General features: G+C 39.2%; 67 protein-coding genes, 3 pseudogenes and 1 riboswitch. Of the genes and pseudogenes, 55 read left to right on the plus strand and 15 right to left on the minus strand.

What is annotated here, in order from left to right:
* Positions 1-121: 121 nt before the first annotated feature.
* On the minus strand, positions 122-1018 hold the full coding sequence (locus LCL91_RS18805; protein WP_224884642.1) for an ArsR/SmtB family transcription factor: 897 nt from the start codon (positions 1016-1018) through the stop codon (positions 122-124).
* Between the two features lie 163 nt (positions 1019-1181).
* Here LCL91_RS18805 and LCL91_RS18810 point away from each other — a divergent pair, with 163 nt between their 5' ends.
* The 13 genes and pseudogenes from LCL91_RS18810 to LCL91_RS18870 form a co-directional block, all read left to right on the plus strand.
* Complete coding sequence (locus LCL91_RS18810; RefSeq protein WP_425589702.1) at positions 1182-2123, plus strand: hypothetical protein; 942 nt, start codon at positions 1182-1184, stop codon at positions 2121-2123.
* Positions 2124-2189: 66 nt separating this feature from the next.
* Positions 2190-2393, plus strand: coding sequence for a hypothetical protein (locus tag LCL91_RS18815; protein ID WP_224884646.1), 204 nt, complete (start codon positions 2190-2192; stop codon positions 2391-2393).
* A complete protein-coding gene (locus tag LCL91_RS18820; RefSeq protein WP_224884648.1) occupies positions 2390-3127 on the plus strand; it encodes a sensor histidine kinase in 738 nt (245 codons plus the stop codon). Before LCL91_RS18815 ends, LCL91_RS18820 begins: the two co-directional genes overlap by 4 nt.
* Positions 3128-3246: 119 nt before the next feature.
* Positions 3247-3414, plus strand: coding sequence for a hypothetical protein (locus LCL91_RS18825; protein ID WP_224884650.1), 168 nt, complete (start codon positions 3247-3249; stop codon positions 3412-3414).
* Positions 3415-4064: 650 nt separating this feature from the next.
* Entirely contained in the window at positions 4065-4580 is a 516-nt protein-coding gene (locus LCL91_RS18830; RefSeq protein WP_224884652.1) for a DinB family protein, read from the plus strand.
* Positions 4581-4791: 211 nt separating this feature from the next.
* On the plus strand, positions 4792-4959 hold the full coding sequence (locus LCL91_RS18835; protein WP_224884654.1) for a DUF4083 domain-containing protein: 168 nt from the start codon (positions 4792-4794) through the stop codon (positions 4957-4959).
* A 6-nt stretch (positions 4960-4965) separates the two neighbouring features.
* Positions 4966-5421, plus strand: a complete 456-nt coding sequence (locus LCL91_RS18840; RefSeq protein WP_224884656.1) for a hypothetical protein — start codon at positions 4966-4968, stop codon at positions 5419-5421.
* A gap of 25 nt (positions 5422-5446) precedes the next feature.
* Positions 5447-5620 (plus strand): hypothetical protein, encoded by a 174-nt coding sequence (locus LCL91_RS18845; protein ID WP_224884658.1) that lies wholly within the window; start codon positions 5447-5449, stop codon positions 5618-5620.
* 27 nt (positions 5621-5647) lie between these two features.
* Positions 5648-5932 carry a hypothetical protein gene (locus LCL91_RS18850; protein ID WP_224884660.1) on the plus strand — a complete coding sequence of 95 codons (285 nt, stop codon included), beginning with the start codon at positions 5648-5650 and terminating at the stop codon, positions 5930-5932.
* 148 nt (positions 5933-6080) lie between these two features.
* The gene (locus LCL91_RS18855; protein ID WP_224884663.1) at positions 6081-6935 is read left to right on the plus strand and encodes an SDR family oxidoreductase; all 855 of its coding nucleotides are present in this window, start codon (positions 6081-6083) and stop codon (positions 6933-6935) included.
* Between the two features lie 30 nt (positions 6936-6965).
* Positions 6966-7205 (plus strand): hypothetical protein, encoded by a 240-nt coding sequence (locus LCL91_RS18860; RefSeq protein WP_224884665.1) that lies wholly within the window; start codon positions 6966-6968, stop codon positions 7203-7205.
* Positions 7206-7249: 44 nt separating this feature from the next.
* Entirely contained in the window at positions 7250-8461 is a 1212-nt protein-coding gene (locus LCL91_RS18865; RefSeq protein WP_224884874.1) for a Bcr/CflA family efflux MFS transporter, read from the plus strand.
* Between the two features lie 2 nt (positions 8462-8463).
* Positions 8464-8664, plus strand: a pseudogene (locus LCL91_RS18870) (multidrug ABC transporter ATP-binding protein); the annotation flags it as partial.
* Between the two features lie 158 nt (positions 8665-8822).
* Here LCL91_RS18870 and LCL91_RS18875 read toward each other — a convergent pair.
* Positions 8823-10052: a hypothetical protein gene (locus LCL91_RS18875; protein WP_224884667.1), complete on the minus strand. Its 1230-nt coding sequence runs from the start codon at positions 10050-10052 to the stop codon at positions 8823-8825.
* A gap of 158 nt (positions 10053-10210) precedes the next feature.
* On the opposite strand from LCL91_RS18875, the gene LCL91_RS18880 reads away from it, so the two are divergent.
* The gene (locus tag LCL91_RS18880; RefSeq protein ID WP_224884669.1) at positions 10211-10561 is read left to right on the plus strand and encodes a hypothetical protein; all 351 of its coding nucleotides are present in this window, start codon (positions 10211-10213) and stop codon (positions 10559-10561) included.
* Between the two features lie 12 nt (positions 10562-10573).
* Positions 10574-11872, plus strand: a complete 1299-nt coding sequence (locus tag LCL91_RS18885; RefSeq protein ID WP_224884671.1) for a DUF5050 domain-containing protein — start codon at positions 10574-10576, stop codon at positions 11870-11872.
* A 35-nt stretch (positions 11873-11907) separates the two neighbouring features.
* Here LCL91_RS18885 and LCL91_RS22275 read toward each other — a convergent pair whose 3' ends face one another.
* The gene (locus LCL91_RS22275) at positions 11908-12279 is read right to left on the minus strand and encodes a carbonic anhydrase (protein ID WP_369522972.1); all 372 of its coding nucleotides are present in this window, start codon (positions 12277-12279) and stop codon (positions 11908-11910) included.
* A 19-nt stretch (positions 12280-12298) separates the two neighbouring features.
* Positions 12299-12508, minus strand: a complete 210-nt coding sequence (locus tag LCL91_RS18890; RefSeq protein ID WP_224884673.1) for a hypothetical protein — start codon at positions 12506-12508, stop codon at positions 12299-12301.
* A 118-nt stretch (positions 12509-12626) separates the two neighbouring features.
* Between LCL91_RS18890 and LCL91_RS18895 the strand changes: the two genes are divergently transcribed.
* The 18 genes from LCL91_RS18895 to LCL91_RS18980 all read left to right on the plus strand — a co-directional run bounded on the left by LCL91_RS18895 (position 12627) and on the right by LCL91_RS18980 (position 29425).
* Positions 12627-15809 (plus strand): DEAD/DEAH box helicase, encoded by a 3183-nt coding sequence (locus tag LCL91_RS18895; protein ID WP_224884675.1) that lies wholly within the window; start codon positions 12627-12629, stop codon positions 15807-15809.
* A gap of 157 nt (positions 15810-15966) precedes the next feature.
* The gene (locus tag LCL91_RS18900) at positions 15967-16818 is read left to right on the plus strand and encodes a dimethylarginine dimethylaminohydrolase family protein (protein WP_224884677.1); all 852 of its coding nucleotides are present in this window, start codon (positions 15967-15969) and stop codon (positions 16816-16818) included.
* A 56-nt stretch (positions 16819-16874) separates the two neighbouring features.
* Positions 16875-17609: a YqcI/YcgG family protein gene (locus tag LCL91_RS18905; RefSeq protein WP_224884679.1), complete on the plus strand. Its 735-nt coding sequence runs from the start codon at positions 16875-16877 to the stop codon at positions 17607-17609.
* A 205-nt stretch (positions 17610-17814) separates the two neighbouring features.
* On the plus strand, positions 17815-17988 hold the full coding sequence (locus tag LCL91_RS18910; RefSeq protein ID WP_224884680.1) for a hypothetical protein: 174 nt from the start codon (positions 17815-17817) through the stop codon (positions 17986-17988).
* A 45-nt stretch (positions 17989-18033) separates the two neighbouring features.
* Positions 18034-18621: a GNAT family N-acetyltransferase gene (locus LCL91_RS18915; protein ID WP_425589699.1), complete on the plus strand. Its 588-nt coding sequence runs from the start codon at positions 18034-18036 to the stop codon at positions 18619-18621.
* A 101-nt stretch (positions 18622-18722) separates the two neighbouring features.
* Positions 18723-19298: a metalloregulator ArsR/SmtB family transcription factor gene (locus LCL91_RS18920; protein ID WP_224884682.1), complete on the plus strand. Its 576-nt coding sequence runs from the start codon at positions 18723-18725 to the stop codon at positions 19296-19298.
* A gap of 161 nt (positions 19299-19459) precedes the next feature.
* On the plus strand, positions 19460-20092 hold the full coding sequence (locus LCL91_RS18925) for a lysozyme inhibitor LprI family protein (protein WP_224884684.1): 633 nt from the start codon (positions 19460-19462) through the stop codon (positions 20090-20092).
* Between the two features lie 565 nt (positions 20093-20657).
* Positions 20658-20969 (plus strand): hypothetical protein, encoded by a 312-nt coding sequence (locus LCL91_RS18930; RefSeq protein WP_224884687.1) that lies wholly within the window; start codon positions 20658-20660, stop codon positions 20967-20969.
* Positions 20970-20995: 26 nt separating this feature from the next.
* On the plus strand, positions 20996-22297 hold the full coding sequence (locus tag LCL91_RS18935; RefSeq protein WP_224884689.1) for a S41 family peptidase: 1302 nt from the start codon (positions 20996-20998) through the stop codon (positions 22295-22297).
* Between the two features lie 234 nt (positions 22298-22531).
* Positions 22532-22879 (plus strand): DUF4260 domain-containing protein, encoded by a 348-nt coding sequence (locus tag LCL91_RS18940; protein WP_224884691.1) that lies wholly within the window; start codon positions 22532-22534, stop codon positions 22877-22879.
* An 847-nt stretch (positions 22880-23726) separates the two neighbouring features.
* Positions 23727-24509, plus strand: coding sequence for an NUDIX domain-containing protein (locus LCL91_RS18945; protein WP_224884693.1), 783 nt, complete (start codon positions 23727-23729; stop codon positions 24507-24509).
* Positions 24510-24569: 60 nt separating this feature from the next.
* Positions 24570-25121 (plus strand): cysteine hydrolase family protein, encoded by a 552-nt coding sequence (locus tag LCL91_RS18950; RefSeq protein WP_224884695.1) that lies wholly within the window; start codon positions 24570-24572, stop codon positions 25119-25121.
* 116 nt (positions 25122-25237) lie between these two features.
* Complete coding sequence (locus tag LCL91_RS18955; RefSeq protein ID WP_224884697.1) at positions 25238-26692, plus strand: nicotinate phosphoribosyltransferase; 1455 nt, start codon at positions 25238-25240, stop codon at positions 26690-26692.
* Positions 26693-26881: 189 nt separating this feature from the next.
* Entirely contained in the window at positions 26882-27505 is a 624-nt protein-coding gene (gene nadD / locus LCL91_RS18960; protein WP_224884699.1) for a nicotinate (nicotinamide) nucleotide adenylyltransferase, read from the plus strand.
* Positions 27506-27841: 336 nt separating this feature from the next.
* Positions 27842-28258 carry a DUF4181 domain-containing protein gene (locus LCL91_RS18965; protein WP_224884702.1) on the plus strand — a complete coding sequence of 139 codons (417 nt, stop codon included), beginning with the start codon at positions 27842-27844 and terminating at the stop codon, positions 28256-28258.
* 37 nt (positions 28259-28295) lie between these two features.
* On the plus strand, positions 28296-28583 hold the full coding sequence (locus LCL91_RS18970) for a DUF3784 domain-containing protein (RefSeq protein ID WP_224884704.1): 288 nt from the start codon (positions 28296-28298) through the stop codon (positions 28581-28583).
* 68 nt (positions 28584-28651) lie between these two features.
* Entirely contained in the window at positions 28652-28804 is a 153-nt protein-coding gene (locus LCL91_RS18975; protein ID WP_224884706.1) for a hypothetical protein, read from the plus strand.
* A gap of 69 nt (positions 28805-28873) precedes the next feature.
* Complete coding sequence (locus LCL91_RS18980) at positions 28874-29425, plus strand: 2'-5' RNA ligase family protein (protein ID WP_224884708.1); 552 nt, start codon at positions 28874-28876, stop codon at positions 29423-29425.
* A 39-nt stretch (positions 29426-29464) separates the two neighbouring features.
* On the opposite strand, the gene LCL91_RS18985 is transcribed toward LCL91_RS18980, so the two are convergent.
* The 4 genes from LCL91_RS18985 to LCL91_RS19000 all read right to left on the minus strand — a co-directional run bounded on the left by LCL91_RS18985 (position 29465) and on the right by LCL91_RS19000 (position 32002).
* The gene (locus tag LCL91_RS18985) at positions 29465-29995 is read right to left on the minus strand and encodes a GNAT family N-acetyltransferase (protein WP_224884710.1); all 531 of its coding nucleotides are present in this window, start codon (positions 29993-29995) and stop codon (positions 29465-29467) included.
* Positions 29996-30124: 129 nt separating this feature from the next.
* Positions 30125-30967, minus strand: a complete 843-nt coding sequence (locus LCL91_RS18990) for an aldo/keto reductase (protein WP_224884713.1) — start codon at positions 30965-30967, stop codon at positions 30125-30127.
* 171 nt (positions 30968-31138) lie between these two features.
* Entirely contained in the window at positions 31139-31306 is a 168-nt protein-coding gene (gene sda / locus LCL91_RS18995) for a sporulation histidine kinase inhibitor Sda (RefSeq protein ID WP_224884715.1), read from the minus strand.
* Between the two features lie 57 nt (positions 31307-31363).
* Positions 31364-32002: an HD-GYP domain-containing protein gene (locus tag LCL91_RS19000; RefSeq protein WP_224884716.1), complete on the minus strand. Its 639-nt coding sequence runs from the start codon at positions 32000-32002 to the stop codon at positions 31364-31366.
* A 10-nt stretch (positions 32003-32012) separates the two neighbouring features.
* A riboswitch (cyclic di-GMP riboswitch) is annotated at positions 32013-32096 on the minus strand.
* 308 nt (positions 32097-32404) lie between these two features.
* On the opposite strand from LCL91_RS19000, the gene LCL91_RS22280 reads away from it, so the two are divergent.
* Entirely contained in the window at positions 32405-32689 is a 285-nt protein-coding gene (locus tag LCL91_RS22280) for a M23 family metallopeptidase (RefSeq protein WP_369522973.1), read from the plus strand.
* A 15-nt stretch (positions 32690-32704) separates the two neighbouring features.
* Here the strand turns inward: LCL91_RS22280 and LCL91_RS19010 are convergent, their stop codons facing one another.
* Positions 32705-33799: a GerAB/ArcD/ProY family transporter gene (locus LCL91_RS19010; RefSeq protein ID WP_224884718.1), complete on the minus strand. Its 1095-nt coding sequence runs from the start codon at positions 33797-33799 to the stop codon at positions 32705-32707.
* A 190-nt stretch (positions 33800-33989) separates the two neighbouring features.
* Between LCL91_RS19010 and LCL91_RS19015 the strand changes: the two genes are divergently transcribed.
* A complete protein-coding gene (locus LCL91_RS19015) occupies positions 33990-34535 on the plus strand; it encodes an STM3941 family protein (RefSeq protein WP_224884720.1) in 546 nt (181 codons plus the stop codon).
* A gap of 31 nt (positions 34536-34566) precedes the next feature.
* Here LCL91_RS19015 and LCL91_RS19020 read toward each other — a convergent pair whose 3' ends face one another.
* Positions 34567-35121, minus strand: a complete 555-nt coding sequence (locus tag LCL91_RS19020; RefSeq protein WP_224884722.1) for a CBO0543 family protein — start codon at positions 35119-35121, stop codon at positions 34567-34569.
* A 163-nt stretch (positions 35122-35284) separates the two neighbouring features.
* Here LCL91_RS19020 and LCL91_RS19025 point away from each other — a divergent pair, with 163 nt between their 5' ends.
* Complete coding sequence (locus tag LCL91_RS19025; protein WP_224884724.1) at positions 35285-35692, plus strand: VOC family protein; 408 nt, start codon at positions 35285-35287, stop codon at positions 35690-35692.
* Positions 35693-35766: 74 nt separating this feature from the next.
* On the opposite strand, the gene LCL91_RS19030 is transcribed toward LCL91_RS19025, so the two are convergent.
* Positions 35767-36297 carry a YceI family protein gene (locus tag LCL91_RS19030; RefSeq protein ID WP_224884725.1) on the minus strand — a complete coding sequence of 177 codons (531 nt, stop codon included), beginning with the start codon at positions 36295-36297 and terminating at the stop codon, positions 35767-35769.
* Between the two features lie 245 nt (positions 36298-36542).
* Between LCL91_RS19030 and LCL91_RS19035 the strand changes: the two genes are divergently transcribed.
* Positions 36543-36701, plus strand: coding sequence for a hypothetical protein (locus LCL91_RS19035; RefSeq protein WP_224884727.1), 159 nt, complete (start codon positions 36543-36545; stop codon positions 36699-36701).
* Here the strand turns inward: LCL91_RS19035 and LCL91_RS19040 are convergent.
* The gene (locus LCL91_RS19040; protein WP_224884729.1) at positions 36698-39730 is read right to left on the minus strand and encodes an efflux RND transporter permease subunit; all 3033 of its coding nucleotides are present in this window, start codon (positions 39728-39730) and stop codon (positions 36698-36700) included. The two genes, LCL91_RS19035 and LCL91_RS19040, sit on opposite strands and share 4 nt — an antisense overlap.
* Before the next feature lie 491 nt (positions 39731-40221).
* Here LCL91_RS19040 and LCL91_RS19045 point away from each other — a divergent pair, with 491 nt between their 5' ends.
* From LCL91_RS19045 to LCL91_RS19110, 14 genes are all read left to right on the plus strand, one after another.
* Positions 40222-40875 (plus strand): ABC transporter permease, encoded by a 654-nt coding sequence (locus LCL91_RS19045; RefSeq protein WP_098442701.1) that lies wholly within the window; start codon positions 40222-40224, stop codon positions 40873-40875.
* Between the two features lie 16 nt (positions 40876-40891).
* Complete coding sequence (locus LCL91_RS19050) at positions 40892-41884, plus strand: ABC transporter ATP-binding protein (RefSeq protein ID WP_224884731.1); 993 nt, start codon at positions 40892-40894, stop codon at positions 41882-41884.
* Positions 41885-41888: 4 nt separating this feature from the next.
* Positions 41889-42626, plus strand: coding sequence for an ABC transporter permease (locus tag LCL91_RS19055; protein ID WP_224884734.1), 738 nt, complete (start codon positions 41889-41891; stop codon positions 42624-42626).
* Between the two features lie 17 nt (positions 42627-42643).
* Entirely contained in the window at positions 42644-43555 is a 912-nt protein-coding gene (locus LCL91_RS19060) for a glycine betaine ABC transporter substrate-binding protein (protein WP_224884736.1), read from the plus strand.
* 182 nt (positions 43556-43737) lie between these two features.
* Entirely contained in the window at positions 43738-44064 is a 327-nt protein-coding gene (locus tag LCL91_RS19065) for a hypothetical protein (RefSeq protein ID WP_224884737.1), read from the plus strand.
* Positions 44065-44178: 114 nt separating this feature from the next.
* Entirely contained in the window at positions 44179-44415 is a 237-nt protein-coding gene (locus LCL91_RS19070) for a hypothetical protein (protein WP_425589700.1), read from the plus strand.
* Between the two features lie 55 nt (positions 44416-44470).
* A complete protein-coding gene (locus LCL91_RS19075) occupies positions 44471-44761 on the plus strand; it encodes an RNA polymerase alpha subunit C-terminal domain-containing protein (RefSeq protein ID WP_224884739.1) in 291 nt (96 codons plus the stop codon).
* Between the two features lie 282 nt (positions 44762-45043).
* The gene (locus LCL91_RS19080; protein ID WP_224884742.1) at positions 45044-45397 is read left to right on the plus strand and encodes a hypothetical protein; all 354 of its coding nucleotides are present in this window, start codon (positions 45044-45046) and stop codon (positions 45395-45397) included.
* A 351-nt stretch (positions 45398-45748) separates the two neighbouring features.
* Positions 45749-46303 (plus strand): CPBP family intramembrane glutamic endopeptidase, encoded by a 555-nt coding sequence (locus tag LCL91_RS22285; protein WP_224884744.1) that lies wholly within the window; start codon positions 45749-45751, stop codon positions 46301-46303.
* A gap of 105 nt (positions 46304-46408) precedes the next feature.
* Positions 46409-46966 (plus strand): YdcF family protein, encoded by a 558-nt coding sequence (locus LCL91_RS19090; protein ID WP_224884746.1) that lies wholly within the window; start codon positions 46409-46411, stop codon positions 46964-46966.
* A gap of 619 nt (positions 46967-47585) precedes the next feature.
* On the plus strand, positions 47586-47783 hold the full coding sequence (locus tag LCL91_RS19095; protein WP_098443863.1) for a hypothetical protein: 198 nt from the start codon (positions 47586-47588) through the stop codon (positions 47781-47783).
* A 186-nt stretch (positions 47784-47969) separates the two neighbouring features.
* On the plus strand, positions 47970-48155 hold the full coding sequence (locus LCL91_RS19100) for a hypothetical protein (RefSeq protein ID WP_224884748.1): 186 nt from the start codon (positions 47970-47972) through the stop codon (positions 48153-48155).
* A gap of 412 nt (positions 48156-48567) precedes the next feature.
* Complete coding sequence (locus LCL91_RS19105; protein ID WP_224884749.1) at positions 48568-48738, plus strand: hypothetical protein; 171 nt, start codon at positions 48568-48570, stop codon at positions 48736-48738.
* 149 nt (positions 48739-48887) lie between these two features.
* Positions 48888-49352 (plus strand): hypothetical protein, encoded by a 465-nt coding sequence (locus LCL91_RS19110; protein ID WP_224884750.1) that lies wholly within the window; start codon positions 48888-48890, stop codon positions 49350-49352.
* An 852-nt stretch (positions 49353-50204) separates the two neighbouring features.
* Here the strand turns inward: LCL91_RS19110 and LCL91_RS19115 are convergent.
* Positions 50205-51113, minus strand: a complete 909-nt coding sequence (locus LCL91_RS19115; RefSeq protein WP_224884752.1) for a hypothetical protein — start codon at positions 51111-51113, stop codon at positions 50205-50207.
* Positions 51114-51445: 332 nt separating this feature from the next.
* Between LCL91_RS19115 and LCL91_RS19120 the strand changes: the two genes are divergently transcribed.
* The gene (locus tag LCL91_RS19120; protein WP_224884754.1) at positions 51446-51634 is read left to right on the plus strand and encodes a YjzC family protein; all 189 of its coding nucleotides are present in this window, start codon (positions 51446-51448) and stop codon (positions 51632-51634) included.
* 415 nt (positions 51635-52049) lie between these two features.
* Positions 52050-52507 (plus strand): annotated as a pseudogene (locus LCL91_RS19125) (phosphotransferase); the annotation flags it as partial.
* A gap of 94 nt (positions 52508-52601) precedes the next feature.
* Here LCL91_RS19125 and LCL91_RS22290 read toward each other — a convergent pair.
* Both LCL91_RS22290 and LCL91_RS19135 read right to left on the minus strand, forming a co-directional pair.
* A pseudogene (locus LCL91_RS22290) lies at positions 52602-53446 on the minus strand (N-acetylmuramoyl-L-alanine amidase).
* Between the two features lie 55 nt (positions 53447-53501).
* A complete protein-coding gene (locus LCL91_RS19135; protein ID WP_224884756.1) occupies positions 53502-53909 on the minus strand; it encodes a hypothetical protein in 408 nt (135 codons plus the stop codon).
* A 456-nt stretch (positions 53910-54365) separates the two neighbouring features.
* Here LCL91_RS19135 and LCL91_RS19140 point away from each other — a divergent pair, with 456 nt between their 5' ends.
* Positions 54366-55256, plus strand: a complete 891-nt coding sequence (locus tag LCL91_RS19140) for a GNAT family N-acetyltransferase (RefSeq protein ID WP_224884758.1) — start codon at positions 54366-54368, stop codon at positions 55254-55256.
* A 404-nt stretch (positions 55257-55660) separates the two neighbouring features.
* Entirely contained in the window at positions 55661-57373 is a 1713-nt protein-coding gene (gene abc-f / locus LCL91_RS19145) for a ribosomal protection-like ABC-F family protein (protein WP_224884760.1), read from the plus strand.
* Positions 57374-57671: the final 298 nt, after the last annotated feature.

The following is a 57671-nucleotide window of genomic DNA, read 5'->3' on the forward strand; positions in this document are numbered from 1 at the left end:
CGAATCCAACAAAAACTTGGATTCGCTTCACCGTCAGCTTTCTATAAAGACTATAAAAAAGCGAGTTAGAATTTCGGATTTTGCCTGTGTCCATATTTAGGGGGCTTGACCACAGGCACTACTAAAGAAGCTGATCTACCAACATCCTAAACTCCTCTGCAATCTCTTTATTCGCACTATAATAAAACGTATTTCGCTCATCTCTAATATGAAGATTCACTAATCCAGCCCCTCTTAAAATCGAAAGGTGGTGGTGGATATTTCCTTTTGCCATCCCGATTTCAGAAACAATGTCTGTGAAAGTATGGGACTCTTGAGACAGAAATTCGAGAATCTTTAATCGCTTTTCATCACCAAGTGCTTTTGTAAAACGGAGAAGTTCATTTCGTTCCTTTTTAGGATCCTTCACAGAATAACTAATATAAAGCGTATCTTTCAAATGATCGATCAATGCCATCGGTTGAATGTGAAGGGAAGGGATTAAGCATACGTTCTGAACCGTTTTCGACTCCACTACAAAACGACTAGCTTGCAAAATAACTTCCTCTCCGGAATCTTCTTCCAACATCTTTTGTTTACTCTCTGCATCAGCCGTTAATCGCTCCAAAACTCCCTCACGATGATCCTGAAAATATTGCGTATTCCATTCCTTTAACAATTTAATCGACTGATCTCGCTGCGCTAATAAATTTGTAGGTATCGCCCTTTGATCGTCGAGCGAAGAAGCGATCCGCTCAAACAATTCCCCAGCTGACATATTCCCTAACCATTCAAAAAAAGAATCGATGTCATGTTTATAAGGGGATTGTTCAATGAAAAGCACGAGTAAATCTTCAAAGAACAGATTCTCTTTTGATGCGATGGCCTGTTTCAATTCAGGGGAAAGCGATTCTTCCACTTCGCCTGGCCACTTAGAACCAAGATCTAAATATTTCATAAGGGTTTGTCTTTTATATAAAGAAAAGCTTAATAAGAGCTCATAAACTGTAGAAGCTAGCACACTAATGTTATAGGACATAGAAATTCCTCCGATCACTCAACTTTTTTATTAGCTTAACATAATGAGTTCTAAATTAGAATAATCTAAATTTTTTGTATTAACTCATTGACTGGATTTGTTAGTTCAATTAATATTGAACTAATTCAAAAGGTGGGAGGTTTTTACAATAACGTTCATTGAACTGCAAAGACAGGTAATTGATCTTGTTGAAAAGAAAGCCAATAAAGAAGCTTTGTCATTGATGGAACAAGCAAAAGAAAAGTTCCCTCAGAAACGTGACCGTTTGGGACATTGGATCGCAAGTTTGTACGTTTTAGAAGGAAAGCATCAGGAAGCTCTGGCTGAACTTCATGATGTGATTCAGCATGGATTATGGTGGAATCCAGAAATTTTGTCATCAGATCCTGAATTGAGCGCATTGAAACCCTATGCTGAGTTCAATACGATTTTGCTAGAATGCAAGAGGATGTATGAAGCCGAAAAAAAATCTGCCCATGCTCATTGCAGTACTCTAGGTAACCAGGAGGCAGAGACGGTTCTCTTCCCACTGCACTGGAAAGGATCGAATATCGAAGAGTTTTCGAAGCAGTGGTCTCATCCCGAAATTACAAACCATTACTTTATGGGTTTTCCTCAATCATCTCAGCTTTTTAGCTACCAATGCTACTCATGGGATGATGCAACAATGGCAATGAATGAAGTGAGAAGTACCTATCAATCGTTCATTCAACAGCATCATCTCTCTGAAAAAGTCCACATCATTGCAGGGGCATCACAAGGAGCGAATATCGCTACTCAAGTGAGTTTGCGAGCTGATGTAGAAGGGTTTCACAATTTTATTGGGATTGCTCCAGCTTTCGATCTTAAGGCACTACAAAAAATACTAAAAAATCAGCTGAATCCTCGTGCAAGAGGCTGCATTATTACAGGAGATCAAGATCCTTTCTATGAAACTGTATTGGCGGCGGTTCAACTTTTTGAAACGTATCAGATTCCGTGCAAACTCATTGTAAAAGAAGGAATGGGGCATGAATTTCCAAGTGATTTCCAAGGTGTGTTAGAAGAGGCCGTTCAATATGTAACAGAACGAGATACAAGCAGGGATGCCCTTTCTGGAAAATGAAACCAAATCTCTGGCGAATCGTACTAGTAAGAGAGAGAGTGAAAATTCGAAATGGGGAGATTGGAAATGGAGTCTAAAAAAAATCTATTGTTAAAACCCTACTGGATTATTAATTTGCTCGGCCTCTTACTTTTTGTCCTAATCGGAATGTTCCTTGTTGTGAACGACCATCTAACTGCGTTCACCATCGTTGCGATTTGCTATGGGTTTTTTATGTTAATTGGTCATTCGCTTTATCGCTCAAATCAAAAGTTTAAAAATAGAACATGACCATTTGCGTTTTGCAAGAACTCGCCAATACGTTTAATCAGTTACTTCAGCAGCTGGAAGAGCAGTTTGAGCGGGAGAAAAGTTTTGTCTCAAATGCTTCTCACGAATTAAGAACGCCACTAACTTCTTTTCGTGGTCATTTAAATTTGATTAAAAGGTGGGGTAAGAACGATCCCGCCGTATTGGAAACATCCATACAAGCCTTGGATGATGAAAGTAACCGAATGAAGCACATTTTAGAACAAATGCTCACCATTGCGCGAAATGAACATCTGGAAACAACTCCTGAAAAAGTGAATTTGTCCGAAATTGTTGAGGGAGTGATTGCGCAATTCGAAGCACGTTCACGTGTACCGATATCGGCAAATCTGGAGCAAAACGTCTTAGTATCAGGTGATCGTGAACAGCTTAGGCAAGTGGCGGTTATTATAGTAGAAAATGCAGAAAGGTATACAAAGGAAGGCAAGGTGACCGTCCTTTTAAAAGAGGCAGAGAACACGGTCATGTTAAGTATCTCGGATACAGGAATCGGTATTCCCCGTGAAGAAATACCGAAGATTTTTTCTCGCTTTTACCGTGTGGACAAAAACCGTTCACGAGAAACAGGTGGGACGGGACTTGGTTTATCGATCGCGAAGGAAATTGTCGAGAATCATCAAGGTAAGATTGAAGTGGAAAGTGAAGAAGCGGTTGGTAGCACATTTACTGTAGTACTACCCGTGATTTCGGGATAAAAAGTCTAAAGAAAGGTCGTCGCTTTTAAGTGAGTGAGAAAACAACCCAAAATTGGATAAATGTGTTAAAGTTATTTTGGTAATGGTTTGTAGTAAATCACTCAAAAGGAGCTGGAGAAGTGTCAATTCTTATTGCCTTATTTCCATTGTTTTTATGGTTAAGTATTTTTGGAGCTATCATCTATTTCATCGTTAGAAAAGTAAAACGTTCACGAAAAGCGCTTGAGGAACGTATTGAAGTTCTGGAGCGAAATCAAGCAGTGGTAAAAGATAAGAATGAGTTTTAAGGCCGTTCATGTTCCACTGGGTTTACTAGTGAAGACTTGTGCGATTCTTTTTATCGGTATCTTCTATCAATTGTTTACGATTTTTGAGATAGTATTCTTTTCTCTTCTTCTTATTTTTCTCATGATGATAATTGTTGATATTCGACGTAGTTCATTTAAAGAAAAAGACGCAAAATGGCCACGGAAGTACATTTTAATGAACGGCGCCTTCACACTAGTAAGCTTTCTCTAAAGGGAAAGCTTTTTTCATGATTCATTTCAAATATGTTGCTTATTTGGACTTTGTAGATTTTTGTATAAAAAACTTATGTGTAATTATGGCGACAGAGATCACTGTAATTACCAAGGCAAGAAGGTGCTTTATCCTATTTATCGAAACAAGTTATTTCACCGATCTGGATGGACATAACTTCGAATATCATACGGAAGCGTTAGAAAAACGGATACGTTAGTACAAACAAGACAAGGCATATATGGATTTTTGGAGTGAACCGAGTTAATGGGAGGGTAAATATGCGTTTTGCAACATAGATAAATTGACCATAAACCAATAAGAGTTTTATAGGTTTAGTAAACCCTTGAAGAGGAATACATAGTAGATGGAATAGGACTTTAGAGTGGGCGAACTTTAGACTACAGGAGGCAATACAATGAACGTATTAAAAGAGCAGTATGATTTGATCAAGCATACGCGTAAAGTTCTCTTTCACTTTTGTGAAAAAATCGAACAAGAGGATTATATAAAAGAAGTCGATGGATATGGATGGGGCTCGATCCGAAACCTGCATGTGCATATCGCTGAATGCTACCAGAGTTGGATTGGTCGATTTGCTCTTGAAACCTCTGAACCCGTCGTAAAAGAGTCAGATGTAACAGATGTTAATGAAATGAGAAAGGTTTTTGAGCGGGTTGATGAGCTTGTTTATCATTTTTTAGATGAGTATGATGAACGCTTCGATGAAAAGATTAGTCGGGTAGTTTCCTGGAAAGAAGAGGAAGAAGAACTTTCTCCCTTATGGTTACTCACGCACACGATTACACATGAATTTCATCACAAGGGGCAGATTGTGATACTTGCTCGTGCTCTTGGCTATGAGCCTGTTGATACGGATCTATTAACCCCAGCTGATATTAACCGGTATTTAGACTATCCTGAACAAGGCTAATTGAAAGACTATAGTAGAAAGACGACTTGTGCATGCACAAATCGTCTTTTTTTATTTTATTTGATCTGGGTGATAGACGACTTTGTTAATAATGGTAAATAAGGGAAACAAACGTTTAAAGAAATGGTAAAATCAAGGTGAGGTATAGAAGGAGCAAGTAATTTGCCTTGCTATGTGTTATAAAAATTACACGTAAGGGACAGGTGATCATATGGGCGATATCGTATTTCAACTGATTTCGTTTTCTTTCATGTTGGGCTTAGTAGCGGGAATTGTCTTTTTAATCATAAATTTGAAAAAGAGAAGTTCGAAGCTTGATCGCGTCGAAAAAAAGGTCGATCAGCTGCTTGAAAGAAAAGAATCACAGTCTGATCGATAGGGAGGAATGGCTATTTTATTTAGGATTTTAGATGGTTTTTTGTTTCTTTTCATTACGCTCCTACTAATCTATGACTACTTTCCAACGTTCTTTTTAAAAGAAGTTCTTCCTCAATATGTTATCTTTTTGTTGTTGCTTGGTATGCTTTTTATCAATGCTATCAACAAAAACAAGCAAATGTCCCCTGTGAAAGACACGTTCAAGTCACAGCTTTTCTTTCTCCTCTATGTTTTTATTTTGATGTTTGTTCTAGACTTGGCTGGTGGAGAATCGACGGTAGGATTATCTTTTGAAAATCGAATTTTCTGGCTCGTGGTGTTCATCGCGATGGCTGGTCTTTTTATTACTCTTTTGGTGAGGCAAATTCGACTATGGAAATATGGTGCGATTCTTATTCATCCAAGTCGTCGTTATGAGGGGGAAGTGGAAGAAGAGCTGGAAGGTGGGGATTCGGAGGAATAGATTCAGAGAAGACGGAGGTGTTCAAATGAGTCAAATGCAGGGAATACTGCTTGGTGTCGTAATAGGCATTGCGCTTGCGATTGGTTTTAATGTTGGAATCGCGGTGACTGACAATATCGTAATAAGCATTGTGATCGCTTTAGTCGCGGGATTACTCGCTAGAGTGGTTGGCAAGCTTATCATCAAAGGGATGAAATAGATTGCATTGTATAGAAAAGAGATGATTATGAAGCAGAGTATTTTGACGAAGAAGAGTAGAAAGGTTGTAAGAGGGCTTATTTATGCCGCGCTCTTTATTGGAGCTATTCAATTTTGGTTTGATCGGGATCCTTTAAATGATTATGTTGGTTATGGATTTTTACTTATGTTTTGGTTCATTCGAATGGTACATAGCGGGATGAGAAATCTGAACGATGGCTACTCAAATCGTGCGATGTTGGATTTTGGCTTGGCGATAATGAGTGGTCTAGCTGTTCTGGCAGTATGGACGACTTATTTCATCGGTTTCTAAGCATGGGGCAAAAGATGGAGACTAATCCATTCTTACCCTTTTCTGTATGGTTTCGCTTACAAATGTTTACACCTTTTTTATCCGTGGTATTTCAATAAAACAGCATTATTAAACTAACCATTATGGAAGAAAAAAGGAGAGATACACCGTGGATAAAAACGGACAACCAAAACAAACACAGTCAGAGCAACCTGGAATTGAATCGCAAATGACGCCTTTACCTGATCAACCGCATGAATACATAGGCAGTCACAAACTTGAGAACAAAGTGGCCCTTATCACGGGTGGGGACAGCGGCATTGGTCGCGCTGTGGCCATCGCCTATGCAAAAGAAGGGGCACACGTCGCGATCAACTATCTTGAAAAAGAACAAAGTGACGCGGACGAAACAAAGAAATTTGTGGAGGAAGAAGGCGTCAAATGTCTCTTGATTCCGGGAGATGTATCGGAAGAGAAAGAATGTAAGGATCTGATCGACAAAACGCTTGATCACTTTGGAAAGCTTGATATTCTCGTCAATAACGCAGCGATTCAATTTCCAACGGAAAGCATTGAAGACATTTCTTATGAGCAGTGGGATCAAACGTTTAAAACAAATGTGTATTCCGTCTTCAATATGACAAAGTACGCGGTTCCGCATCTGCAAAAAGGAAGCTCGATTATTAATACAACGTCGATTAATCCATATACAGGAAACAAAGTGTTAATTGACTATACGTCAACAAAAGGTGCCATTGTGGCGTTTACACGCAGTATGGCAGCGAACCTTGTGGATAAAGGCATTCGTGTGAATATGGTAGCACCAGGACCAATCTGGACACCACTCATTCCATCTACGTTTGATGAAGATTCCGTTGCAGAATTTGGTACGGACAATCCAATGGGACGTCCGGGTCAACCGTCTGAACTGTTCGGCCCTTATGTCTTATTGGCGTCTGATGACGGTTCTTACATGACTGGTCAGTGTATTCACGTAAACGGAGGAGACTTTATGTCCTCCTGATCGTTTTAAGCGGTGAGGTTGGCGGTCGAAATGGCCGTTTATTGGCTGGAAATGGGATATATTGGCCAAACTCGAGATTTATTGGCTAAAATCACAATTTATTGGCTAAACCGCGCTTATACAAAAAGTCCGCTCCCTCATGGGTCAGCATTCATGAGGGAGCGGACTTCCGTTTGCATGATCAGTCAAACGATTTCTGCCCCCGCAGGAATCGTTTTTAATTTTCTAAATGAAATCATTTCGATTGTATTGGAAATGATGGTTTGCTAGAATCAGATGAACGTGTAACTAGAGAAGAGAAAGGTGTCACATTTATGCTTCATAACCCAACAGGAAAAGAACGGATCGGACTCGCTTTACTACTAGGGATGCTCGGAATTATGGGCCCATTAAATATTGATATGTATCTCCCTAGTTTTCCAGGGATTGCGAGTGATTTAAATGCGAGCGCTTCGCTCGTTCAGTTAAGTTTAACAACCTGTCTCATTGGACTTGCGATTGGGCAAATTGTAATAGGTCCTTACAGTGATGCACAGGGAAGACGTAAGCCATTATTGATTTTTATTTTCTTATTTGCGGTTGCCTCCATTCTTTGTGCAGTCGCACCGAACATTCTAACACTCGTGATTGCCCGTTTCCTTCAGGGCTTTACAGCATCAGCAGGTGTTGTACTCTCACGTGCGGTTGTTCGCGATGTGTTCAGTGGACGAGAGCTCACGAAGTTCTTCGCGCTATTGATGGTGATCAATGCAACGGCACCGATGATTGCGCCAATTGCAGGTGGAGCGATTTTACTTCTGCCATTTGCGACGTGGAATACGATTTTTTATTTCCTCGGAATTCTTGGATTGATTATCGTAACGGTCATTGGCCTCCGGCTACCAGAAACGTTACCAGCTGAAAAAAGGATGCCAAGCACGGTAAAGCAATCGGTTCGTACGATGGGAAGTTTGCTGAAAGACCGTTCCTTTATTGGCTATGCATTAACGATTGGATTTGTACACGGTGGTAGCTTTGCCTACGTTTCCGGAACGCCTTTCGTTTACCAGGGGATTTACAACGTTTCGCCGCAGTTGTTTAGTCTATTATTTGGGATTAACGGGCTCGCGATTATTTCAGGGAGCTTTATGATTGGTAAGTTAAGTGCCTACTTTCATGAAAGAAGCTTGCTTCGAACCGCAGTGATTACGGCGGTATCGGCGACATCGTTCTTACTTGTTATGACGATTATAGAAGGACCGCTTGCGACGCTCGTCATTCCAATTTTCATTTACATGACGGCGATGGGAATGGTGCTTACAAGTACGTTTACGCTTGCGATGGATAAGCAGGGACACAGGGCAGGTAGTGCCAGTGCCGTACTTGGTATGCTGCCGCTGCTATTCGGTTCAATGGTTTCACCGCTTGTTGGAATTGATGAATCAACTGCCGTTCCAATGGGGGCGATTCTATTTACAACGTCTTCGATTGGGGCGATTACTTTCTTTACGCTTACAAAAAAACAGCGTGATCAAGCGACTTCCTAAAGGAAGTCGCGATTCAAAAATCACTTGAGGCGTTAACAGAAGGGCGTACAACGCTTGTGATTGCCCACCGTCTTGCCACCATTAAAAATGCTGATCGGAAAATGGTTGTGACGAAGGACGGGATTGCCGAGCAAGGAAACCATGCGGAGCTTATCGAATCAAGCGTTATTTACAGCCGTCTGCATAAAGCTCAGTTTGGGTGATATATGAAACGATCTCTATCATAAGTAGGGATCGTTTTTTTATTTTCGAAGTGTCATCCTATCATTTGGAATAAAAATGTTCGTTTCGTATGAAAAGCTTTTTATGGATATTCGCTGTTTACTTGTATATTTAAACTATATATATTTTTTTCTACTCATCACCTGTCTGCGTTTGATTTCCTTTCGGTCGGGAAAGGGGTCTGTTCTTGTTGTGAATCATTTTCCTCATCCTTGGACGCATTAGCTGTTTTGTAGCGCTGCTGCTGTCGATATCCATACGTTGACGAAAGAATGACTTCTTCATCTTCAAGTGCGGATCCAAGTGCGCCAATAATGATTGAAATACTCGTAGCTGTCCACGTGATGTAGAAGTAGTTATCATACCCAACTGGTCCGGATAATTGCGATTCTAACAGCCCCATTGGAATGAAGGCTAGAACGGCTAAGCCAAACATAAAGAATAAAATAATGTAATAAATCCCTATCGTGACGAGTAGCGTCAAAATCGTGGCGGTGTTATACAGCTTTCGAAGGTATTTTGCGCGATCCTGTCTTGGTTTTTCCCATAAATTATGGGCCATGACAATCCACCCGACCATCAAAAAGGAAGACACGACCATTAGCATAAACATTCTCCATAGTCCGTAGCTGTTACTTAATTGCCAGAGAGTGGGGAAAACAAGTGCGTAAGAGCCCGTCGCAAAGGCAAAAATAATCACTTTTTTAAAGGCTGGGAAGATGGCCCATGGTCGGTTGGCGCGAACCATGCCGGTTAAGATGCGTAAAGCACCGCTGAAGCGGGATTTCACAATATACTGCACATCAATGAGGGAGTCTTCTTCTTTTGTCACGCGTTTAATTGGAGAAAATCGTTCCACGCTCCCCCTTTTAAAAAGTTGCTTGGAGCCTTTGTCTTTCAACTTCTCGTTTTGCTGATCACTTTTCGCCTGTATCCTTTGTTGTGCCTTTTCGCGATCTTTTTCAGGACTTCCATAATACATTTCATTCACTAACTGCAGGATCGATTGCCGAATGCGTTTCACCATCGGAGTAGATCCGAGGCCTGGAAGACTGATGATAGCCACTTTGTGATCCGTAGACGCTTCAGCTAAGATAGGCCTCTTTCCATCAAAGAAGGGCAAGTCCGTTAAACAAACGATATAGTCCCAATCTTCGTTTTCTTTTCTTTTACAGCCCGCTTCTAATATTTCTTCAGGGTTTTCCGTAACGCCAGTGAGTGGATCCACCCTTGAATCAACGTTCCATTCGCATTCATCTCTCACATAATAGCTTAGTAGCTCAGGTAACTCGCCGCTTAATTGTTCACTAAGCTTTTTGGGGTATCCGGGTGGTGTGACCAAACCAACCGATAATGTTCCTTGACTCACGTTCTTTTCCTCCCACATCAATTTTTATAATAAGGAATAGATTCCCTCTTTTAGCGGAGTAAAACGGATTTTTTGTCGAAAAATGGATAAAACCAATCTTGAGTTTATTTCCAATATTTGAAATAATTGTAGAGATTAAGTAGAGAAGGAGACTTGTCTTGTTAGAAGTAATTGATGCACTTGTTCCTACATTTATCGCGTTCGGTTTTCCACTCGCTGCTTATATCTTCAGCTACGTGAAGATGGCTGAGGCGGAGCGTAAGGAAGTGAGAGAAACCTTTCTTACATTAAAATCTCTTTTGACAGGAGGATTCATTGGGTTAGGTTTATTTGTTGTCGCGATAGGAGATGCCCTCACCATCAATAGCTTGAAAGTGATTGGCCTCCTTTTTCTTATTCCTGGGACGGTTTTTACGAGCGTGATGGTTTGGAAAAGAAGCAAAGTAAAAGGGATGACGACTGTACTTTTTTTAAGTGCAGTTATTTATTTTTGGGGACTGCCCGTGTAAGGGGGGAAATGAATGAAACAAAAAACAGTTTTATATGCTAGTCTAATTTGTTTGGTCTTGCTTGCTGCGTCCATTTCATACAACTTTCTCAATGAGGAAGATCAGTATCTTGGATTTACGGGATTAGGGGATTCGGTTAAGCTTTCAGAAGATGACCGTAAATTCTACTTTTCTTATTATCAAGATGGGATCGAATCGATCTATCGCGCAAATAGTGATGGCAGTGCAGTTGAACAATTAACACATCCGGATGAGCAACGGCATCGAAAGCCAGCCTTATCTCCAAACGGAGAGAAGCTCCTCTATTTATCGGAAAATCGTGATCGCATTCAGTCATTGTACATAGCGGATGTGAATGGGGAGAATCCTAAGAAACTAACGGATGATACGATTCATGTCGAAGAAGCAGTCTTTTCTGAGAACGAAATCTATTTTGTCGGAATGCCGGCAGAAGCCGTTGGAAAAGCCGAAGGGGAAACGAAAGAAGGATTTGATCTCCATTCGGTCGATCTGGACGGGGAAAATGAGCAAAAGTTAACCGATCAAGATCATTTTACAATGAACCATCTTGCTATTTCGACTGATGGTTCCGAGCTCTATTACACGTTATTTAATGGGAATCGTGATCAAATCTATGCTTATCATGTAGAAGATAAGAGAGAAAGCATGGCGGATTGGGTACCGACTGAAGTTGGCTCTTTATATGACTATGATTACGATGAAGAAAAACAAGCGTTTACTTATACAGATGTGTCAGAGGAATCCGACAGCTCATTATTCAAATATGAACTCTACTATCGAGATTTAGATGAGGGTGAGACAAAGCAACTCACGACATTAGAATCTTCTGTTGTGTCACCGGATTTCTTTCATCAGTCTGACAAAATCGCTTTTCTTGAGTATACGAATTGGTCTGGCCATCCAGAAAAGTATCAATTGAAGACGGTAGCCATCAATACGGGAGAAATGAATAACGTTACAATGGATCTTCCGGAATCCACAAACAGCCACTGGCTAAGAGAAGCGCTGAACATACTCACGAGCTCTACGACAATCGCGATTCTGTACACCGTGCTGCTTTGTTTGGTCACGCTCTATTTCTTTAAAAAATCAGGGAAGCCATATCGGACAGGCCTGATTAGCTTACTACTAGCAGTCGCTGTTTTTATGAGCAGCTTTATTTTTGGGATGTTGACGAATCCGTGGGTTGGTATTGCCATTAGCATTGTAGCGATTGGTATGGTGCCAAGTAGTTTAATCGCATTACTTATAGGGTTTTTAATAAGGAAATTCTCTAAAAAGTCTAAGTAAAAGAGCCGTCTCCTATTATGGAGCGGCTCTTTTACTTAGGTGCAGACAACCTCGATACGTCCATATTCATCGACCCAAAGGCCAATAACGTGAGCGAACCCCCATGACCTTACAACCTGAGTGGACGTAGCAATGTCTTTAAAATGTTGGCATTTACTCACTGGGTTCGCAGCACAGTCAAAATGACCCACCACCGCAATGACTTGAGAAGCGTATGCAGTTAAGGACACGATGGTGTTTTCTCTTAATCGGGCAACTTCGCATGCAGGGCCATGAGACAGGACCCGGTCCATGCCTGGCTCTGTAATCAAGTCAACGAGCCCGTACTGCACTTTAAGCCACTCTGTTACTGGGATTTGTGTGCGGCCATCAATGCAATTTAATGCGGTTCCGAATCGATTTCTCATTTAACACCTTCAATTCCCGCTAACGTCCACGGCATGGGCAATAGCTGTAGGTTAATCGATAACCTGGATAATAAGTGGCTGGCCCGTGGTGAAAGCCATAGCCATGGTAATAACTTCCGTGTCCATGGTGGTACTTGAATCCAGGATGATCGCTTCCATATCCATGATGGTAACCGAATCCGGGATAGTCGCTTCCGTAGGCAGCGTCATAAAGTGGTCGTTGCAACATCGGGTCCCCCTTCAACAGTTGTACGTTAGTGTATGTAAACAGATGAAGGGGCGTATAGGCATAGAATTTCGCTACTATGATAAAATGAAACAACCATATAATAAAGGATCGGGATGACATGGATCGTAAAATCAACAATAAGCTTATAAAAGAAATGTGTGGGGAACGCTCTTTTAAAAAGGGGGAGTCTTATTTCAATTCCAATAAAGTGACGCTTCATCACGCTCACTCGATGAGATATGAAGCGACAGTTCACGGAATGGAAGACTTTTATGTCACGGTAACGACAGATGCAAATGGACACATCAAAGCAGCATGTAGCTGCCCTTCGCTTGCAACCTTTCAAAAAGATTGTCAGCACATTGCGGCCGTGTTAATCGGCATCCGTCACGCGCAACAAAAAGAAACGGCCGTGCAGGATGAGAATAGACTAGCGGAAGATTTCATGACGCTATTTACCGACAAATTAACGCCAGAAAGCGGTCACCAACGCTTTTTTGAAAAGCGAAAGGTGCTTGATGTGGGGTTTACCTTGAAGCCTGTTTCACTTCGCGATCAGGATTTACTGGGGATTGAAGTTGCTGTCGAACACGTGAAAGTTTCTTCGATTCGCGACTTTCTTCACGATGTACACGAGGGGAACGTCAATGAAGTCTCTCCTGACGTAATCTATCATCCTGACAGTCACTGCTTTTCAAATGAAGCAGATGCCATTCTCCATCATTTAATCCGCGTGGCTCGTGATGAAAAAACGTTGCTTCAATCGCTCCCTTTGTGGCGTGATGATCAGCGGTCCGATACGTTACTGATCTCGCCTTCTTCATGGAGCAATTTGATCTCGTTCATTACTAGCGCTGACAATGTCAAAATTGCCCATCGAGGCTCTTTGTTAGAACACGTAAGAGTAGAAAAAGGCTCGCCGCCGATTCGCTTTTTGATTGACGTATGGGATGAGAAACACTGCCGCATAACGATTAAAGGTTTCGAGCAGATGACGCTTTTGCATAGCTATCAATCGCTTTTATACAAAGGAATCATCTTTCAACTGGATAGACAAGACTTTACCCGCATGGCTGAGTTAAAGAAGATGCTTCCGTCAGAGAACAATCAGATTCCAATTCCGTACGAACAAATGGATCAATTTCTTGAAAAGGTTGTTCCCGATTTGAAGCGAATGGGGCAAGTGGAGCTATCAAAAGCATTTCGTGAAACGTATATGAAAACCCCGTTAAAGGCACGGCTCTATCTTGATCGTTTGAAAAACCGACTACTGGCAGGGCTTGAATTTCAGTATGAAGAAGTGGTTATTCAGCCATTAGAACGGCGGGATGCTCCGGGTTCGACAATCATTCGCGACATCGAGCGTGAAGAAGAAATTCTAACCATAATGGAAGAGAGCGGATTTTCAAAAACAGATGGCGGATACATGATGCAAAATGAAGAACTTGAGTATAATTTTCTTCATCATACCGTTCCAAAACTACAATCCATGTTGAAGCTTTACGCGACAACAGCTGTTCGAAATCGACTCGTTCGAAAGAAGCAATATCCCAAAATAAATGTAAAGCTGAAGAAACGAGAGCGGACAAATTGGTTAGAATTCACCTTTGAAATGGATGGCATATCTGACAATCAAATTCGAGAGATATTAGCGGCATTAGAAGAAAAGCGTAAGTATTATCGCCTGCCAAATGGATCGCTTTTGTCCCTTGAAACGAAAGAAATGGAGGATATGCATGAGTTTCTAACCACGGTCCCCCCGCAGGAACAGTTTGAGCCATATTTTTCGCTTCCGGTTAAAAAAAGCGCGAGTTTAATGGGGACAATTGAAACGAATAGCATCTTTCTAGCAGACGCATCGTTTCGTAACTTTCTAGACACGATGCGTCTTCCGGATCAAGATGAGTTTAAAGTGCCCGAATCGTTGGATCACATTTTGAGAGATTATCAAATACAGGGCTATCAATGGATGAAAACCTTAGCGAGCTACGGGTTTGGCGGAGTGTTAGCGGATGATATGGGACTTGGAAAAACGCTGCAAAGCATCACGTATATCGTGTCTGAGCTTAACGCTATTCGTGAAGAGCATAAACCGGTTCTGATCGTGTGTCCTTCCTCGCTTACGTATAATTGGTTCAATGAAATAAAGAAGTTTGCTCCGGAGCTTCAAGCGCAGATTATTGATGGCAATCAATCAACGCGAGACAAGCTTCAGCAGACGAGCAAGGAGATGGATGTGGTGATTACGTCTTATCCGTTACTTCGTCGCGACATCCACTGGTATGAAAAGAAAACCTTCCATACGGTCTTTTTTGATGAAGCTCAAGCGTTTAAAAACCCTTCCACCCAAACGGCCAGAACGGTTAAGAAAATCAAAGCGGATCACCGGTTTGGTTTAACTGGCACTCCGGTAGAAAATGCGATTGAAGAGCTTTGGTCGATTTATCACGTTGTCTTTCCAGAGCTTTTTAAAGGGATCAAAGCCTACAGCAATTTAACGAAGAAAACGATCGCAAGGAGAGTGCACCCCTTTTTATTAAGAAGAATGAAAGAAGACGTTCTGGCAGAGTTACCAGAAAAGCTTGAGTCATTGGAGTTAACCGAGCTATTACCTGAACAGAAAAAGCTTTACGCCGCATACCTTGCAAAGCTAAGAACCGATACGTTGAAGCATCTCGATCGAGACACGATTCGTAAAAATCGCATTAAGATCTTAGCTGGGTTAACGCGTCTGCGCCAGATTTGTTGTCACCCATCTCTATTTGTGGACGGCTATCATGGGAGTTCGGCTAAGTTCGAGCAGCTGCTTCAGATTATCGAAGATTCGAGACGATCCGGGAGGAGAATGCTGATTTTCTCTCAATTTACAAAAATGCTTCAGTTGATCGGAAGAGAGCTTGCAGCAAGAGGACAAAGCTTTTTCTACCTGGATGGGGAGACGCCCGCTGAAGAACGAGTGGAGACGTGTGATCGATTTAATGATGGCGAACGAAATGTGTTTCTCATTTCTTTAAAAGCTGGGGGAACGGGTTTGAATTTAACCGGAGCGGATACGGTCGTTCTTTATGATCTCTGGTGGAATCCCGCTGTTGAAGAACAAGCGGCAGACCGAACGCATCGGATTGGCCAAGATAAGGTGGTCAACGTCGTTAAACTTGTCGCAAGGGGGACGATTGAAGAAAAGATGAATGATCTTCAGGAGAAAAAGCGTGAGCTCATTTCAGAATTAATTGATTCAGAAGAGAAAACAAAGACTTCCTTAACCGAAGAAGATATTCGTGAGATTTTAATGGAGTCGTAGAAATAAATGACAAGAGCCTGGGCTAGAAACTGCTTCGGGCTTTTCTTTTTCTCACAACCACCTCTTTACGAAAAAACAATTTCTTCCTGAAGGTTTTACGTGTCGAATGAGAGGGAATTGAGGTTTTAAAATGTGAGATTTAGTGGAGGTTAGGAAAATGAACGGAGTCGCCGTTGGTCATAAAATACAGTGCAAGTCCGAATACGAAACTCTCAAAAACGTGGTTGTTGTAAAACCATCGTTTATGAGAATTACAGAAATCATAAATGAAACCCAAAAGCATTATGAAAAGAGCAACATTAACATTCCGCTCGCCCTCGAACAACACGAAGCATTTGTGAAAGTGTTAGAAGCAAATGGGGCTAACGTAAGAGAACTGCAAGCTGCATCGAGTCTACCTGAGCAAGTTTTTACTCGTGATATTGGCTTTGCGATTCACGATGAACTATTCGTTGCGACGATGAATGAACAAGTCCGCCAGCCAGAAGTAAATACGGTAAAAGCGTTCCTTGAAGAGAATGAAATCTCTTACCAGGAAGGTTTACCAGAATCGATTGAAGGTGGCGATGTCGTGGTGGACGGTTCCACGATTTGGGTGGGGAATAGTGGCCGAACGTCACAAGTCGCGATTCAAGAACTGCAAAAGCGCTTGCCAGCTTACACAGTTGTACCATTGTCGTTAAGAGAGGATATCCTTCACCTCGATTGCGTATTTAACATTATTAGTGAAGAGATCGCGCTTGTTTATCCATCAGCTTTTACAAAAGATGATTTAAGCAAATTGGAAGCGCGATTTCAGTTAATTCACGTGACAGAGGAAGAACAGTTCTATATGGGACCGAATGTGCTTTCAATTGGAGAGGGAAAGATCGTCAGTCTTTCGCAAAACAAACGCTTAAATCGTATCTTAACGGCACATGGGTTCCGCGTTCTTCCGATAGATTTCTCTGAGATTATTAAATCGGGTGGGTCCTTTCGCTGCTGTACTCTTCCGCTTGAACGAAGCTAATCTTCTAGCGGAAGTCGATTTTGTCGCTAGCCAACTTATAAAAAGGAGTCGTGAGAATGTTAAAAACAGAAAGTCGCTACTTGTTAACGAAAGAAGATATCGAAACTCGTGAAGATCTTCCAACGTGGTTGAAGGAGGAGTATGAAACTTTCAGCCAATTAGTAACAGACCCGACCTTCCCATGTTTTTTTGGTCGAACTGCTCAGCTTAAAGGTGAACTTCGCTATGCTTATATTGAACATAAGGATTGGTCGAATTTACCGGAGGCCGTTGAAAGCTTTCTAAGCTTGTTCCAAAAGCCAACAAAAATCAGACACGGCTTATTCATTTTCGTAGAGCCCGAAAGCAAAGAAAAGTCCATTGATGAGTATCGATCGCAGTTCTGGGATATCCTTCAATATTTACATAATCACGATCGCTTCCCTTGGCCGAGCGATGCACCGAAAGATCCAGAGCACTACTTATGGGACTTTCACTTTGCTGGAGAGCCAATCTTTACCTTTGGCAATGCGCCAGCTTATAAGCAGCGTAAAACAAGAAACCTTGGCAATAGCTTGATTCTCGGATTTCAACCTCGTGCTATTTTCCAAGGGTTGGAAGGCACTGAAAAAGGCGGCATCATGTCACGTGAAAAAGTTCGCGCTCGTGTCGAGGCATGGGACCAGCTTCCGAAGCACCCGGATATTAGTCATTTCGGCGACCCCGATCACAATGAATGGAAACAATCGTTTATTGGTGACGACGTGACGCCAATTGAAGGGAAGTGTCCTTTCTTTCATAAAGGTTCTTAAAGACAACGATCAGCCTGAGTAGGGAAAGTTCCTGCTCAGGTTTTTTTGCGAGGGGAAGTAAGTGAACGGATAGTGGAATAATATGTTAAAATGGAACGTACCATCAAGGCAAAAAAAAGCATAGTTCAAGAAAGCTGAAACGGATGCGAACATGCTCCTACCTGTAAGGTGAACCAACTTTGGTTTTTTCCTGGGAGGTACTCAGATGAAGGGTCAAAAGAAAGAGAAAAAGAAAAAGGATTTCTTTAAAATTCAGAATGAGTATAGACGAAAAGTACGAGAAAAAGGGGAACAACCTTCACCAACTTCTGAATTAAAAAGCATCGTGCTGATCCTTTTCACTTTGATCTTAATGAAGTGGTTGTATATGTTTATTTGATCTTCATAAATGGATAAGGAGAATGCCGTAGAGGAGGCGTTTTTATTGAACAGCATAATGAAAGGGCTACCAAATCTAGAAACGGAACATTTTTATCTACGGAAAATAAATACGGATGATATCCCAGCTATTTTTGATTATGGTTCGAATCCAAACGTTTCGAAACAGGTAAGCTGGGAAACACATCAGACGGTAGCAGACACGAGGGTGTTTGTGGATATGATTGTAGAAGGATATGCTCAAGGAACGAAAGCGCTGTGGGGAATGGAGTTAAAATCTACTGGAAAGCTTGTCGGAACAATTGATTTTGTCACGATTCAAGAACGTCATCGAAAAGCGGAAATCGGCTATGTGCTTTCGGAAGATTGCTGTGGAAAAGGGTATATGACGGAAGCTGCCAGAAGAATCATTGCATTTGGATTTGAAGAGCTTCAGCTAGAACGCATTCAAGCAAGGTGCTTTGTTGACAACGAAGGTTCTGCGCGAGTGATGGAAAAGGTCGGCATGTCTTATGAAGGAACCATGAGAAGCGCGATGTTTGCGAAGGGGAAGTTTCGTGATTTAAAAATGTATGCGATTGTTTCGGAAGATTATTTGAAATGTCGTAATAACAACATTAAAAGATGTGAGTGAAAACGCCCTTTTTCTAGGTCGTTTTCTTTTGTTGACGAATCATTTAAGTTAGATTACTATCTAATTAGGTAGTTGTCTAATTAGATAGGAGGTGGAATAAATTGCAGTTAAACAGATTGGTCAATTTTCATAAAACACTTGGTGATCCAACACGGATACGAATTCTTTCGTTACTAGCGACAGGCCCTCTCCATGGACAAGCGATCGCTGGCAAGTTGGGGTTGAAAGCACCTACGATTACGCATCACATGACGAAATTAAGAGATACAGGCATTGTGTATCAGCGTAGAGACAAGAATACAATTTACTATTATATTGATGAGAAAAAGTTCCGCTCTTATTCTGAAGCGTTACCGAATATGCTTTACCAGCCTGAACAAGACAAGGAGGACGATGCATTGAAGGCGCAAGCGGTAGTAAATAATTTTATCGAAGCAGATGGAACGTTGAAACACCTCCCTTCTCAACGAAAGAAAAAGATTATTATTCTGAAGCACTTGATAAATGGATTGGAACGAGGGAAAAAGTATCCGGAGAAAGAAATAAATGAGTATATTAAACGGTTCCATCCTGATTTTGCGACCATTCGTCGTGAATTTATTATCAATCATTTTATGTACCGAGAGAATAACATCTACGAACTAAATCCAGAAGAAATGTGGGCAACGATCGACTAAAAGCGCAATCGCAGATTGTGCTTTTTTTCTTTGGATTAGAAGATGAGGGGTGCCATAAGAAATAGTAATTGAAATATTCTTCATGTTTTGAAATAATTGGTAATGTTGAAAATGGAAGCTCATTCATACGATTTTTACATTAAAAATGGAGGGTTTATCAAATGAAAGTGAAAACGAAACGATCCATGATCATGCTAACTTTCGCTCTAGTTGCTTTGTCTGCCTGCGGAAATGCAACTAATGAGTCTAGTGCGCAATCGACCAACCAGCCACCAAGTAACACATCTCCTCAACTGACAGAAGAGGTTGATTCAGCTGAAGAAGTCGTAAAAGATACGAGTGCTGACGATATAGAGGTAAATGAGCAAAAGGATTCGTCAGCTCCTTCAACGGAAGATTCTACTAATGAAGAGAAGGGAAATTCCGATCAACCTAATGTTGAAAACCAAAAAGAAAAATACTTCAAGAAACTAAATAGCATGTATGAATCTGATCGAAATGTAGAAGTGAAAGAAACGATGGTAGAAATGGAGGAACAAGAGGCGGAAAGGTATCAAAATTGGGATAAGATGTTAAACGAAATATATGGAGAGCTTCAGGTACAGCTTCCTTCGGATGAGATGGATCAATTAAGAGAAGAACAGCGAAAATGGGTAGAGCATCGAGATGAAACTGCGAAAAAGGCCTCACTTAAATACGAAGGTGGTACGACCGAATCATTAGAATATGTCGCAACGCAGGCAAGTCTGACAAGAGAAAGATGCTATGAGTTAGTTGCTAAGTATATGGAGTGATGGTAAGGTTATCGATTTTGTCTGTGTGATTCTACAAACATACACTAGTGCATCTGCTAAGACTAAGATGCAAATAAAGTAAAGGGTGAGTGATTTCGTGGCACCAAAAGTGAGAGACATCATGAAATATAGAAGGATTTCACTTGTCTTTTTATTTATCTCCATGCCTTTAAACATCCTGGGAAGTTTTGTCGGGGGATGGTGGTTGGCTTTGTTAGGTCTCTCGCTTTTAAGCCTCTTTTTTATCATAACTTTTCTTTTTTGGAGATGTCCAGTGTGCAAAAGGAGATTGCCATTCCGATTTGACAATGATAAAGACTTAAATGACATTTATCGGTGTCCTTATTGCCAAACAAGGTTCTTGAGTGGAGAAATCATAAAATAGGTGAAGTACTGTCTTGCAGCTAGTGAGAAATGGTAGAAAGCTGTAAGTCCTCTTTGTTTCTTTCATAATCGCTATTTTGGCGCTATCGACCCTGCTACCACCTTTTTCGTTTGAATATTCTGCGAAAATGAAACTTTTAGTGATAAAAAACGTAGAATGAACGAGGATAGGAGAGGTTTTTTGAAAAAGGTAATCGGCAGGGCAATACTAGCATCTCTGATAATCGGTCTAATCGTATGGGCACTAAGCGCATTCTTTTCTTTCTCGTATTTTGAATGGAGTTTTCTCATTGGAATTGGCTTATCAGTGATCCTTTATTTTTTCAATAGTAGTGGGGGAATTCTATCAGATGCAATAAATTTCGAAGCGAGTCAAGCAGGGTGGAAAATTCAAAGAGATAGCGAAATGAAAGTGAATGTTGGAGCTGTGTTTTATGGTTCCTTACTGTATACACTGATAAGTTTAATTTTGACAATTGTTGCTTTCTATTAAGCGGATATTTAAGGAGTGAGAGATCGTTGCGTAAACAGATAACTAGTAGCATGCCGGTCAGACAGGAAAGCGATGAAATATACCTGGATATGTTTCGTGACGTAATTGAGATGATGCATCATGATTATGCAGGTTATGAGGATAAAGCTGGGTGGGATCAACCGGAATTTTACTTAGATCAGATCCATGAGATGGACGATCAAAAATTTGTTGACCTCGTGCAAAGCTATTTGTTGGATTTTAATGATTTACATACAGGGTTTACGGATCTTCTTAATCTGAAAAAGGATATCGGGTTTACGGTAAGACGGTTTGAAAACAGGCTCTATGTCACTTCCTCATCAAACGAGAAGCGAATCAATACTGGTGATCAGATCGTGGCATTAGATGGAATTGGCATTGCACAAATAGCAAAGAAATATGCAAAGGAGCTTCGAACAACTATTCATGAAAGACAAAAATGGGAACCAATATTATTACGCTTTGCAATAGCAGAAATTGAAACGAAACAGGGTGATCAGGTCTCTTTAGAGCTAAGGTCATACGAGCCAATTCCTTATAAAGCGGAATATAGCATTCAAGAATTACAGAAAGATATTCTTTATATGAAAATAACTGATTTTATGAATCATGATGCGATTGGGGAATTGATTCGTCATAACGAAGACAAACTATCAACCTATCCCTTCTTAATTATTGACGTGCGATTAAATAGAGGGGGAAGTGATCTTGCTTATTTAGAATTGTTACCTTATTTATTTGATGGAGATAAAGTAGATCTTCGTGATTTTTTAAATGAAACAGCTTTCACTAATTGTACCGAGAGAAACGTAAAATTACGAATTCAAATGCTTGAAGAGGCTTTGGCTTCAATCCAGGATAAAGAAACCCGGCATCAAATTGAGATGATGATAAGAGAATTAGATCATCATCGAGGAGAAGGATTTGTTGAACTGGACTTATCAGAATTAGAAGAGGATCTTGTCTTTGAAACCAAATCAGGTCCTAAAAAGGTTATTATTCTATCAGATGTCTTCTGTGGAAGCTCTGGGGATTCTTTCGTTGAAACGTGTAAGCATTCATCCAAGGTAACCGTATTAGGTAGACCAACGTTAGGAATGAATGATTATGCGAATGTCGCCTTCAAAGAGTGGAATAATCGCTTTCAACTGATGTATCCGACGTCAAAGTCGTCCCGTGTTGATGAAGGGAAGGGGATGAGTGGAAAAGGGATACAACCTGACAAATATGTTAAGTGGACCCCTTTCCATTTAAAACAAGATGTTGACTTAACCTTCGCTGTACAGGAGCTATATAAGGAAAAGTGATGAAGCTCATCAGATAGGAAAGAAGAGAAATTCTTCTTACACATGAGGAACTGGCTAGATATGCTTGAGAGAGTCAAAATGAACTCCCGATCGAGAGAAATGGAAATAAATCAACTTTACCGAAAGAAATGGATGAGGCGGAATATGCCTTTGTATTTACAGTGGAATTAACGAAGGATAACGAGCTTTAGCCACTGCAAGAAACGGCAAAAAGATAGGGGATGAAGATGCTTTATGAGTAAGGGATTATTACATTCGGAAGGGCTAATTGTTTTAATTGGCTCTTTATACTTCTACAAATCAATCGATGCAAGTTGGTGGCTGTTCATTCTTTGCTTATTCCTGCCTGATCTCTTTATGTTAGGATACGTGATAAACGATAGAATCGGTGCTCTGATCTATAATATTGGGCATACGTACGCTTTTCCACTTATTCTTCTCATCCTAAGTGTAAGTTTGAAGCTAGATTTACCTCTCGCACTTAGCCTCATCTGGATTGCGCATATTGGAATGGATCGTACTGTAGGTTATGGGTTAAAGTACCCATCACAGTTTAAAGAGACGCATTTACAAAAAGTCTAGCTATCACCTAGATGATCAAAGAAAATGGTGAAAGGGGGAGACGGTCATCAATCGGTTCATTTCCATCGGCTGTCATTTTGATTTTGCAAAAGAAGAGGAACTCGCTCAGGCAGACCGAGTGATTCATGATTTAAACGAGCTTACAATGGTATTGACCGGGTTAAATCTAGCAGAGGTTAAGGGATAATAGCAAATAATGTATTCCCAATGCTTGTGGTGCGATACAGAAAGGCGTTAATCTTAATAAAGGTTAACGTCTTAAGATACCAGCCAATAAAACACTAAATCCAAGCAGTAAGATTATGAAGCTGTTCACTATTAAATACTGTTCATAAAATGATTTTTCTAAATAATAGGTATCCGTCAAATATTCTCCTAATAACGGACTTATACTCATTACGAGGATGCCTAAAATAATTAACCCCGTTTTACCTTTTAGTCCCATTGGTTTTCCCCATCTCCAGTATTTGAATGGAAGTTGCGAGCAAGATTTATGCGTATTAACCCATTTCATCCTGTAACTTTATTGGTTGAGCTGCAATTGGAAGCATAGTAGTATTGACCTCCTTAGACAGAATGAAATCCTTAACTGACACATCACATCTAATCTCCAGAATGTCTTTCTCTTTTATTTTATAGGTTTTTTCTAATGTAGTGTTGTATTTCATGAGTAGCGTCATTTAATTTTAAATGATGAACGTGCCTCGAAACAATTTAAAACAGAGAAATGTTAAAAAAAGTATATTAACGATTGTATTTTATTTATGTTGAGATATAATAAAGATAATAATTAACGTTTTGTTAAATAAAAACAACAGCATAACATATGTATCAAAGGGGGAATTCCATGTCAAATCAAGAAGCGCTTGATCAATATGATGTTAAAAAGTATCGTACTCCAGATGGTTATACTTCTGATATCGCCGTTTTCACAATCGTCTCTGAAAAGAACGCCGATTATAAACCATCCAAGATGACGCTAAAACTTATGTTGATCAAACGAGCGAAACAGAATAACGAAAAACAGGTTAACATCGAAGCTGATAAGTGGGCTTTACCTGGTGGTTTCGTTCAAGATGATGAAACAGCATTTGAAGCTGCAGGTCGAGAACTATTTGAAGAAACGGGAGTATCTAAGATACATCTAAAACATTTCGGTATTTATGATAAGCCGGGTAGAGATCCTCGCGGTTGGATTATCTCAAATGCCCATTATGCTATTGTCTCCTCTCAACAACTCGCTCAAAGAAAAGCTGATGACGATGCAGCGGAAGTGGCGTTATTTTCGATGGAGAAAGTTTACAACCTTAACCTTGCTTTTGATCACAGGCAAATCATCAAAGATGCTTTTGCAGTCATAAAGCAGGATCTTCTTCTAACGACAGTTGCTAAAAACTTTTTGCCAGAACAATTTACTTATTCTGAATTACAATCGGTCCTCCTGACTGTTACGGACGATTCGGCTATTTCAAGCGATGCAAGTTTTGCAAGAAAAATTAAGTCCCTTCCCTTCATTGAGGTTGTTGAGGGGAAAAAGACACAGAGAACATCAAAAATTCCGACTCAGTTGTACCGATTTGTTCATATGGATGCTGATATCATCAAACCGATCTACACAGCAAGATATTAATTTTTTAGATTTAATAACAAACAATATGTTAAATGTTAATTAAATTAGGAGGTTTCTGTTGTGAGTAAAAAAGCATTGATTAATATTGATTATACGAATGATTTTGTTTCTGATAAGGGTGCGTTGACGTGCGGGATACCCGCTCAACAAATGGAAGAGAACATTTTAGCCGTAACCAAACAGTTCATTGATGACGGTGATTATGTCGTTTTTGCAGTTGATATCCATCAAAAAGATGATCCCTATCATCCAGAAGCCAATCTTTTCCCTGCTCATAACTTATCTGGTAGTAATGGCAGAAACTTATATGGCGAGATGAATCGAGTATATGAAGATAACTCCTTCCTCCAGAACGTTTATTGGATGGACAAAACACGCTACTCTGCTTTTGCAGGAACAGATCTTGAATTAAAGTTACGAGAACGGGGAATATCAGAATTACACCTAGTAGGGGTATGTACAGACATATGTGTTCTCCATACGGCTGTTGATGCTTACAACAAAGGATTTAAGATCGTTATTCATAAAGATGCAGTGGCTAGCTTCAATCAAATTGGGCACGAGTGGGCGCTTGGTCACTTTAAAGCTTGTTTAGCAGCGAACGTTATTTAAGTTCCCGCTCCGTACGTCTTATTGAATAGAACCTTCCGATCAAACGGATAAAAGGAGAATGCACTACTTGTTTTCCATACTCTTTTGACACTTTTAATTTCTAGGAGGAATCGACTATGACGAATACGTATGTTGACGATAGCTTTGCTCTACACACTGATCTTTATCAAATCAATATGGCGGAAGCCTACTGGAGAGATAACTTCCATAACAGAAAAGCTGTTTTTGAAGTGTTTTTCCGGAAACTCCCATTCGGAAGTGGCTATGCTCTCTTCGCTGGTCTTGAACGAATGATTGAATACTTAAAAGACTTCCGCTTCTCCGAAAGTGATTTAGCGTATCTTCGCGATCAGGGTTACAAAGAGGACTTTCTTAAATACTTGAGCACCGTTCGGTTTACAGGAACCATAGAATCAATGGAAGAAGGCGAAGTTGTTTTTGGCAACGAACCGATCATTCGCATTGAAGCGCCATTATTGGAAGCACAGCTAATAGAGACCCCTATACTCACGATCGTAAATTATCACATACTGATTGTAACGAAAGCTTCCCGAATCGTCCAAGCCATTGGTGATGGTACAGCAATGGAATTCGGATCTAGAAGAAGCCAGGAATTTGATGCTGGGATATATGGAACAAGAGCCGCGTATATCGCAGGGTTCTCCGCTACTTCCAACGTACGAGCGGGTAAGAAATTCGGGATACCGATCGCTGGAACTCACGCTCACTCACTTGTTCAAGCCTATCGTGATGAGTACACAGCATTTAAGAAGTATGCAACTACTCATCGCGAGTGCACCTTCTTAGTTGATACGTATGACACATTAAAGTCAGGTGTTCCTAATGCGATTAGAGTTGCGGACGAAGAGGGGGACAACATTCACTTCAAAGCCATCCGCCTTGATAGCGGTGACCTCTCTTTCCTATCAAAAGAAGCAAGAAAGAAACTGGATCAAGCAGGATACAAAAATACGAAGATTGCAGCCTCTAATGATTTGGATGAATATACGATTACCGACTTGAAATCCCAAGGAGCTAAAATTGATATATGGGGCGTTGGTACGAAGGTAATTACAGGTTTCGATCAACCAGCTCTTGGCGCAGTATACAAACTCGTTTCAATAGAAGATGAAAATGGCGAGATGGCAGATACGATTAAAATTAGTGCTAATCCAGAAAAAGTTTCTACTCCAGGCTTGAAAAAAGTCTATCGAATCATTAATAAATCCAACGGGAAATCAGAAGGAGATTATATTGCGTTAGCTCACGAAAAACCTCAAGAAGAAGAACGATTAAAAATGTTCCACCCCGTCCACACGTATATCAGTAAATTTGTCACTAACTTTGAAGCGAGGGACCTTCACCAAACGATCTTTCAAGATGGTGAACTTGTGTATCAGTGTCCTCCGCTTCAAGATGTGCAAGCATTTGTTAAGGACAATTTAAATCTCTTGTGGGATGAATACAAACGGTTGAAAATGCCCGAAGAATACCCAGTTGATTTAAGCCAATCTTGTTGGGATAACAAAATGAGCAAGATCCAGCAAATTAAAGAAACGGTTTCACTTTAGCTGTGGCGCCTCTGGCCATTAGCCGCTAAATGTTTTGGTGATCCACCTGTTCTATAAGGGGTGAGTTTCTTTCAGAGGTTTCATTTTATATATGTTCTTGTACAAAAAAACGACCCACCCTGGTCCGCATTTTATAAGTGGCGTGGTGGGTCCATAAATGGTGTGAAAAATTCGGAGGGGGTATATGATATGGCGAAAATCGGTATCTATGGATCTTCTTTTGATCCCATTACGAATGTTCATTTATGGACGGCGAACACGATTGCAAATAGATGCAAACTTGATAAGGTTGTTTTCTTGCCCTGTTCAAATAAACGTCGAGATAAAACGATCAAAACAAGCAATGAAGACCGTTGGAACCTTTTATCTTTAGCGACGAAAAACAACGATACATTTGTTTTAAGTGATTACGAAATAAACCAAGAAGGCTGGCACCTGACCACATATGAAACATTAAGTCATTTCAAAAAGATTTATCCAGATGATGAAATTTACTTTATTATGGGTGCCGACTTACTTGTTGATATTGCAGAGGGCAGATGGGGTAAATCAGAAAAGTTGATTAAGGAAAATAAATTTATCGTCATGGCTCGTGATGGTATAGATATGTTAAAAGCGATTAGCAGTTCACCACTTCTTCGCAATAATGACGATGGGACCTTTCATTTACTAGACAAAGGAATTGCTATGGAGATTAGTTCTAGTTATATCCGTGACGAACTATCTATGGGTGGTGCACCGAGGTATTTACTTCCAGATGATTGTTATGATTACATTCTTGCCAATTCATTGTATATCCTGAAGGAAAAATGATGACGATGCATAAACAAACGACGAAGAATGACATACAAAAACAGCCAGGGTTTTTTGGGGGATGGAGGAACAGATATTGTTCCTCTGATTTTGGTGCTTTCAATAGCATTCAGTAGCTGTCTTTTAGAAGTGTGTTAGTTTCCAAAAATATATTCGGACTTTACAAATGAAACTTATTACGAATCGTTTTCGTATAGAGAGAATAACGAGAAAAAACATTTTATGTAAAATTGCGAAGGGAACGGTATTTGGAGGCAGTTCTAAATTTCGAATGGTGTTTTAAGTTAGTTGGGCTAATAGGATTCAGATGAACCATTGTTTGAAAGGAGTTCACTATTGGAGACTTTTGGGGTCACCGTTATATTGGTCCTGTCTGCTTTCTGTCTGGGCCTCTACTATTTGAACAAAGCTTTACGGAAGTGGCTTAAGGTTGAAAAGAAAAGCATGTTTTCTTATAACCATGTGAATGATACACATCGAAAGATAGACTGGACCATTCGGATTAGTTTCATGCTGCTATTGATTAGTAGTTTATTTATTAATATAGAGCGTATTCCTTTAGAACCGCTCTGGTATTTTCAGACTCACATCATCATGTTTGGATTTATCGTTGTAACGGAAAGCGTAAGAGCAATTATGGAGAAGCTTTACGCAGAGAATGAAAATGATTATCTTTTTACGCTTTTTCAACTTGGAATAATCATTGCTTTTTTACTTTCATTGTTTCTAACTAACTTCTTTTGGCTCTTGTGAAATAGCCGCAAAGCATGCGAGAAAAGGAGGATTCAATATGGATGTCGGTTTATTTATCATCGGGATCGCTTTCTTAATCGTTTCTTATTTGGTTGGTGTGAAAAAACAAACGTGGTTACTGGCAGGTTTTAATGAAAAGATGGTGGATAACAAATCCCTACTTGGAACAATTGTGGGCTTGCTGTTTTTTCTTCCGTTAGGGTTACTTACGATCATCCTTAGCATAGTGGATTTTGCTAATGAAGGGACGATCATCGTCGTAACAATGGTAATTTTGTTTGGAGTTGTTGCGGTTTTGATTAATCGAAGGTTACTTGATTCATAGGTTGTCGCATACCCACTTGATGACTAAGTGGGTATTTATTTAGGAGAATAAATTGGGAGGAGAATGCAATGAATACAGAAAGATGTGAGCTACGGTTATTTTCTAAATCGGATAAGCAGCATATTAAAAAATTGTATATGAGTGAACAAGTTCGAAAGTATTTAGGACAGCTTGAACGATTTGGAGAAGAGCAGTCGGTATTCCAACTTTATCGTCCATGAAAGGTTCAATAATGATGTTAAGGGGAAGAGAGGATAATAAGGAAAAAATAAGAAGGAGAAAGGCGGCTAATGATGTATTGGTTCATAGCCCTTTTTGATGAACAGACTGAGGCGCAGGTGAAAGCAATATGGCAGGAGCTTAAGGAGCAGTCTCTTTCCTACTATATCGATGAAGTGAAGGACGGTAGACCACACATCACGCTCGCAAGTTATGAGGAGTTAGATAAGGAAGAATACATAAGAAAAATCGATGCCTTTTATGAAGAGGTAAAGAAGGTGGAGCTTACGTTTAATACGATTAGTTCGTTCTTAAACTATGGAACGATCTTTCTAACACCTACCGTAACGGAGAATTTACTCTCCCTTCATTCCGCGCATCATCATCATTTCGAACGCTTTAATGGGAGTGCCAATCCGTTATATTTACCGGGTAAATGGATTCCTCATTGTACATTAGCAAATGATTTATCTTCAGAAGAACTAGCAAAAGTTTATCAGTATTGCTTTGATCATAGTGATACGATTTATGGCAGGATTGAAGAGGTAGCGTTAATTGAACGAATCGATGAAAGTGAAGAAGGAATGGAAGCTCCGATCATCTACTCCAAGCGATTGAGGTAGAAGATAAACTTTATATCTCAGAGATTAGAAGCGTTACTACTATAAAGTGATTTCTAATTGAATATCACGCGTTTCTCGTTCATAGATTTCATGATTCATTTCTTTAGCAATCATGCATCCCATCTCTTTGTAAAAGCGCTGCGTTTCAACAGAGGGGTGCGCACCAATATACAACTTTTTTACGCCCAATTGCTTTGCAATGTCTTTCGCTTTAACAAATAGTCTGCGGCCGATCCCCATTCCTCTATAAGGTAATGAAGTATGCATGTATGAAAGTTCACGATAAGTTGAGCGCTCTCCAAATGTCTCAGCTTCAATAACAGCGAAGCCAAGGACTTTGCTCCCTTGTTCAGCTACAATGACAGCCCCGCCACAAGTGATGTTTGATTTGAAGTGATTCACAATTTCTCGTTTTCTCTCAATTGTCCAATCGTCCTCAAATCGATTCTCCTTTTCGTTTAACCTGTTCGATTCAACTACAAGGACCTTCGTTGTTTCCTGTTTACGTTCAAACGTATCAAGGATTGAGTCATCAAAATTAATCGATTGTAAAACCCTTATCGTGTCCATTAACCTTCACTCCTTTTGCACTAAATATAGCATAGTGAAATGAATTCGCATGTCTTTTGGTGAAGGATGAAACAAGGTTTGTTATCTAACAAAAGAGGATAGCCGAGTGGCTATCCTCTTCCTGTTTCTTTAAAATTCTTCGTAAGTAGCGGGATCTTGATCATTGATGCGGCCATCAGGGCGCGTTAATTCAGCCATCATAGCCATTTCAGTTTCATCTAATTCGAAATCGAAAATGGAGAGATTCTCATGCTGGCGTTCTGGTGAGGAAGATTTAGGAATCGGAATTGAACCTAATTGGTAATGCCACCGTAAAATGATTTGGGAAACGGACTTGTTATGCTGCTTCGAGATTTGCGTGATCGTTTCATTTTCTAAAATGTCATTCACACGAGCGAGTGGGCTCCAGGATTCCGTTTTAATGTTGTTTTGTTCGTGCCATCTTCTTTGTTCTTCTTGGTTAAAGAACGGATGCAATTCGATTTGATTGATGCTTGGCTTAACGCCTGTATCCTTTTCCAATTGTTCTAAGTGCTCAGGGAGGAAATTACATACGCCAATGGAGCGGATCAAGCCCCATTTTTTTGCATCTATTAAAGCTTGCCATGCTTCCACAAAATGACCTTGTTTCGGATTTGGCCAGTGGATGAGGTACAAATCGTAGTAATCTAAATTCGCACGATACAGTGATTCTTGAATAGCCGTTACCGCTTTTTCATATTCCTGATATCGACCTGGTAGTTTCGATGTGATGCGTAATTCGTTTCTTGGAACTGTACTGCGACGAATGGCTTCACCAACCGTTCCTTCATTCTCATAATTATACGCGGTATCAATGAGGCGGTAGCCAACATCAATCGCACTTGTGATGCCTGTTGCACCATGATTTCCGTTTAATTTGTAAGTTCCAAATCCAATCGCAGGTAAAGTAAGGCCATCATTCAACGTGATTTCTGGAATTGATTTCTTCATCCAAACTCATTCCTTTCTGGAGTACGTTCTTTAAACTAGTACCTCGTTCTAGAAAATGTAAACTTATGTAAGCGTGATCAATTCATTTTCAAATAAAATAATTGGAAATTGTTTTATCACACCATACAAGAGCTTACGAAAAGAGAGTAAGCTCTTGTATGTTACGGCGACCTATGGAATCATTCTCGCTTTCTCATAACAGTCTATATGGGGATCAGGAGGAGTTAGCCCCCTGCGATAAATTTCAGAAGTTAACATTTTGATAAACGCTTGATCAAGTTGAAGCTTATACGCATCACAATAGGCAATGAACAACTCCTGATTTGTGAGAAACATCATTCTGATGACCTCCCTAATTTGTTGTTGTAGCTGAAACGATAAAGGATATGCTGCTTTTCATTTTTGATGGGGTACATAATCAAAATAATGAAGCAGAATCTTTTTCCCTTTTAATCGCTTTTCCATATAGGCAACAAACAAGAAAGTGCATCGAGCATCATACAGATTTCGATGTTTCTTAAGTTCATAGATGGCGGCCTGATCTGATCGCTTTGGACGATAAGGTCGGTCCATTGTCATAGCGGTATAGCTATCAATCACACGAAGGAGATTTACGGCAAACGGCAGCTGTTCCTTTAACATGTGATCCGGATATCCTGTTCCGTCATTATTTTCGTGATGATGTAAGATCAAGGAAGGCTCGACATCAATTTCTGGATAGTCACTTAAAATCTCTATGCCAAGTTCTGGGTGTTGTTCCAGATCTTTTTTCTCAGAAAGAGTGAGTGGTCCATTCTGTTGAAGAATTTCTTTTGAAACAAGTAGCATTCCTATGTCGTGTAAAAGAACGGACTGAAGGATAATCGGCTTCAATAAGGAGTGAAGGTTGTAGTGCAAGCAAAAATCAATATAATAACTTGTGGATTGAACGGAGTGATGAAAGGAAGGTGGATCGTGATGACGGAGAAGTTCCATCAATTGCAGTGATTGATAAGAAAATAAATGAGCGTGCCCGTGCAATGTACACTTTTTCATGTTCATTCTCCTTTTAAGGAGCCGGTTGCACTACTTGCTCCCTATCATTCAAGTGCCCAGGCTAAAATGATAGTTCATCGCATTCTCTTTGTTAGTGTTGTGTTCCCGTGAAATTTACGGAACTCTAATTTCTTATCTAATCAATACCATAAAAAGGCGGGTTTGTTAATAGTTTTATGCATGATTTTATACAAAAGGTTAAAGCAGCTGGTTACCTAGAAAGTCAGGTTTTCTTTATAGCGACCTTTAATCCTATTGGGCAACAAAGAAATAAAACAGAAGCATTTCTTTAATTGAATATACTTTATTTCCCAATACAAAATTATCCATTTTAAAGATATGATGTTAGTGTACTCATTTGGTGAAAATCAGATGAGAAAATACATATCGAGGAGGAGTAAAATGAAGAAACTTGCAAAATTCGCAACCATTTCATTTGTATCAGTTGGATTGTTAGCTGGAGCAGCACAGGTAGGTACCCCTACAGTTGAAGCTAAAGGGCCTGTAGTCAATGCACCAGCTGGATGTTTTGGACCGGTTTATTATACGGTGAAGTATGGTGACACTCTATCAGAAATTGCCTCTAAATATGGTTTAACAACGAACTACCTTGCTTCACTGAACAATATTTCAAACCCGAATCAAATCTACGTTGGGCAAAAATTAAAAGCTTATAACTGTAATTAAATCGTGAAACAGAGCTTACTGAGGTTTATCCTTAAGCTCTGTTTTTCTTATTGTGCTAATAATTAACAAAAGTAGTGGAAGTCCAAATACAAAGAAATAACTTGCAGTGGCATGAAAGTTTGAAAGGGTTTCAATGGTGAACATGTCGTGAGGAACAAGTGAAATAGTCAATATGAGAAAGGTTGTTATGATAATTGGCCACGTTGCTCTCTTTCTTTTTGTAAGCGTCTTTACCCCCTCAGAAGAAATGTACAAATACGATCCAAACGAGGTTAAGACGGATACAGTCCAAATCGATAGAAATATCAGATCTATCCGATCAACGGTTAGAAAAGAGATTCCTTTTAACATATAAACGGTTGGGTCTGGAATCGTTTCAAACTGCTTTGGACTAAAATACACGTATGTGGCTATCGTAATTAGGCAGTAAAAGCATGTTACCGCAACGTTCGAGAGCGTTAAACTAACAAGTGCTTCTTTTCCTTTGTTTTGTAAATAAGGAAAAACAAATAAAGCCATCTCAAAACCAATCATGGAAAAGAATCCTTCAGGCGTGGCTTTTAGGATCGGACGTAACCCGTTCTCTGCAATAGGAAGAATGTAACGGATATCGGAATATTTTAACGTTAATAGAAGCATCACAATAAGAGGGACAACTAAGATTGTAACGAATTGATTAAATCGACCGAGCACTTTTACTCTCCCTGAAACAAGGTAAGCACCTGAGATTGAGAGAAGGAAAAGGACGACAATAGAAGGCGTTTTCGGGAGAATCCAGGTTTTAATCGAGATTTGATAAAGTTGAAGTACAAGGATTGCTGTTAATCCTGCAAATAAAATGTAACCAATCGAAATCATTGTGCCGATCCATCGTCCCATAATTTTCGGTGCATACTCATAGAGCGATAAGGTAGAAAATCGTTTACTTAGAAAATACAGAATGAAGATAACGGCTTGAAAGCCTACCCCTGCCAATATGATCGCGATCCATCCATCTTTTTCTGCAGTGGAGTAGAGTGTCGCAGGCAAGGAAAGAATGCCTACTCCTACTTGGGTCTGGAAAATGATAAAGAGAAATTGAACTGAATTAATTTGCTTACTCGTTTTCATCTCCACTGCCACTCCGATCGTCCCGCGATTATTACTACTATCTCCAGCATAGTAAAAAAAATGCGATGAGAAGAAAAAGGCTTTTTCCACGCTGATTTCGAAAGATTAGGTGATATAGAAAATATTGGATTTGTATTGGTAGAAACAGGGTATTGAATAGGGGATTTTAACTTTCAAAGGGGGAAGAGGAGTGGAAGAAACGGTGATGAAGTTCTACGAATCAAAAGGAAAATTAATCTTATTAATGGTCGGGTGCTTGTTGTTCATAGGGGCGGGTGGGTATTTTTCATATTCTTTATTTCAAGAAGGTAGTATTTTGTTTGCTTTCATTATGCTACTTTGTGGTGGTTTTTTCCTGTTTATTCTCACAATGTATGCTAAAAAAATCGCCTTAGGCCACCCCCATGTAACCCTAACGCCTGTGGATATGGAGCTATATGTGCTTCCAGCAGAGAAAATAAACATTCGATGGGAAGACATTGAGACGTTTATTACGTATCGCATGCATAGCAATTCTTTTCTTGGGCTTGTCTTAAAGGAGGAAGAACGCTATGAAAAGTTAATACCAAATAAAATGAAAAAGCTATCTAGAATGAATGTAAGAATGGGGTACCCAAAATATAATATTGTTCTTACTCATTTAAAACAAAAGAACCTTCTTATCGAAGAATTGGAAAAGCGAATCGTTGAAACGAATCCAAACGAGAGTTTTAAGACGAACGGAGCGCTTAAATAAAGGACTCACTTTTGTCTTTTACTAGAGCTGATTATACCCTTTCCGACATCTTAATAAAAAGATTGGTGATTAGTTTGGCGGCATAAACGACAAATAAGTAGGCCGCTAAAAGGACGAACCAATTTGTATACAGTTCAAAAAGGTGTAGTCCAATTAAAAGCGGTTTAAAGATAAATGTGAACGCAATGGCAGAAAGCGTACCATACAGCCAGTAGTTTTTCTCCTTATTTAAGCACCATTGGTAAAGCAAAATAAAATAAACGGGTATGAATGAAGCATCGATGCTAACGCTTGAAGGGAGTTGTGGGATTGCGATATAAGGATAATCCCACCAGGACTTTCTAACCCCTAGTGAGTCAAGATAGGCAGCGATGACGTGAATCGAAAAGCCAAAAAACCCAAGAAGGAAGATGTTTTTACGATCGATGAAGAAATACAATACAATGAGAGGGACGAGTAGCATTGCAAGTATGGTCCAGAATTGCCACGTCGTATAATTGGAGAACTGATGCCAGTAATCGATAGAAGCCGCTTCAAGTTGTTTTTTTAATGAAAGTATATGATCAAATTGTTGTTGGCGATCCATGTAAATACCTCCTTTAATGGGTAGTATTCATCGATTATTGAAACGCTATTACAATTCGGGATAACTTTTGACAAGTTAAGTGAAAGATCTCTTACTAAAAGGAAAGTTGACCATAAGTGACGAATTCAATAAGCGACTTTACTATCCTAAATGAGGTGATGAGTTGGCTCGAACGGCAAAGCAAGTGTTTGTTAACTTACCAGTGAAGAACTTGGATAAGTCGATTCATTTTTTCACAGAGCTAGGTTTTGAATTTAATCCACAATTTACAGATAAGAATGCCACATGTATGGTGATCAATGAAAATACATTCGTGATGCTGCTCGTTGAAGAGTTCTTTCAAACATTCACTCAGAAGGAGCTAGTAAACGCGAGGTCATCAACGGAAGTGATCATGGCGATATCAGCTGAAAGCAATGATGAGGTTGATGAGATTGTGAAGCGAGCGCTAGCAGCCGGGGGAAGTCCTTCAAATGAAACCATTGATCATGGTTTCATGTATGCATGGAGCTTCCAGGATCTAGATGGTCACCTGTGGGAAGTGATGCATATGCAAGGTTCAGTAGAGTAGGATAGAACAGATTAAACAAAAAAAGGCCCCATCCTACTAACAAAGTAGATGGGGCCATTTATACGATTATACGATTAGTCTGCTACAACAAACTCAAAGTTTCCTTCAAATTTAACATCTTTTCCTAGCAAGAAACCGCCAGTCTCAATAGCTGCATTATACGTCATGCCGTATGCTTCACGGTTAATTTTCCCTGAAACGTCAAAACCAGCGACAGTGCTACCATCAAGTGGGCTTTTCGATGTTCCATTATATTCAACTGTAAACGTTTCTTCTTTTGTCACGCCTTTAATGGTAAAGTTCCCAGTTACATCATATTCTTCATCAGATTTCTTTTTGATCGACTTGCTTTCGAATACCATATTTGGGTATTGATCAGCTTCAAAGAAATCACCAGAGCGAAGGTGCCCGTCGCGGTCTTCGTTACCTGTATCGATTGACTTTACAGAGATGGTTACTTTAATGTTTGCGGCTGTAAGGTCATTAAGATCGCCATTGAAATTAACGTCAAAGTCAGTGAATTCCCCTTTTGCTTTCGAAACCATCATATGTTTGATTTGGAAATCTAAGCTACTGTGAACCTTATCTAATGTTAATGTTTTCATGAAAAATTCCTCCTCAAGGATTGGTGCTTTTTAGTATGAATTAAAGATATCTTATTTTTATCTCGAAGTCAAGATAATTTATTTCGAGATATTGAGTTCTTTTTTTCTAACAAGAATAATGAGTTGAAAACATCATGCGAAAGACGTGTTTTCGTGTAAATGGGTGGAAATGAGGGTGATCGCGTTTACGAAAATAAAAGTCGTGTCATGAGGGGGGAGTAGAAGGGAAGAAAGAAGCTAGTTATATGAAAAAATGGATAGTACTTGGAAGTGTCATGTTTGTGCTTGCAGCTTGTGGTGGAGGAAATGAAAAAGGAACGATGGAAAATGAACCTGAGATAACAGGGGAGAAGCAACGTGTAAAAAGGCAAACGGCTTTTAAAAAACCGTTTGCCATTTCTTAGTTTGCGACACTTTGTTCAGTCACGACTTCCTGTTTGCGCTCTCTTTTTGCTTTTCGGAAATAAAGCAGTTCATAAAAAACAGGGACGATGACGAGTGTTAGAACCGTAGCGCCAGAAAGACCGCCGATGACGACAACGGCAAGTGACTTTGATACGAGACTGCCATCTTCTGCATGACCGAATAGGAGTGGAAGCATGGCACAAATGGTGGCGATCGCTGTCATGATAACCGGTCGGAGGCGCGTACTGCAGGCCTCCATTATCGCATCGCGAATGATCATCGTTTCTTCGTTTTGTTTCACGCGATCGATTAATACAATCGCATTTGTAACCACGATGCCAATGAGCATCAACGCCCCGATCAGTGCGGTCGCATCAGCTGGCACACCTGAAATCAGTAGACCAAGAACGGCGCCAATGGATGCTAGCGGGAGCGTCATTAGAATCGCAAGTGGCGCGCGCAGAGTTTTAAAGGTTAGCACCATAATGAGATACACGATAAGAATGGACGCGAGCATGGTCATGCCAAGATCTTTAAAATCATCTGCCTGTTGCTGCGAGGCGCCTCCAGTAGCAAGTGTAACGCCATTCGGTAAATCAAGTCCATTTACATTTTGATCGATATTTTGCGCAATAACTGAAAGCTCCTCTGGCGTCACTTCGGCTGTAATCCTTGCAAACAAATCACCGTCTTTATGAAGCACCGTGCTCGGTTTCTCTTCTGTGGTGATGGATGCAACTTGAGACAATGGCACAACGCCGTTTGCCGTGGCAAGTGTTAAATCGTTTAACTCAGAAAGTGAATCTGTTTTGATTCCAGCATTTAAAAACACTGGAGTTTGTTGCTCGTTCAGATCGATTGCACCAATTGGCTGTGGATTCAGCAAGCTTCGAATCTGCATGGCCGTTTGCTCGGCATTGGCTTTTTCTGTATTGACTTTAACTGTATACACGGGCGACGTTTTATCCTGATTGCTTGAGACTTTTTGTACTCCATTGACTTCTTTCATTTCATTCATGATCTGATCAGAAGCAGTTAGAATATCGGTTGTATTGTTTCCGATTACATCGTATGTGATAGAAGAATTCGAGGAGCCACCAAACATTGAAGACGGGCTCGCTTCAATCGTCACGTTCTTTTCATTCTTTTTCGCTTCGTTCACCTGGTCAATGAATTTCTCTGCGTCAGCGTCTTCTTTCATAATAAAGAGATAATTCACTGTATCAGGATCGCTTACTTGACCATACTGAGCATCTTCCTCGCTCGATCCATATTGGGTAACCATATGCTCATAGCCATCGAAGTCGGCTAATATCTGTTCAAAATCGACCATCCGTTCTTGCTTTGTTTCTTCAGGTGTTGCGCTTGGGAATTCCATACTGACGGATACCATTGAAGCATCGTTTGCACCGGTTGCTGCTTTTGGCATCGTCATGTAAAGTGCGATCGAACCACCAAATACAAGGATCGCTAATAAGATCGGAACGAATTTATGATTAAGTGACCAACGCAATACTTTTAAATAGCGATCCGGCGTTTTATGTGCTGGTAAAGTGGTGTTCTTTAGCATCGCTCGACTTAGAAGTGGAACGACGGTAAGCGCAACAATAAGGGAAGCGAGTAGAGAATAAGTGACGGTTAAGCCAAAAGGTAAAAGGAAAGCTCTAAGGGAACCATTCACTAGCCCCATTGGCAAGAAAACGGCAACCGTAATGAGCGTTGAAGACGTAATCGCTCTCGATACTTCCTTTGTGGCATCAAGCACCATTGCTTTCGATAGCTTCTCATTTTGACTTCGCCTGAAGATATTCTCAACGACAACAATACTGTCATCAACAAGGCGTCCGACGGCAACAGCAACCCCACCAAGCGTAAGAATATTCAATGTTACGCCAGAAAGCCAGAGAAGAAGGAGCGTAATGGCGAGTGAAAGTGGAATGGAAAGCGCCGTAATGAGCGTCGGTTTAAATTTCCTCAGAAATAATAAAATCACAAATGTGGCAAATAAAGCACCAAGTCCAACTTCACGAGCCATGCTCGTTACCGAATTTTTTACCATGTCACCAGTTGTAAAGAGCGTAGTCGCTTCTACACCTGGGTAGTCTTTGTTAATTTTTTTTACGGCTTGTTCGACTTCATTTCCAGCCGTTACAGCACTCGCGTCGCTTTCTTTAAAAAGCACAACTGCAACAGCTTCTTTCCCGTCAACACGCGCAATCATCTCTTCTGATTTTACTTGATCAACCGATGCGATCTCTTTCAGAGAAACAGAAGGCGCATCCGGAATTTGAAGCGGGATCGGTAAATTTTCCAGCGCCTCAATCGACGTCAGATTATCGGTAACGTTAATCGTGCTTTTTTGTCCATCTATTGTACTGTTTCCAGCAGTGGCTGATACGTTTTGGCCTTGTAGAACGCCCATAACTGCATTCACTGGTAGTTGTAACTCTTTCAACTTTTCCTGATCTAAATTGATTTGAATGCGAGATCCGCTTTCACCGACGATGCTTGCAGCGGACAAGCTTTCTTCATTTTCAAAGAGCGGTTTAAACTCATCGTTCACTTTTTCGATGTTCGTCTTCGTTAATCCATCGTCAAACGTAAGCGACACTTGACCAACAGGGATCATCGTAGTATTGAGCTGCGACACCTGTGGTTTGCCGATGCCTTCAGGTAACGAGAGTATGCTAATGGCATCTTGCACATTGTTCTTCGCTTCTTTCATATTTGTTTTGGAGTCAAAGTTGATCACAATTTGTGAAAAGCCTTCGCCAGTTGTTGAAAGGATGGAAGTTTTCCCATTAATCGACGCAACCGCCTGTTCGACGGGCTCTGTGACTGATGTCGTCATCGACCCTGCATCATAACCCTGACCTAGTGTCACGACTGTTACTTGTGGATTATCCGCTTCAGGTAAAAATTCCATTGGCAAAAGAAAATAGCTAACCGTCCCGACTAATAACGTGATGATAACAAACAATGTCATCGCTGCTTTGTTTCGAAAAGCCCAATTCGTTAATGATGGCATACAGTTTCCCCCGGTTTCCTTAAAATAGTAAGTACGATATAAAACCCCGTCCTCGTTCTTTTATAATTTACTGCAATTACGAGTGAGTGACAGCGGTCCCCGGTCCAAACTTTTACTAGGTCTCTAGACGTAGAATGCGGAGTCCGTACTACAAAGGTCATTGTACGCCTGAGATCATGGACATATGCTAGTTGCGGGAACGACTTTTGCCGGTTTGGCCAATAAAAGTGAAATTCGGACAATAAAATCTCAGTTTGGCCAATAACCTGCGCTTCCGGTTAATTTCTTAATGGGATGTAAGGTCTTCTCACACAGAAAATTGGTAATTTGCAGAAAAAAGAGATTAGTACTTTAGCATTAGGGTATTAACATATTGTCCTTGTCTGTAGAGGAGTTGAAAAAGGATGAACTCACTGTCTTCCAACTATGAATTGGTAGGAAACTCTAATTCGAGAGGTTGATAGGAAATAAAAGTAAAGGAGGCTATCGTATTGGACAAATGGATGAAATTTCTCGAGGTGAATGCTCCTCGTATACTTGATTTAGCGATTGAGCATACGATTTTAGTAGGCTTAGCCATTCTTGTAGCGCTGATCATTGGCGTTCCGCTTGGCATCTACTTAACGACCAATGACTATCTTGCTGAAACCGTTCTTCAGATTGCTTCTGTCATGTTAACGATTCCAAGTATTGCCCTATTCGGGGTAATGATCCCAGTCTTTTCAATTGTAAATCAGGGTATTGGATTTGTCCCTGCTTTCGTAGCGCTGGTGTTATACTCGCAGCTCCCGATTATTCGAAATACATATACGGCAATTCGAAACGTTAATCCGGAAATGAGAGATGCTGCAAAGGGGTTAGGGATGAAGACGAGTCAGCGTCTTTTGCGGGTGGAGATTCCAAACGCTTTTCCCATTATTATGGCAGGTATTCGTACGGCCGTTGTCCTTAATATTGGGATCGGTGTCATCGCAGCCTATATTGGTGCGGGCGGCTTAGGCGTCCTGATTACACAAGGCATATCACGTGGCGATAATTACTTAATCATCAGCGGTTCAATTGCTGTCGCTATTCTAGCAATGATTGCAGATGGGATTTTGCTATTTATTCAAAAACGCTATACACCAAAAAGTATTGCGAACTAAGGAGTGAGGAGAAGGAATGATTACATTTGATAAAACCACGAAGACGTATGAAGGTGGTGTCACTGCCGTAGATGGAGTGGACTTTACCGTTGAAAAAGGTAACATTGTCGTGCTACTCGGCCCATCAGGGTGTGGGAAAACAACGCTGCTTCGTATGGTGAACCGTCTGGAAACGATTTCAGATGGAAAAATCACGATTGATGGGGAAGATTCAATGTCATTAGACCAAATTGCTTTAAGGCGGAAAATTGGTTATGTCATTCAAAGCAATGGTCTTTTTCCGAATATGACGATTGAAGAGAACGTGATGATTGTCCCGGATCTACTAGGTTGGAAGAAGAAAGAGAAGCGAGAGCGATTTAACAAACTCATGGAAATGATTGGGTTGAGTGGAGAGAAGTTTGGCAAGCGGTATCCGCATGAACTTTCAGGAGGACAACAGCAGCGTATTGGTGTCATTCGTGCATTAGCGGCAGATCCGCCGGTTATGTTGATGGATGAACCTTTTGGAGCTCTTGATCCGATCATCCGTGAAAAGATTCAAGATGAGTTTCTTCAGATTCAACGCGAAGTCAAGAAAACGATTCTTTTTGTTAGTCATGACATCGATGAAGCAATTAAAATGGCAGATAAAATCGTTCTTTTACGTGGTGGAGAAGTAATGCAATACGATACCCCTTCTGAGATGCTTGTTCGTCCTAAAAATGAATTCGTTCGTGAATTTTTTGGGAAGGACCGGGCCATTAAGAGCTTAAGTCTACATACGATTAATGATCTTCAAGAGGTCATTGGACTTGCAAATATGGATGAAACGATTTCCGATACGATTACAATTAACGTGAATCATGATTTGCGTAATACGTTATCGATGCTTTTGAATCAAGAAGCTGATCAGGTAATTGTGATCGATGATGAAGGAAATAAGCTTGGTGCGATTACAATTGATATTGTTCAAAAGTACCTTCACTTTGAAATTAAGGCAAAGCCTACCCTGGTGCAGAAGGGGTGATGAGATGAATAAGAAAAAAGTTATGAGCCGTGTGGTGAGCTTTCTCGTCTATGGCATTGTCGCTGTGTTCTTCATTTGGGCAATCAGCAACAGCTATTTTAACTATATTTTTAGTCAATCAAGTACATTTCTTTATTTATTGAAACAGCACATGCAGTTGGTGCTTGTTTCTTCACTCTTAGCTGTTGGTGTCGCATTGCCAGTTGGGATTCTGGTTACGCGTAGAAGTTTTCGCCGTGCAGAGTGGATCGTCTCGAATACGGTGAATCTTGGACAAACCATCCCAAGTCTTGCTGTTCTGGCTTTGATGATTAGTATTCTAGGTATAGGGTTTAAAACGGCCGTATTCGCCCTGTTTATTTACTCGCTCCTGCCAATGTATCGCAATACAGTGGCAGGGATTGATTCGATTGATGAGAATTTGATCGATGCAGCGAGAGGGATGGGGATGAAGCCGATTCAAATTCTATTTCGCATCGAGTTACCAAATGCGTCTTACTCCATTCTTGCGGGAATTCGTACAGCTGTCGTATTAAATATCGGTACAGCAGCACTCGCCTATGTTGTTGGCGGAGGCGGACTTGGCGTATGGATTTTCACAGGCATTCAGTTATTTGATAATGGCTATTTAATTTCAGGCGCTATTCCAGTCACATTGTTAGCGATTTTTGTAGATTATTTGCTTCGGTTGCTTGAGCGTAAAATCGTACCAAAAGGCTCAAAGCCGCCACAAGAAACGTAAAGGTGGGAGGTGTTTGCATGAAAAGAAAGCTATCTCGTATCATCGGAATTGTGCTGGTTCTATCGATGCTCGCTTCGTGTTCAAGTGTAGGGATTGGAGGTAAGCAGATATCCGTTGGAGGGAAGAACTTTACGGAACAATACTTGCTTTCAGAAATGACGGCTTTCCTTCTAAAAGAAGAAGGCTTTGATGTAAAGCAGATGAATAACCTTGGAAGTACCGTCGTGCGGAAAGCGCTGGAAAACAGCCAGGTTGATATGATGTGGGAATATACGGGCACAGCCCTGATTACATATATGGGCGAAGAGCCTATCGCAGATCCTAAGAAAGCATTTGAAAAGGTAAAAGCATTGGATGCTGAGAACAATGACATCCACTGGATGAACATGTCGAATGTGAACAACACCTATGCGCTTGCAATGAGAGAAGAGCAGGCGGATGAATTAGGCATTGAATCTATTAGTGATCTAGCAGCTTATGTAAATGAAAATCCAGGCGAACTTACGATGGCCTCAGACGCTGAATTTGCGAACCGACCTGACGGGTTGCCTGGAGTCGAGGAAACCTACGGATTTGAATTCGATTCAAGCCAAATCAAGCTGATGGATCTTGGGTTAACGCAGCGGTCATTAGATAACGAACAAGTCGATGTCTCAGTTGCGTTTGAAACAGATGCAACGATCGTCGAGTATGATCTTGTTACGTTGAAGGATGATCAATCCTTCTTCCCGCCATACAGAGCGGCGGTTAGCATCAACGAGGACGTATTCGAAAAGTATCCGGAAGTAGAAGAAATCACCGCGCGTTTAGGTGATAAACTTAACAGCGATATTATGCGTGAACTGAATTATAAAGTCGATATTGAAGGGAACAGTGTTTCTGTTGTGGCGCATGATTGGCTTGTGGAGAATGGATTGTTGGAAGAATAAATTTCATTTTGAAATGTCCTGCGAATTGGTGCAGGGCATTTTTTGTATGAAGATTTATAATAGTGTTTTTCTATTTTTAATGAAATTGAATTTACTTTTTATGGTATTGTGGGAGGGAGAGCTTCTTCCATAATCGGGCAGGATTGTTGAACAGTAAGCAATGAACATTAGGGGGGTAAAAAATGGATTGGGACACATTGCCTAATTGGTTTTGGGTAATATATTACTTGTTTTTATTAACAACATTAGGAACAACTATATACAGCGTTGTGAAAAGGAAAATGAAAGGTTTGTCAATTGTAGCTATTCTGTTCACTGTGACAGTTCCAATAATTGTCCTCATAAATAGTATTGGTAGAGCAGAAGAAATGAATGAGTTTGAACATTTAGTTAGTCAATTACAACAAGGTGCTTTATGGTCATATTTCACAAGTATAGGTTATTTGTTTCTGTTAGTATGGTGGGTTTTGTTCCTATTCAAAAGCAGAGCAAACTACACGTCTTATTAAATTAACTCGGAGCTATTCAAAAGTAAGCGTTACCTATTTTTTATTCAATACCGAAACTTTATTACAGATTTATCGTAATAACAGTAAACTAAGCTTTTATGGGGAGTGAAAGAGATGTTTGGAAATACACCAAAATGTTCAAATTGCGGGGGAGAAATAAAAGGAAATGATGTTGTTTACATAAAGATGCGATATCCTGAGAGAAAAGGTATGACAGAGATAAAAGCATACTTGAATAATGAAGTAAAGTCATTTGCGAGGAATGTTTTAACCAAAAGTAATCCATTGATGTTATTCAATATAATCGGAGCTTTCCTTCATGAAAAGAAGTTCACTGCTTATTTTGGATAAAGATAAAAGTTATTTATTAAGTAATCCAATTTTTATTAAATAAGGAGATGTTTACATGACTCCAAATGAAAATATTAGGATATGCGACAAAGGGCACAAATATGATAAAAGTAGCGATTGCCCGACTTGTCCAATCTGTGAAAACGCACGAAAACCTGAAAGTGGATTCCTCTCATTACTTTCAGCACCAGCCAGAAGGGCCTTGGAAAACAATGGTATAACTTCTTTAAAGATTTTATCAACATACAGTGAAAAAGAGGTTTTGAAACTTCATGGCATGGGGCCAGCGTCATTACCAAAACTCAAATCAGCTTTGAAAGAGAAGGGATTATCTTTTAAGAAATAAATTCCTTTATTCTGTATCTAGGTGTCCTTTGTAATTATTTATATTATCTTGAAATCAAGTCTTAAACAATCTCGGAGCTTATCTGTAATAGGATAGGCTCCTTTAAATATGGAATAAAAGATTGAGTTATGTAGGTGGGTTTGAAATAATTGGTATTAGTGGTGTGCGCAGCATTGGTGAAGACTTTAATTTAGAGATATTTTAGTGAATTTGGTGGGTTAATATGAAGAACGAAAACTCAAATAAGGTTCCAAAGATATTAATATTGGAAAGAGAGGCGCTATGAAATATTTAAAATGGATTCTTTTAATAATGGCTGCATCAGCTACAGAAATGGCTATCTGGATGAATGCAGAATGGCTACGTGCAGAAATGATTTCTTTAAACTATTACTTTTTGGGTTCTTTGGTAATTATATTAATGATTTTTGCATTAAGTGATTCCCCTTCAAGAAAACAATACAAATTAATCTTGGGATTAACTATCACCGCTTTTGCTATTCTAACTACAGGGGCACTGAAAAACTTTGATTTCCTCCGTGAAAAAAATGCATTACTGTCTATGTTGGTAAATTTGGTCGCTTACCTCATATTCGCATTTTTTATAATAGTGAGAATGAAGAAAAAAACTAACTAATTTTAAAAATGGTCTACTTTGTTTTATAAAATTTCTCTTTATATATTGAACAGTCGTTAACATATCAGAAAAAATTATTAGGGGGAATTAAATTGCCTGTAGAAATTATGAAAACCGAAAAAACAGTACTTAACACCCGAACAAGTTAGAACGAAGGTTGTAGAAGATTATTCTTATAGCTATCAAGGTATTGCTCTCTCAATGGCAAGTGTTACCATCGGTGCATTAACGTCAGTGGCTGGAAAATGACGATATTCCATTATCTCGGAGCAAATACAGAATAATAAAAGGATCGCTGCTTTTTTTGAATGCAGTAATCCTGTTATAAATAAAAGACAATAAGGAGGCAGCGTGCAAACACCAACTTTTTCATTATACTGGGCACTTATTATTTATGGTGCTCTTTTAGGTTTAATCTATGTTTTCCCAAAGACAAGGCAGCTTTATAAGAAAGCATTTGATTTTAGTGTTCTGAAGAAATTTCCAACGTACCTTCTGATTTTAACAGCATTTCTGACCATATTTTTTGCAAACCTAGTAATCTTCAAGCGTCATTTATCATCAACCTTCAATTTACTTACTAGTAATTATTCACAAACACTTTTTTTAGATACCTTCGAACTAATATCACTTCTTGTTGGTAAGCTTATAATAGCTCCAGTGTTTGAAGAGTTGATGTTCAGAGTACCATTATCTATTTGGATGAATAGACGTTTCTATTTCATCTTGGCACTATTGGGTTCCTCTATAATATTCGGAATGATGCATTCAGAGTATCCGTTATTCGGGGTCATATTAGGAATCGTTTTTGGGAGTGTTTATGGATTAACTAAGTCTATTGTTCCTGGTATACTCGTTCACTTTCTATGGAACTTATTTTCACTCTACTATTTTAATTACATATAGTAGGCAATATAGGAATCAACATTTTAGATGTTCAATTAAATCGGAGCCATTGTTGAATAGGATTATTCTCCCCACATAAGTTTAATTACGAAAGGGTTTATAAAAATGTTTAATCCATATGATTGTATCACTGACTTTATTTTCGTTGAAACTGAAGTATCTGCAGCTGACGTCATATTAGTACCCGGTGCTAATCATCCACAGCTAATGGAAAAGGCTTCATGGCTATATAAAAATGGAATGGCTCCATACATTCTTCCGTCAGGCGGGTACAAACCCCACGTAGGTACATCTGAGTGGGAATATCTAAGAAAGGTTGGTATTACAAACGGGGTGCCTGACGAAGTTATCCTTAAAGAAGACGAAGCTCAGCATACTTTAGAAAATGCCCGTTTTTCTTTAGAAGTATTACAGGGTAAAGGTATTAAATATGAAAAAGTTATCATTGTCTGTAAAGCAGGACATTCTCGAAGAGCATTGCTATGTTATCAGGATGCATTTCCAAAGAACACTAGTTTTATGGTTTCTCCAGTAGAAGATCGATTCGGAATTACTAAAGAGAATTGGTTTACTACGGAAGTTGGTATAAGCAGGATTATGACTGAGGTAGAGAAGATTGGTAAATACTTTGGAGATTTTATTCCGAAATGGGTGGGGCGATAAAATCTTGATACTGAGTCTTCAAAAACTCGGAGCTTATCTGTAATAAGATAGGCTCCTTATTTTATTTGGTTGTGTAAATGAAGTTGTTTTGAAATAATTGTTAGGGAGCAAATTTTGTAACCTTTTTTTCGTTATATGGAGGGATGGATTTTGGAAAAAACGTTGGTTAAAACTGGTTTATATTCATTGGTTATTTCCTTTTTAATTTTATTTGCAGGGGTAAGTAGAGTGAAGTCTACAACAGATGTAAAAGGAATGACTTCAGTTGTAGAAATTACATATCCGGATTTCTTTTTTATGATTTCTCGATATTCTATTATCATTTCATTCATCACAGTTATTTGTATATTTGCCATAATACAGTATAAGAAAAACAAACGAATAAAATCATCTTAAAAGTTGGAGGTTTGCTTAAGAAAATAATTGTTGTTAAAACGATTAGGTACAGTTGAAATTTAAAAGTGATCTTCCAGTATCTCGGAGCTTATCTGTAATAAGATAGGCTCTTTTTAGTGAAAAAGATGGATTTATTAGCTCTGATTTGAAATAATTGGTATTAAGCATTTTGATTAAAATTAGATGCTAATCGAACTACTTTATGCTCTAGGAGGATTATTATTTGAATACCAAAAAACTTGATTTGATCATCTTATTAACCCTGACAGTTGCAGTTCCGGTTTGTACAATTCTACCGTACCTTGGAATAGTTCCGGACCTTTTACTATTCATCATCTTGCCAGTAGGAATTATCTTTTGCCTCATAGGGGTAATGGCTTCAGTTCTAAGGATACAAACCAGTGGTTGGAAACAATCATAACAAATATTAATGTTCCATAATCTCGGAGCTTATCTGTAATAAGATAGGATCTTTTTTCTGAAAGGCTTGCAACAAGATAATGAAATGATATGGATTACATAAAAGGTTGTCGATGATTTTTTAAAAAGTATACTTAATCTATTTTATGATAATATAGAAAAAAGGGAAATTATGGAGGTGGAGAAGTTGAAGTGGGTACTTGGCATCGGGTTAGGTGTTGTTACAATTATTTGGTTAGCCATGGAAATAGCTACCGTGGATGATAAAGGCAAAGGCTTTGGGTCTTATTTTAAAGCATTTAAAAAGAGTTTAATTGGCGTTATTTCCTTATTCATCGTAGCAGGAATTATCTATTACGGATTGATTTACTAGATTTTCTAGGTAAGTAAAATATAAAAATTGGAGTAAGTAATAAGCTTTCTATGTAGGTTAAAAGACAATAAGGAGGAACCGTGCAAACACCTACTTTTTCATTATTCTGGGCACTTATTATTTATGGTGCTCTTTTAAGTTTAATCTATATTTTCCTATTGGTATCTAACATTTGTTTATAAAATGGATATTAAACAATCTCGGAGCTTATCTGTAATAGGATAAGCTTCTTTTTTGAAGACTCTTTTCGAAAAGATTGTTGATTTTAACTATAACAATGAATAATTTACTTTTAATGGTATTATTTAAAGAGAGGCTTATTCAACTAACGCGACAGTTTGAGATACTTTGAAAAACAAAATTGGAATAGACTTTAACTTCTAACAAAAGTGTTTTGAAGGGAGAAGAAAAAATGAAAAAGGTAAAAAATTTCTTTATTGCTGGCTTACTCTTATTTTTGTTAGGAATATATTTATCTACTTTTTCATTAACCCATTGGGTAATAATTGGTACATTACTTGCAATAATTGGTGGATTTCTAATGGGTGGAAGTACATATTTTTTACCTAAATCTAAGAAGTAAACATCCTTAAATGTACCTATTCTTCAAGTTAAGGTTGTCTTTTCTCATACCATTGATCCCATTGTTCCGTTAAATCGGAGCAATAGTTTAAAAGAGTGTTTGCTTTATGCTCCAGGGTTGCAGTTATTTGAACATTAAAGAGAAAGGAATTGATAGTGATTCGTTCAATATTTTCTATAGTAAGTTTATGCTGTATCTTTTTGTTGACCGCCTGTATAGGGGAGGATTACGATTTCACTCCTCCAACAATGACAGTTTGGTACCATCATCTAAACGACTATGATTCATATGAGCTTAAAGAGGCTTCCGTGAATTGGGAGGGTCCTAATGAGGAATACAAAAAGACTGTTGTTGATTTTCAATCATTAGGAATCGAACAGAATCAAATTAAGGTCAATGCTGGTTCAGAGGGAAACCTAGAATTAGAACATTCTGATTTTCAATTAGAAGAGTTTCAAGTATCTCTGTGGCAAAACAATGAAGAGATTGAATTGCCTGTAAATAAATCTAGTGGTTTTCAATTTCCCGATTCAAAAGGTAATTATATCTTAGAAGTGAATCTGTCTTCTGATATGGGAGATGTTCAATATGTGGGTAACATCGATCTAAATTAACACTAATTTAGGGTGAATTCTAGAATTTATCCAGATCCCAAGTCTTCTGGTTTATCGGAGCTTATCTGTAATAAGGTAAGTTCCTATTTTAATGATGTAAGGATTGAATTACACATGATAATTTGAAATTATTGGTATTAAATACAGGCTAATTTATTTGAGCAGAGATTAAGGAGGTAATATATGAGTCTGAAAATAAAGGTTTTCTTTCTGATTCTTTTACCACTTTTATTAATAACATTGAGTATTTTGAAGTTTTCAGGAAACCTGAACTCAATAACAGGGTTAATAGTAGTCCTACTATGCGCTCTATGCGGGTTAGCGGTTAATAGATCTATTAAAAAAAATAAAAACAATAATTAAACTCAAATTGTAGTTTTCTTTCTTCCATAATCTCGGAGCTTATCTTTAATAAGATAGGCTCCTTATTGTGAAATGAAAGATGGAATTATTAGATGAATTTTGAAATAATTGGTATTGACGAGTAGAACAGGATTTTAAAGAGGGTAGTATCTGTTCAAACAACAATTGGGAAATCTACTAGAGGTGATATTTATGATTGGTATATTAGAGCTTATATTTCAAGTATCAGGAGTTGTGTTGCTCATATGTGCAATTTATTATTATTTTCATTTTAAGAAAATCAAACGGAAAAGGAAACTGAGTCTAGTTGAGTTAACAGTTTACGCTGTAACTCAAATTGCATTTCTTCTTTTAGGAAGCAGCTTTTTACTACTTCTATTGGATAAAAATTATTAAACAATCTCGGAGCGATTATTAAATTAATAAGTGAACCTTTCAACAAAGGTTCCTTTTTTATTTAATAACCACCAAGTAACTTTTAGCCTCATGTTACTGACCTATTAACGGAAACGTTCTGCTTTCTTTCAACGTATCATTCATGATTTCAACTTCCCAAGCATGAAAGTCAAGTGCCGCCAATTGAATTGCGTTCTCAAAAACAACGCGATCTGCTTCTGTTACTATTTCTTCATCCATTTTGTATTGCACCGTAGCAACACTATTTTTAATGGATGAATCAAGAATTTCTATCCCTTCAACAATGGCTGACGAATAAAACGCATCAGCATAATCTATTGAACTCATTGCTTCTATTGTCTCTGGGAAAGAGAGTAGCTCATCGTTTTCATTTACTACTTGCTCCTCTAACTCGCCACCAGGCAGATAGAAGGTTTTCCCTAATTCTTCGTCATAAATCGTATAGTAGCCGCGTGTTAAACCTCTTTCTTCTTTAACAGCCACAGATTCATCGACTGATCTTTCAGCCAATATTATACCCTTTTCACCATTAGGATTTAAAAATGTAATTTCTTTCACTCCATACAGATCACTGATCCCAAATAACGCCTCGAAGAATAAATTGCTTTGCGCAGAGGTTGCTGCTAAAGCATTTCCATCTTTATTGAAGTGGATTAGTAAATTGGGCCATTCAAGTGATAGATCAGCATATGAATTTAGTATATCCTGCTCAGACGGATCATTACTGAATAGTGACGTTTCTAAGCGTTTTTCAGGTGAAAGTGCTTGCTCTTCTTCCTCATCACGCTGTATCGTGTATGCCGTGTAAAAATTATTTTCATAATCGAATAAGTGAGTATTAATAAAATAATTAGGATTTTTTTGCTCCCCGCCATAAACGTCTGTTTTGTTCTCATCAGCATTAAACGTTTCGGCTTTATCTGAAGGTTCCATGTTAGCGCCGTTGTCTTCTGCACTACCATCGTTTTCTACCGATTCCATCCTTTCATTTTCACTAGACTCAGAAGTCTGCGAATTTACCTTATCCTCTGAGCTTTGACATCCAGCAATTAAAAGAGCAATTAGTAACACCCCTGCTAGTTTCGTCTTTTTTCCATTTTTTTACGCCTCCTTAACCCATATATACCCCCTAAGTAGTTTCTAAACAGTTATTTTTGGTTATTTATATTTATTTTTCGAAATATCTTTCAGCTGAATAGAGACTAAAAATGAGGTGGTAAAAAAATCCTAAATGTGCTCTTTTGAGTTTTGAGATCGAGTTACGGGGTACATTCCTACATGTAACACAATAACTGACGAAGGAGTTTTTTTAGATGGCAGAGCGTTTTAAGACTGGCGAAAAGGCACCTGAGAATGGAACGTATGAATTTGTTGGATTAGTAAACGAATCAAATGGGAACGCTAACGCGGAAGAAGAAAAAAACATTGAACTAAGCAGTGGAGATACATTTCCTCCATCTCAATCCAACAAAGATGCGGCGTATTGGAAAAAATCAAATTAAATTGACATGGAACCTCCGAGAATGTTCATTCGTTCTTCGAGGTTTTTTTGTTTTTTTGATGGCTTAGATTTGTCAGTGCAACAGGAAAAAGATTTAACATAAAAAAATCCTCCGCATATGGAAATAAATGTTACGATCGATGGTTTGAGACGAAAGTCATTTATTCAAGAAAAGTTGGTAACAAATATATAACAGATCGACATTGATCCAATAGCTAATAAACCTCTTATCACCTTAATTCATAAACGAACTGTTCGAGAATGAGGGAAGTACGAAGAAGGAAGTAAGCGTCACTTCATGGGGCATTTTATACTTCTATACATAGTAAAAACGGAAAGCATGATTGTAGTTATGAAAGAATAAGGCTCCTGGAATCCAATTGCCAAGAAAGCGTTGTCAGCCCGATGTGTTTCATGAGGTGGCACATGACGTTTTATCAACAATAAAAAATCCTCCAAAGTCCTATTCCAACTATGGATAGTTGCTCGGTGATTTGTGCTTAGAAAATGTATTCGTGGATCAAGAATCAATTTTTACAATGATTGATTTTCAAGATTGTGAGAAACACTTTTATGTTTTCGACCTAGCTGCTGCAATTTATAGTGCGATGGAATATTCATATGTTGGTGGGGGGAACATCGGAGACTATGGACGAGCGATGACAAAAGCAATCCTCCAAGGTTACCAGGAGGAAAATAACTTATCCCCTGAAATGGAAGATCAGCTTCCTTTATTTATTAAATTAAAGGAAGTAATTGAATACAGCTTAATGCATATGTACTGGAAAAAGAGAGGTTAACGGAAGAACAGATTAGAATCATGAGTCATTTTAGATTAAGGATTGAACAGAACCATTCTTTACTAACGAGTTGAACCGAATCGTTTGGAATGTAGCCTGACTTCTAAGTAATTTAAAAATCAGGCGCTTGTAAGCATAAATGAAACTATTTCCTTTGGTACTTCAATATTATTTAATGGAATCCATATATTTTTTAACTTTTGCAGCTGTTGCAAAACGATCTGTACCAGAAAGTACTGTGAATTTATCTGCTTTTAAGTCATTAGACTTTCCACCTACAACAATCAATTCATTGGCCACTTTATTGTTTGTAGCTACGCTTCTTGTATAGATCGGGGCTGCAATACGATTGGCGAGTAACTCCGCAACAGGGTAATCAACAAATGAGTTAACGACTACCGCTACCTTTAACAATGACAAGTCCTCCTCAGGTTTATAAGTCACGCCATAATAATCACAAATGCCTTTAGCATGTTCAATCGCTACTTCCTTTTGAAAATCTTTATCCAGCATGAGTAAAGCTTCAAATTTGTTATCCATATAGCCGTTTTCGGTTAGGACGGCGATCATCTTTGTCTCTCGTAAAACATGGAAATCTGCTTCTTTAATCCCTCGGTAATTTGCGGTGTCCCTTGTCGTAGGTATTTCGCGATGGAAGAAGCGAGTTTACCAGCTTCTTTGTTTGTATGCCCTAAATAAACGTATAGTTCGATACCACTCGGATTTGCTCCACCAAATGAACCATCAAAGGCATTGTAGTGGATGGAGACGTAGGCATCTGCCTTCTTGCTGTTCGCAAGGTCTGTCCGTGTTTTAAGCGGAGTATCTGTATTAGTAGGGGCTACTAATAGAGTTTGAAATCCACATCTCTCTAATTCAACTTTAAGATACTTGACCACTTCTCTGTTAAATTCGTTTTCTTGGATGGAGCGACCGATTTCTGGAATATAGGGTGTTCGTTTTCCAGCAGTGTTCATTCCATGTCCATCATCTAACGCAATAAGTTTAGGCATTAGCTCACCTCTTTTAAAGTAAAAGGGTATCCCTTTATTTAGTTGTTTACAAAATTTAAAACGTGTAGGAAACACCTAAAAATTCCACTGGTCCAGTAACAACTGCTCCAGTTAGGAGAGAATTTTCAAGCTCAACAGTAAGCGAGTATCCCTGATTGGATGTATCAGGAACGTTCATATCGATTGCATGAACGGTAACAGTTTGTTCTTGTCCCACTGACAAGAGCACTGCTTCTCTGCTCGTATAGATGACTTGATTCCCTCTTAGTATCGTAAAGATTAATACTGGAGTTAGCAAAGAGGACCTAACCCCTACTGTAGCACTTAATAGGACTCTGTTAGCGCCTTGAGGTACAGCAAGACCAAATTGAGCAAGTAAAATTGGTGTGCCTGTAACAGTGCGGTTTAGTGATCCACTTCCTTGAGCAGGTACACTTGTCCCAATATTAAACACGTTCGACATGATAACTTCTCTCTTCAAATTACAGATAGGAATAGAGTCAGGATGAAGGATATTTCAAAATGGACGCTGAATATAAAAAGATACAAGCTATTCCTTCCTTAATATTATATGGATTTATATGGAAGGTGATTGGGTTGTGCAGGAAATTGTACTATTGAAGAACAATATATAAGAATAGTTATTGCGTTTAAAAAAAAGCAAAGTGTTTGAGACGTAAAAAAGGAAAAGTAAACGTAACGGTGGTCCTGACCCAGAAACGAAACAACTGATTAGAAGTATTATTATGTTTGAAGCTGAGAATATAGAGGAAGCGATCGTGTTGGCTATTCTTCATGCGACAACACAAGTGAATAGAAGAAGAATTAGGATAACATCGCAAGTCTATCATAGAGGATTTGCTACAAAACAAGAAAAAATTATAGGGGAAATAAGGAAAAAGAGGCGAAGCGAAAGAAAATGAAAACAATCACTGATCCGACTATTAAACTAAAACCATCATTAAATCAAATAGACTACTACGAAATCCTGAGATTAAAAGATCGCTGTCTTGATGAAGAAGAAGACTTAACGTTAAAACTAGAACTTGATTACAAACTAAATCATTCTCGTAACGAGAGTACAGGTCAGCATAAACTCAACGAGTTTCTATTTTATGATGATTACACACTGATCGGCTATATGGGCATCTGTCAATTTAGTTCAGAAGCATTAGAAGTAAATGGGATGGTTCATCCGGATTATAGGAGAATGGGAGTCTTTAAACGATTGTTTTCATTCGTTCATGATGAGTGGAATAAAAGAGAATCGAAACAAATGCTTTTGTTGAGTGATCACAATTCTAGATCTGGGATTGAATTTAGTAAGAGTATGGGAGCTCATTATGAAAACTCGGAATATGAGATGCATTTAGTCGGTGAAGCAAGTGAAGCTATCGAAATGACAAACCTACATTTCAGAAAAGCTTTAAAACAAGATGCAAAAGAAATTGCAAGACAGAATGCGATCTACTTTCATATGAATTCAGACGAAGAGTTTCCCGAGGAAACATCAATAGGCGGAATGGATGTTTTTCTAGCTGAATGGAACCAGTCGGTTGTAGGGAAAGTTCATATAGAACTACAGAATGGTGTAGGTGGTATTTATGGTTTAGGTGTTCTACCCGAATATCGACGACAAGGATTTGGCAGAGAGATTCTGATGAAAGCTGTAAAGGAACTAAGAGATAAACAAGCTCAACAAATCTTGCTTCAAGTGGCAGTAAAGAACAAGAATGCGTTAAAGCTATACCGATCGTGTGGTTTTAAAGTGACTTCTACAATGGATTATTTCAAATTAACAAAGAAGTGACGAAAACATTTAGCCAATAACAAGGGGAGCCCTCGGTTTATATCAGACCCAATCCCCATGTTGACATGTTTACCGCCGGTGAATATACTAAATATGTAAGTAAAAGGTGGAAAGGAATGGTACTTAGCGGATGTGGAATTAATCTTATTTAAACGGGATCAAACTCATATTTTCATAAAAATGAGAACCTGGAAAATAGGATTAGTCTGTCCAATTAAGTGATCATTTCATCATGTACCTTTTTCAAATAAAGGGAGACGTAAAGAATATTTACGTTTATTTCACTATTTGTTTAAGCGTTTGCATGTTATTTGATATGGGATTAGCAGCCTCTCCAGGATTCTTGGAGAGGCTTATTTATGTTCAATAAGCCTCTCAATCAAATTTAGTAAGAGGTGACCTGCATGGCGCGAGTGATACAAGTGAAAGAACTGCAGAAAAGTTTTGGCGAACGGGAAATTTTAAGTGACGTTAACTTTGAGATACGAAATGGTGAAAAGATTGGTTTAGTGGGCTGGAATGGGGCTGGGAAATCAACCCTTGTCAATATTTTGATGAAAAGGATTGAACCAGATAGAGGTTCTGTGACCATTCCCCATGTGAACATTGGCTATTTGCCTCAATCAACAGATAATCACCTGGCTGTTGATGCTGAACTTTTCGGTGAAAGGTTACTGGAACAAAGTAAGAAGCTAGGGTTTCAGAAAGAGCGATGGGAGCAGGAGAATCTCCAACATTTAAGTGGTGGCGAAAAACTGAAATTCTCTTTAGCGAAGATCTGGGCAAGTTCACCCGAATTTTTGATCTTAGATGAACCAACGAATCACTTGGATATGCAGGGGGTTAAATGGCTTAGTGAAGAAGTGAGGAGTTATTCCGGTGCTGCCCTCATCATTTCACATGATCGCTATTTTTTAGATGAAACTGTGACGAAGATATTTGAATTGGAATTTGGAAAATTAACAATCTATGATGGGAATTACTCGTTCTACCGACATGAAAAACAGAGAAGAACCGAGCAGAATAAGCGTGATTATGAAAAACAACAGCGTAAGGTCGAGGTGATTGAACAGCAAATCTCTACGTTGAAAGATTGGTCAGCTAAGGGCCATCGTGAAGCTGGAAAAGGTGGATCCCAATCGGAAAATCGACAAATGGGATTGCGGGAATTCGAACGAGCGAAGGCTAAGAAAAAGGATAATCAGATAAAATCGAAGCTGAAACGCTTAAATCTAGAGCTTAAGAAAGATGGAGTCGAAAAGCCGAAAGAAGAGAAGACGGTCTCTTTTCAGTTTGAACCAGCGTCAAAACGTGGGAAACGAGTTCTCGAAGCCAAAGGAATCAAGAAGGAGTTTGGGGATCGGCTACTTTTTGATAACAGTCACTTTTACATCAAACATGGTGAACGAATTGGGTTGATTGGCTCCAATGGTACCGGAAAAACCACGTTTATTAAACTCCTTTTGGAACAAGAAAAGCTTACAAAAGGTTCGCTATGGATAAGTGAATCGACAAAAGTGGCGTACCTTTCGCAAGATGTAACGGACTTACCAGGCGAGAAGACACCACTAGACTACCTTAATTTATCGAATCGACAGCAGGAAACAAAAGCGAGAACACTCCTGTCCAATATGGGCATTTCTCAAGTAATTCTTGGGAAAACCATTTCTCAATTGAGTCTAGGAGAACGAACGAGATTAAAGCTAATTTATATGATTTTGATGGATTATGACTTCTTAATTCTGGATGAACCGACGAACCATCTCGATCTTCCAAGCCGGGAAGAGTTAGAAAGAACGCTAAGTACGTATACAGGTACGCTGTTGATCGTTTCACATGACAGGTACGTAATTGAAAAACTGTGTACCAAATTATTAGTTATTGAAAACGGGCAAATGAAGCGGGTTGAGGTAGGCATTAAGGAATATGAGGAAAAACATAAGAATAAGGAGACAGGAAGCGAAAACGTAAGGGAAGAATTAGCCGTTCTTGAGACCAAAATGACAGAGCTCCTAGGCAAAATCAGTTACTTGGCAGTGGGAACGGAGGAATATAAATCGATTGATAAAGAGCTAATGAAGTTGATGGATCTAAAAAGAAAGATTAACAGCTTATGATGTAGCGTGATGTTTTGCTATCTTTGCAGAACCCGGTTGAACTTAAGATAAGTTGAAGGAAGATTCCTCGATCACTTATTTGAATGGAATAATTAAACCAGCTAGACATTGAGGGTGCCAATGATTCGAGGGTTGTTAAGGGTGTCTCCAATCAGATTTTTAATGGACTGAAGGGTTTGATTAGCAACTAATTCAATATTACTAACTTCTAACGATGCTAGGAATCCAATCTATTCGAGATTCCTAGCATTTTTTATGTAGGTTTTTGCGTTTCGTTTACAAATAGGTTCACTCGTTG

Source organism: Guptibacillus hwajinpoensis, assembly GCF_020171785.1.
In the GTDB taxonomy this organism is placed as follows: domain Bacteria; phylum Bacillota; class Bacilli; order Bacillales; family Guptibacillaceae; genus Guptibacillus; species Guptibacillus sedimenti.

Bases quoted from the DNA above. Each gene is read 5' to 3' on its own strand.
- LCL91_RS22280 (WP_369522973.1), top strand. From the start codon at position 32,405: ATGAAGAAACTTGCAAAATTCGCAACCATTTCATTTGTATCAGTTGGA.
- LCL91_RS22275 (WP_369522972.1), bottom strand. From the start codon at position 12,279: ATGAGAAATCGATTCGGAACCGCATTAAATTGCATTGATGGCCGCACA.
- LCL91_RS18980 (WP_224884708.1), top strand. From the start codon at position 28,874: ATGATGTATTGGTTCATAGCCCTTTTTGATGAACAGACTGAGGCGCAG.
- LCL91_RS18900 (WP_224884677.1), top strand. From the start codon at position 15,967: ATGAACGGAGTCGCCGTTGGTCATAAAATACAGTGCAAGTCCGAATAC.
- LCL91_RS19030 (WP_224884725.1), bottom strand. From the start codon at position 36,297: ATGAAAACATTAACATTAGATAAGGTTCACAGTAGCTTAGATTTCCAA.
- LCL91_RS19060 (WP_224884736.1), top strand. From the start codon at position 42,644: ATGAAAAGAAAGCTATCTCGTATCATCGGAATTGTGCTGGTTCTATCG.
- LCL91_RS18985 (WP_224884710.1), bottom strand. From the start codon at position 29,995: ATGGACACGATAAGGGTTTTACAATCGATTAATTTTGATGACTCAATC.
- sda (WP_224884715.1), bottom strand. From the start codon at position 31,306: ATGATGTTTCTCACAAATCAGGAGTTGTTCATTGCCTATTGTGATGCG.
- LCL91_RS18845 (WP_224884658.1), top strand. From the start codon at position 5,447: ATGAGTCAAATGCAGGGAATACTGCTTGGTGTCGTAATAGGCATTGCG.
- LCL91_RS19105 (WP_224884749.1), top strand. From the start codon at position 48,568: ATGAAAAAGGTAAAAAATTTCTTTATTGCTGGCTTACTCTTATTTTTG.
- LCL91_RS18815 (WP_224884646.1), top strand. From the start codon at position 2,190: ATGGAGTCTAAAAAAAATCTATTGTTAAAACCCTACTGGATTATTAAT.
- LCL91_RS19080 (WP_224884742.1), top strand. From the start codon at position 45,044: ATGAAATATTTAAAATGGATTCTTTTAATAATGGCTGCATCAGCTACA.
- LCL91_RS18895 (WP_224884675.1), top strand. From the start codon at position 12,627: ATGGATCGTAAAATCAACAATAAGCTTATAAAAGAAATGTGTGGGGAA.
- LCL91_RS19050 (WP_224884731.1), top strand. From the start codon at position 40,892: ATGATTACATTTGATAAAACCACGAAGACGTATGAAGGTGGTGTCACT.
- LCL91_RS18865 (WP_224884874.1), top strand. From the start codon at position 7,250: ATGCTTCATAACCCAACAGGAAAAGAACGGATCGGACTCGCTTTACTA.
- LCL91_RS18830 (WP_224884652.1), top strand. From the start codon at position 4,065: ATGAACGTATTAAAAGAGCAGTATGATTTGATCAAGCATACGCGTAAA.
- LCL91_RS19035 (WP_224884727.1), top strand. From the start codon at position 36,543: ATGAAAAAATGGATAGTACTTGGAAGTGTCATGTTTGTGCTTGCAGCT.
- LCL91_RS18860 (WP_224884665.1), top strand. From the start codon at position 6,966: ATGGCCGTTTATTGGCTGGAAATGGGATATATTGGCCAAACTCGAGAT.
- LCL91_RS19090 (WP_224884746.1), top strand. From the start codon at position 46,409: ATGTTTAATCCATATGATTGTATCACTGACTTTATTTTCGTTGAAACT.
- LCL91_RS19115 (WP_224884752.1), bottom strand. From the start codon at position 51,113: ATGGAATCGGTAGAAAACGATGGTAGTGCAGAAGACAACGGCGCTAAC.
- LCL91_RS19065 (WP_224884737.1), top strand. From the start codon at position 43,738: ATGGATTGGGACACATTGCCTAATTGGTTTTGGGTAATATATTACTTG.
- LCL91_RS18955 (WP_224884697.1), top strand. From the start codon at position 25,238: ATGACGAATACGTATGTTGACGATAGCTTTGCTCTACACACTGATCTT.
- LCL91_RS19120 (WP_224884754.1), top strand. From the start codon at position 51,446: ATGGCAGAGCGTTTTAAGACTGGCGAAAAGGCACCTGAGAATGGAACG.
- LCL91_RS18940 (WP_224884691.1), top strand. From the start codon at position 22,532: ATGAGTAAGGGATTATTACATTCGGAAGGGCTAATTGTTTTAATTGGC.
- LCL91_RS18835 (WP_224884654.1), top strand. From the start codon at position 4,792: ATGGGCGATATCGTATTTCAACTGATTTCGTTTTCTTTCATGTTGGGC.
- LCL91_RS18840 (WP_224884656.1), top strand. From the start codon at position 4,966: ATGGCTATTTTATTTAGGATTTTAGATGGTTTTTTGTTTCTTTTCATT.
- LCL91_RS18850 (WP_224884660.1), top strand. From the start codon at position 5,648: ATGAAGCAGAGTATTTTGACGAAGAAGAGTAGAAAGGTTGTAAGAGGG.
- LCL91_RS19055 (WP_224884734.1), top strand. From the start codon at position 41,889: ATGAATAAGAAAAAAGTTATGAGCCGTGTGGTGAGCTTTCTCGTCTAT.
- LCL91_RS19020 (WP_224884722.1), bottom strand. From the start codon at position 35,121: ATGGATCGCCAACAACAATTTGATCATATACTTTCATTAAAAAAACAA.
- LCL91_RS19135 (WP_224884756.1), bottom strand. From the start codon at position 53,909: ATGTCGAACGTGTTTAATATTGGGACAAGTGTACCTGCTCAAGGAAGT.
- LCL91_RS19075 (WP_224884739.1), top strand. From the start codon at position 44,471: ATGACTCCAAATGAAAATATTAGGATATGCGACAAAGGGCACAAATAT.
- LCL91_RS19000 (WP_224884716.1), bottom strand. From the start codon at position 32,002: ATGAAAAAGTGTACATTGCACGGGCACGCTCATTTATTTTCTTATCAA.
- LCL91_RS18910 (WP_224884680.1), top strand. From the start codon at position 17,815: ATGAAGGGTCAAAAGAAAGAGAAAAAGAAAAAGGATTTCTTTAAAATT.
- LCL91_RS19040 (WP_224884729.1), bottom strand. From the start codon at position 39,730: ATGCCATCATTAACGAATTGGGCTTTTCGAAACAAAGCAGCGATGACA.
- LCL91_RS19010 (WP_224884718.1), bottom strand. From the start codon at position 33,799: ATGAAAACGAGTAAGCAAATTAATTCAGTTCAATTTCTCTTTATCATT.
- LCL91_RS18945 (WP_224884693.1), top strand. From the start codon at position 23,727: ATGTCAAATCAAGAAGCGCTTGATCAATATGATGTTAAAAAGTATCGT.
- LCL91_RS18885 (WP_224884671.1), top strand. From the start codon at position 10,574: ATGAAACAAAAAACAGTTTTATATGCTAGTCTAATTTGTTTGGTCTTG.
- LCL91_RS18990 (WP_224884713.1), bottom strand. From the start codon at position 30,967: ATGAAGAAATCAATTCCAGAAATCACGTTGAATGATGGCCTTACTTTA.
- LCL91_RS18925 (WP_224884684.1), top strand. From the start codon at position 19,460: ATGAAAGTGAAAACGAAACGATCCATGATCATGCTAACTTTCGCTCTA.
- LCL91_RS19070 (WP_425589700.1), top strand. From the start codon at position 44,179: ATGTTTGGAAATACACCAAAATGTTCAAATTGCGGGGGAGAAATAAAA.
- LCL91_RS18805 (WP_224884642.1), bottom strand. From the start codon at position 1,018: ATGTCCTATAACATTAGTGTGCTAGCTTCTACAGTTTATGAGCTCTTA.
- LCL91_RS18970 (WP_224884704.1), top strand. From the start codon at position 28,296: ATGGATGTCGGTTTATTTATCATCGGGATCGCTTTCTTAATCGTTTCT.
- abc-f (WP_224884760.1), top strand. From the start codon at position 55,661: ATGGCGCGAGTGATACAAGTGAAAGAACTGCAGAAAAGTTTTGGCGAA.
- LCL91_RS18905 (WP_224884679.1), top strand. From the start codon at position 16,875: ATGTTAAAAACAGAAAGTCGCTACTTGTTAACGAAAGAAGATATCGAA.
- LCL91_RS18820 (WP_224884648.1), top strand. From the start codon at position 2,390: ATGACCATTTGCGTTTTGCAAGAACTCGCCAATACGTTTAATCAGTTA.
- LCL91_RS18975 (WP_224884706.1), top strand. From the start codon at position 28,652: ATGAATACAGAAAGATGTGAGCTACGGTTATTTTCTAAATCGGATAAG.
- nadD (WP_224884699.1), top strand. From the start codon at position 26,882: ATGGCGAAAATCGGTATCTATGGATCTTCTTTTGATCCCATTACGAAT.
- LCL91_RS19140 (WP_224884758.1), top strand. From the start codon at position 54,366: ATGAAAACAATCACTGATCCGACTATTAAACTAAAACCATCATTAAAT.
- LCL91_RS18890 (WP_224884673.1), bottom strand. From the start codon at position 12,508: ATGTTGCAACGACCACTTTATGACGCTGCCTACGGAAGCGACTATCCC.